Origin of the sequence: Polaribacter sp. 20A6 (assembly GCF_011378915.1) — a bacterium.
GTDB lineage: Bacteria > Bacteroidota > Bacteroidia > Flavobacteriales > Flavobacteriaceae > Polaribacter > Polaribacter sejongensis.
Genome location: NZ_WTPZ01000004.1, coordinates 403,700 through 461,370, shown reverse-complemented (window position 1 = coordinate 461,370; position 57,671 = coordinate 403,700). Strand labels below are relative to the sequence as shown.

The 57,671-nt window shown below is 30.6% G+C and carries 51 protein-coding genes (2 of these 51 running past the window's edge); 25 read left to right on the top strand and 26 right to left on the bottom strand.

Features of this window, described 5'->3' with window-relative positions:
• Positions 1-515: the final stretch of a tetratricopeptide repeat-containing sensor histidine kinase gene (locus GQS57_RS12040; RefSeq protein ID WP_165733096.1), read on the top strand. 1,276 nt of this gene lie to the left of the window's left edge; the window shows 515 of its 1,791 coding nt (coding positions 1,277-1,791); its start codon lies beyond the left edge, outside the window; the stop codon is at positions 513-515.
• On the opposite strand, the gene GQS57_RS12035 is transcribed toward GQS57_RS12040, so the two are convergent.
• On the bottom strand, positions 502-999 hold the full coding sequence (locus GQS57_RS12035; protein ID WP_165733095.1) for a metallophosphoesterase: 498 nt from the start codon (positions 997-999) through the stop codon (positions 502-504). The two genes, GQS57_RS12040 and GQS57_RS12035, sit on opposite strands and share 14 nt — an antisense overlap.
• Before the next feature lie 264 nt (positions 1,000-1,263).
• Here GQS57_RS12035 and truA point away from each other — a divergent pair, with 264 nt between their 5' ends.
• From truA to GQS57_RS12020, 3 genes are read left to right on the top strand one after another with little or no spacing between them, the layout of a single operon-like run.
• On the top strand, positions 1,264-1,989 hold the full coding sequence (gene truA / locus GQS57_RS12030; RefSeq protein WP_165733094.1) for a tRNA pseudouridine(38-40) synthase TruA: 726 nt from the start codon (positions 1,264-1,266) through the stop codon (positions 1,987-1,989).
• A 3-nt stretch (positions 1,990-1,992) separates the two neighbouring features.
• Positions 1,993-3,759 (top strand): ABC transporter ATP-binding protein, encoded by a 1,767-nt coding sequence (locus GQS57_RS12025; protein WP_165733093.1) that lies wholly within the window; start codon positions 1,993-1,995, stop codon positions 3,757-3,759.
• A gap of 54 nt (positions 3,760-3,813) precedes the next feature.
• A complete protein-coding gene (locus tag GQS57_RS12020) occupies positions 3,814-4,242 on the top strand; it encodes a hypothetical protein (protein ID WP_165733092.1) in 429 nt (142 codons plus the stop codon).
• A 79-nt stretch (positions 4,243-4,321) separates the two neighbouring features.
• Here GQS57_RS12020 and cdaA read toward each other — a convergent pair whose 3' ends face one another.
• From cdaA to GQS57_RS12000, 4 genes are all read right to left on the bottom strand, one after another.
• The gene (gene cdaA / locus GQS57_RS12015; RefSeq protein WP_165733091.1) at positions 4,322-5,098 is read right to left on the bottom strand and encodes a diadenylate cyclase CdaA; all 777 of its coding nucleotides are present in this window, start codon (positions 5,096-5,098) and stop codon (positions 4,322-4,324) included.
• A gap of 52 nt (positions 5,099-5,150) precedes the next feature.
• The gene (locus GQS57_RS12010; RefSeq protein ID WP_165733090.1) at positions 5,151-5,756 is read right to left on the bottom strand and encodes a biopolymer transporter ExbD; all 606 of its coding nucleotides are present in this window, start codon (positions 5,754-5,756) and stop codon (positions 5,151-5,153) included.
• A gap of 327 nt (positions 5,757-6,083) precedes the next feature.
• Positions 6,084-6,908: a dihydropteroate synthase gene (folP, locus tag GQS57_RS12005; protein WP_165733089.1), complete on the bottom strand. Its 825-nt coding sequence runs from the start codon at positions 6,906-6,908 to the stop codon at positions 6,084-6,086.
• The gene (locus GQS57_RS12000) at positions 6,909-7,490 is read right to left on the bottom strand and encodes a TIGR00730 family Rossman fold protein (RefSeq protein WP_165733088.1); all 582 of its coding nucleotides are present in this window, start codon (positions 7,488-7,490) and stop codon (positions 6,909-6,911) included.
• Positions 7,491-7,579: 89 nt separating this feature from the next.
• Here GQS57_RS12000 and GQS57_RS11995 point away from each other — a divergent pair, with 89 nt between their 5' ends.
• The 3 genes from GQS57_RS11995 to GQS57_RS11985 are packed head-to-tail and all read left to right on the top strand — an operon-like array spanning position 7,580 to position 9,723.
• Positions 7,580-8,116: a DUF1599 domain-containing protein gene (locus GQS57_RS11995; protein ID WP_165733087.1), complete on the top strand. Its 537-nt coding sequence runs from the start codon at positions 7,580-7,582 to the stop codon at positions 8,114-8,116.
• A 6-nt stretch (positions 8,117-8,122) separates the two neighbouring features.
• Entirely contained in the window at positions 8,123-8,758 is a 636-nt protein-coding gene (locus GQS57_RS11990; protein WP_165733086.1) for a hypothetical protein, read from the top strand.
• Complete coding sequence (locus tag GQS57_RS11985; protein ID WP_165733085.1) at positions 8,755-9,723, top strand: MauE/DoxX family redox-associated membrane protein; 969 nt, start codon at positions 8,755-8,757, stop codon at positions 9,721-9,723. The genes GQS57_RS11990 and GQS57_RS11985 overlap by 4 nt, the downstream gene beginning before the upstream one ends.
• A gap of 21 nt (positions 9,724-9,744) precedes the next feature.
• Here GQS57_RS11985 and GQS57_RS11980 read toward each other — a convergent pair whose 3' ends face one another.
• Positions 9,745-11,046: a voltage-gated chloride channel family protein gene (locus GQS57_RS11980; RefSeq protein ID WP_165733084.1), complete on the bottom strand. Its 1,302-nt coding sequence runs from the start codon at positions 11,044-11,046 to the stop codon at positions 9,745-9,747.
• A 300-nt stretch (positions 11,047-11,346) separates the two neighbouring features.
• Between GQS57_RS11980 and GQS57_RS11975 the strand changes: the two genes are divergently transcribed.
• From GQS57_RS11975 to GQS57_RS11955, 5 genes are all read left to right on the top strand, one after another.
• Entirely contained in the window at positions 11,347-12,048 is a 702-nt protein-coding gene (locus GQS57_RS11975; RefSeq protein ID WP_165733083.1) for a crotonase/enoyl-CoA hydratase family protein, read from the top strand.
• Between the two features lie 111 nt (positions 12,049-12,159).
• Positions 12,160-13,389 carry a 3-phosphoshikimate 1-carboxyvinyltransferase gene (locus tag GQS57_RS11970; protein ID WP_165733082.1) on the top strand — a complete coding sequence of 410 codons (1,230 nt, stop codon included), beginning with the start codon at positions 12,160-12,162 and terminating at the stop codon, positions 13,387-13,389.
• A gap of 72 nt (positions 13,390-13,461) precedes the next feature.
• On the top strand, positions 13,462-14,511 hold the full coding sequence (gene queA, locus GQS57_RS11965) for a tRNA preQ1(34) S-adenosylmethionine ribosyltransferase-isomerase QueA (RefSeq protein WP_165733081.1): 1,050 nt from the start codon (positions 13,462-13,464) through the stop codon (positions 14,509-14,511).
• A 224-nt stretch (positions 14,512-14,735) separates the two neighbouring features.
• Complete coding sequence (gene rlmN / locus GQS57_RS11960) at positions 14,736-15,773, top strand: 23S rRNA (adenine(2503)-C(2))-methyltransferase RlmN (RefSeq protein ID WP_165733080.1); 1,038 nt, start codon at positions 14,736-14,738, stop codon at positions 15,771-15,773.
• 80 nt (positions 15,774-15,853) lie between these two features.
• Positions 15,854-16,831 carry a polyprenyl synthetase family protein gene (locus GQS57_RS11955; protein ID WP_165733079.1) on the top strand — a complete coding sequence of 326 codons (978 nt, stop codon included), beginning with the start codon at positions 15,854-15,856 and terminating at the stop codon, positions 16,829-16,831.
• A gap of 22 nt (positions 16,832-16,853) precedes the next feature.
• Here the strand turns inward: GQS57_RS11955 and GQS57_RS11950 are convergent, their stop codons facing one another.
• Positions 16,854-19,262: a TonB-dependent receptor gene (locus GQS57_RS11950; RefSeq protein ID WP_165733078.1), complete on the bottom strand. Its 2,409-nt coding sequence runs from the start codon at positions 19,260-19,262 to the stop codon at positions 16,854-16,856.
• Between the two features lie 78 nt (positions 19,263-19,340).
• Positions 19,341-20,858 (bottom strand): GH3 auxin-responsive promoter family protein, encoded by a 1,518-nt coding sequence (locus GQS57_RS11945; protein WP_165733077.1) that lies wholly within the window; start codon positions 20,856-20,858, stop codon positions 19,341-19,343.
• Between the two features lie 81 nt (positions 20,859-20,939).
• Between GQS57_RS11945 and GQS57_RS11940 the strand changes: the two genes are divergently transcribed.
• Both GQS57_RS11940 and GQS57_RS11935 read left to right on the top strand, forming a co-directional pair.
• Positions 20,940-21,731, top strand: coding sequence for a DUF2797 domain-containing protein (locus GQS57_RS11940; RefSeq protein WP_165733076.1), 792 nt, complete (start codon positions 20,940-20,942; stop codon positions 21,729-21,731).
• 74 nt (positions 21,732-21,805) lie between these two features.
• On the top strand, positions 21,806-22,321 hold the full coding sequence (locus tag GQS57_RS11935; protein ID WP_165733075.1) for a gamma carbonic anhydrase family protein: 516 nt from the start codon (positions 21,806-21,808) through the stop codon (positions 22,319-22,321).
• Positions 22,322-22,509: 188 nt separating this feature from the next.
• Here GQS57_RS11935 and GQS57_RS11930 read toward each other — a convergent pair whose 3' ends face one another.
• The gene (locus GQS57_RS11930; protein WP_165733074.1) at positions 22,510-22,983 is read right to left on the bottom strand and encodes a hypothetical protein; all 474 of its coding nucleotides are present in this window, start codon (positions 22,981-22,983) and stop codon (positions 22,510-22,512) included.
• A 179-nt stretch (positions 22,984-23,162) separates the two neighbouring features.
• Positions 23,163-23,564 carry a hypothetical protein gene (locus GQS57_RS11925; RefSeq protein ID WP_165733073.1) on the bottom strand — a complete coding sequence of 134 codons (402 nt, stop codon included), beginning with the start codon at positions 23,562-23,564 and terminating at the stop codon, positions 23,163-23,165.
• Between the two features lie 100 nt (positions 23,565-23,664).
• Between GQS57_RS11925 and GQS57_RS11920 the strand changes: the two genes are divergently transcribed.
• Positions 23,665-25,296, top strand: coding sequence for a mechanosensitive ion channel family protein (locus GQS57_RS11920; protein WP_165733072.1), 1,632 nt, complete (start codon positions 23,665-23,667; stop codon positions 25,294-25,296).
• A 906-nt stretch (positions 25,297-26,202) separates the two neighbouring features.
• Here GQS57_RS11920 and GQS57_RS11915 read toward each other — a convergent pair.
• From GQS57_RS11915 to GQS57_RS11895, 5 genes are all read right to left on the bottom strand, one after another.
• Positions 26,203-27,156, bottom strand: coding sequence for a tRNA-dihydrouridine synthase (locus tag GQS57_RS11915; protein WP_165733071.1), 954 nt, complete (start codon positions 27,154-27,156; stop codon positions 26,203-26,205).
• Between the two features lie 249 nt (positions 27,157-27,405).
• A complete protein-coding gene (locus GQS57_RS11910; protein ID WP_165733070.1) occupies positions 27,406-28,791 on the bottom strand; it encodes a carboxypeptidase-like regulatory domain-containing protein in 1,386 nt (461 codons plus the stop codon).
• Positions 28,792-28,870: 79 nt separating this feature from the next.
• Positions 28,871-31,357, bottom strand: coding sequence for a zinc-dependent metalloprotease (locus GQS57_RS11905; protein WP_165733180.1), 2,487 nt, complete (start codon positions 31,355-31,357; stop codon positions 28,871-28,873).
• A gap of 321 nt (positions 31,358-31,678) precedes the next feature.
• Positions 31,679-33,577: an amidophosphoribosyltransferase gene (locus tag GQS57_RS11900; protein ID WP_165733069.1), complete on the bottom strand. Its 1,899-nt coding sequence runs from the start codon at positions 33,575-33,577 to the stop codon at positions 31,679-31,681.
• Positions 33,578-33,646: 69 nt separating this feature from the next.
• Positions 33,647-34,573: a PfkB family carbohydrate kinase gene (locus GQS57_RS11895; protein WP_165733068.1), complete on the bottom strand. Its 927-nt coding sequence runs from the start codon at positions 34,571-34,573 to the stop codon at positions 33,647-33,649.
• Positions 34,574-34,644: 71 nt separating this feature from the next.
• Between GQS57_RS11895 and GQS57_RS11890 the strand changes: the two genes are divergently transcribed.
• From GQS57_RS11890 to GQS57_RS11865, 6 genes are all read left to right on the top strand, one after another.
• On the top strand, positions 34,645-35,070 hold the full coding sequence (locus GQS57_RS11890) for a SufE family protein (protein WP_165733067.1): 426 nt from the start codon (positions 34,645-34,647) through the stop codon (positions 35,068-35,070).
• A 39-nt stretch (positions 35,071-35,109) separates the two neighbouring features.
• Positions 35,110-35,430: a DUF59 domain-containing protein gene (locus tag GQS57_RS11885; RefSeq protein WP_165733066.1), complete on the top strand. Its 321-nt coding sequence runs from the start codon at positions 35,110-35,112 to the stop codon at positions 35,428-35,430.
• A gap of 99 nt (positions 35,431-35,529) precedes the next feature.
• Positions 35,530-36,039 carry a DUF2480 family protein gene (locus tag GQS57_RS11880; protein WP_165733065.1) on the top strand — a complete coding sequence of 170 codons (510 nt, stop codon included), beginning with the start codon at positions 35,530-35,532 and terminating at the stop codon, positions 36,037-36,039.
• Positions 36,040-36,045: 6 nt separating this feature from the next.
• Positions 36,046-36,909, top strand: coding sequence for a DUF3078 domain-containing protein (locus GQS57_RS11875; RefSeq protein ID WP_165733064.1), 864 nt, complete (start codon positions 36,046-36,048; stop codon positions 36,907-36,909).
• Positions 36,910-36,974: 65 nt separating this feature from the next.
• Positions 36,975-37,898, top strand: a complete 924-nt coding sequence (locus GQS57_RS11870) for a DUF3078 domain-containing protein (RefSeq protein WP_165733063.1) — start codon at positions 36,975-36,977, stop codon at positions 37,896-37,898.
• An 89-nt stretch (positions 37,899-37,987) separates the two neighbouring features.
• The gene (locus GQS57_RS11865; protein ID WP_165733062.1) at positions 37,988-39,103 is read left to right on the top strand and encodes a CNNM domain-containing protein; all 1,116 of its coding nucleotides are present in this window, start codon (positions 37,988-37,990) and stop codon (positions 39,101-39,103) included.
• A 34-nt stretch (positions 39,104-39,137) separates the two neighbouring features.
• On the opposite strand, the gene GQS57_RS11860 is transcribed toward GQS57_RS11865, so the two are convergent.
• Entirely contained in the window at positions 39,138-39,851 is a 714-nt protein-coding gene (locus GQS57_RS11860) for a VIT family protein (protein WP_165733061.1), read from the bottom strand.
• A gap of 34 nt (positions 39,852-39,885) precedes the next feature.
• Positions 39,886-41,097, bottom strand: a complete 1,212-nt coding sequence (gene hflX / locus GQS57_RS11855; protein WP_165733060.1) for a GTPase HflX — start codon at positions 41,095-41,097, stop codon at positions 39,886-39,888.
• A 277-nt stretch (positions 41,098-41,374) separates the two neighbouring features.
• Here hflX and GQS57_RS11850 point away from each other — a divergent pair, with 277 nt between their 5' ends.
• Positions 41,375-42,352, top strand: a complete 978-nt coding sequence (locus GQS57_RS11850; protein WP_165733059.1) for an endonuclease — start codon at positions 41,375-41,377, stop codon at positions 42,350-42,352.
• Positions 42,353-42,568: 216 nt separating this feature from the next.
• On the opposite strand, the gene GQS57_RS11845 is transcribed toward GQS57_RS11850, so the two are convergent.
• Positions 42,569-42,787, bottom strand: coding sequence for a hypothetical protein (locus GQS57_RS11845; protein WP_240915470.1), 219 nt, complete (start codon positions 42,785-42,787; stop codon positions 42,569-42,571).
• Between the two features lie 90 nt (positions 42,788-42,877).
• Between GQS57_RS11845 and glpQ the strand changes: the two genes are divergently transcribed.
• Complete coding sequence (gene glpQ / locus GQS57_RS11840; protein WP_262887630.1) at positions 42,878-43,834, top strand: glycerophosphodiester phosphodiesterase; 957 nt, start codon at positions 42,878-42,880, stop codon at positions 43,832-43,834.
• 4 nt (positions 43,835-43,838) lie between these two features.
• On the top strand, positions 43,839-44,372 hold the full coding sequence (locus GQS57_RS11835; RefSeq protein ID WP_165733056.1) for a hypothetical protein: 534 nt from the start codon (positions 43,839-43,841) through the stop codon (positions 44,370-44,372).
• Positions 44,373-44,375: 3 nt separating this feature from the next.
• Here the strand turns inward: GQS57_RS11835 and GQS57_RS11830 are convergent, their stop codons facing one another.
• The 4 genes from GQS57_RS11830 to GQS57_RS11815 all read right to left on the bottom strand — a co-directional run bounded on the left by GQS57_RS11830 (position 44,376) and on the right by GQS57_RS11815 (position 51,269).
• A complete protein-coding gene (locus GQS57_RS11830; RefSeq protein ID WP_165733055.1) occupies positions 44,376-45,500 on the bottom strand; it encodes a glycerate kinase in 1,125 nt (374 codons plus the stop codon).
• A gap of 11 nt (positions 45,501-45,511) precedes the next feature.
• The gene (locus GQS57_RS11825; protein ID WP_165733054.1) at positions 45,512-47,158 is read right to left on the bottom strand and encodes a sodium/solute symporter; all 1,647 of its coding nucleotides are present in this window, start codon (positions 47,156-47,158) and stop codon (positions 45,512-45,514) included.
• Between the two features lie 23 nt (positions 47,159-47,181).
• Positions 47,182-48,486: a trehalase family glycosidase gene (locus tag GQS57_RS11820; RefSeq protein ID WP_165733053.1), complete on the bottom strand. Its 1,305-nt coding sequence runs from the start codon at positions 48,484-48,486 to the stop codon at positions 47,182-47,184.
• Between the two features lie 101 nt (positions 48,487-48,587).
• A complete protein-coding gene (locus GQS57_RS11815) occupies positions 48,588-51,269 on the bottom strand; it encodes a TonB-dependent siderophore receptor (protein ID WP_165733052.1) in 2,682 nt (893 codons plus the stop codon).
• Between the two features lie 132 nt (positions 51,270-51,401).
• Between GQS57_RS11815 and GQS57_RS11810 the strand changes: the two genes are divergently transcribed.
• Positions 51,402-52,427: a LacI family DNA-binding transcriptional regulator gene (locus tag GQS57_RS11810; protein WP_165733051.1), complete on the top strand. Its 1,026-nt coding sequence runs from the start codon at positions 51,402-51,404 to the stop codon at positions 52,425-52,427.
• 4 nt (positions 52,428-52,431) lie between these two features.
• Here GQS57_RS11810 and GQS57_RS11805 read toward each other — a convergent pair whose 3' ends face one another.
• The 4 genes in view from GQS57_RS11805 to GQS57_RS11790 are tightly spaced (at most 41 nt apart) and all read right to left on the bottom strand, a layout consistent with a single transcriptional unit that may run on beyond the window.
• The gene (locus GQS57_RS11805; protein WP_240915469.1) at positions 52,432-53,028 is read right to left on the bottom strand and encodes a hypothetical protein; all 597 of its coding nucleotides are present in this window, start codon (positions 53,026-53,028) and stop codon (positions 52,432-52,434) included.
• A 41-nt stretch (positions 53,029-53,069) separates the two neighbouring features.
• Positions 53,070-54,854, bottom strand: a complete 1,785-nt coding sequence (locus tag GQS57_RS11800) for a chloride channel protein (RefSeq protein ID WP_368855186.1) — start codon at positions 54,852-54,854, stop codon at positions 53,070-53,072.
• A gap of 30 nt (positions 54,855-54,884) precedes the next feature.
• Complete coding sequence (locus GQS57_RS11795) at positions 54,885-56,111, bottom strand: hypothetical protein (protein ID WP_165733049.1); 1,227 nt, start codon at positions 56,109-56,111, stop codon at positions 54,885-54,887.
• Positions 56,098-57,671, bottom strand: the 3' portion of a protein-coding gene (locus tag GQS57_RS11790; protein ID WP_165733048.1) for a DUF2339 domain-containing protein. 898 nt of this gene lie beyond the right edge of the window; 1,574 of the gene's 2,472 nt are visible here — the last part of the coding sequence; its start codon lies beyond the right edge, outside the window; the stop codon is at positions 56,098-56,100. Before GQS57_RS11790 ends, GQS57_RS11795 begins: the two co-directional genes overlap by 14 nt.

The window sequence follows — 57,671 nt, the reverse complement described above, 5'->3', positions numbered from 1 at the left end:
AAGGAGATATTCCTATAGAAATAGATAAGACTCAACACATTATTAAGGAGGCATCTCAAACTATAAGAGATTTATCTCATACCCTAGTTTCGTCTGTATTGTTAAAATTTGGTTTAAAATATGCCTTAAAAGATATGGCAGATAAATATTCTAATTCTCAAATTAAGATTGATACAAGAGTAGGGGAAATAAGGAGGTATGAACAAAATTTTGAAATAAAAGTATATAATATTATTCAAGAATTTATTAATAATATTTTAAAGCATAGTAAGGCAGAAAAGGCAATGATTAAGCTAGATGAAGCCGATGGCAAGTTGTATTTAAGAATTTCTGATGATGGTGTTGGGTTTGATAAAAAAAAGATAGTAAAAAAAGAAGGACTCGGGTTAAATCAAATTGATGCAAGAATACAAATGATGCAAGGAGAATTCCATATAGATACTTCGCCTAAGAATGGTACTGTTATTAAAGTTATTTTGCCAATTTTAGAAAAAGAACAAATTAACCACGTTTAGCTAATTCTATAATTTCTAGATCTTGTACGTTTCCTTTTTCTAAGGTAAAACGCAACATGGTTCTTACTTTGTGAAAACCATGATTTCCCGCTGCCCCAGGGTTTAAATGTAATAAATTTAGTTTCTTATCATATTGTACTTTTAAAATATGAGAATGCCCTGAGATAAAAATTTTTGGAGGATTTATTTTTATTTCTTCACGAATTCTCTGGTCATACCTATTAGGGTATCCTCCAATATGTGTAATCCAAACAGAAACATTTTCAACTTCAAATTTTGCGTCTAAAGGGAATTCAGATCTAGCATTAGATCCATCAATATTGCCAAAAACAGCTCGTAAAGGTTTCAGTTTTTTTATAGTGTCGGTAACTTCTAAATTTCCAATATCTCCGGCATGCCAAACTTCATCTGCTTGTTTTACAAACTTTAATATTTGGGCATCAATAAAGCTGTGGGTATCAGATAATAATAATATTTTCTTCATAAAAAGAAATAGTTAGAAAAGTTTAACGTCTCAATTAGCATCAAATAAATTTTAAAATGATTGATAATAAATTTGAATTATTTTTTCTTAATATGAAATAGAAAATATAATCATAGCCTTAGTTATGGTTCTATTTTATATTAAAATATTAAGGAGAAAGAAACGGATTTAATCGATTATTTTGATGTTTATTTGATATTAGCATCAAATGTAATCATAACAAAATAAATTGCGTAATTTTGACGACTACAAAAACAGACTTTCTTGAGGTATTTTATAGAACTTTCTTATAACGGAAAAAATTATCATGGTTGGCAAATTCAGCCAGATGTAATCTCTGTTCAAGAAAAATTAAACAAAGCGGTTAGTACTATATTTCAAGAAAAAATTGAAGTTGTAGGAGCAGGTAGAACAGATACCGGAGTACATGCTTCGCAAATGTTTGCTCATTTTGATATAGAAAAAACATTAAAAGGAGATATTCCGCACAAGTTAAACTCATTACTTCCTATGGATATTGTAGTCTATAATGTGTTTGCTGTTGATGATGAAAAACATGCGCGTTTTGGAGCAATTAGCAGAAGTTATGAATATAAAATATGGATGGGTAGAAATCCTTTTTTATTAGATTTTTCGTGGCAAATACATTCACAAGATTTAAATTTAGATTTAATGAATGACGCTGCAAAACTATTGTTAGAATATACAGATTTTCAAACTTTTTCTAAAGTAAAAACAGATGTATATACCTATAATTGTGATGTTACTGAAGCTGTTTGGAAACAGAACGGACAGGAATTGGTGTTTTATATAACAGCAAATCGTTTTTTAAGAAATATGGTGAGAGCCATTGTTGGTACTTTAGTTGATGTTGGACTGGAAAAAATATCAAAAGAAGATTTTAGAAAAATTATTGAGAGTAAAAATAGAAGCAATGCAGGGTTATCAGTTCCGGCAAAAGGATTGTTTTTAACAAATATAAAATACTAAGTTTTGGCAGGTAAAACAGGAAATGCATTTGATTTACAAATCTTTTTAAGACTCATGTCTTTTGCAAAACGCTATAAGTTAAATTTTTTTATAGCTGTTTTTTCTACAATTCTATTATCGCTTGTGGCGTTATTAAATCCTTATTTAATAAAAGAAACTGTAGATAAGTACATCACAGAAAAAGATGCACAAGGGCTTATCAATAATATCATCTTAATGTTTGTAATTGTGCTTGTAGAAGTGCTATTGCGTTTTACTTTTATTTATTTTGCAAATTGGGTTGGTCAGCATATAATCAGAGATATTAGAGCAAAAACTTTTAGACACATTTTACAGTTTAAAATGTCTTATTTCGATAAGAATTCTGTGGGTAAATTAGTTACAAGAGTCGTTTCTGATATAGAGACTATTGCAGCTTTTTTTAGTAGTGGTGTTTTTACCATAGTAAGTGATGTTTTACAAATGTTTGCTGTAGCTGCGTTAATGTTTTATTTTAATTGGAAACTAGCTTTAATAGCTCTAGCTGTTTTACCTATTTTAATTTATGCTACTAGTGTTTTTCAGAAAGCCATAAAAGCTACTTTTCAAGAGGTAAGAAACCAAGTAGCCAATTTAAACGGATTTGTGCAAGAGCGAGTTACTGGAATGAAGATTGTGCAGCTCTTTAATAGAGAGAAAATAGAGTATAAGAATTTTAATGACATTAATAATAAACATAAGGAAGCATACGTAAAAACCATTTGGTACTTTTCTATTTTCTTTCCAATTGCAGAAATTTTATCATCTATTGGTATTGGTTTAATTGTTTGGTTTGGAAGTAAACAAATTATTGGAGGTGCTGTGCCAGGTCCTGGTACGGTGATGGCTTTTGTGCAAATGGCACAAATGTTATTTAGACCTTTACGTCAAATTGCAGATAAATTTAACCAGTTACAAATGGGTATTGTTTCTGGAGAACGTGTTTTTAAGGTTTTAGATACTCACAGTAGTATTGTTAAAAACGGAACAATTACAGCTGGAAACTTGAAAGGAAATATCAATTTAAAAGATGTTAGATTCAGTTATATAGAAGGTGAAGAAGTTTTAAAAGGAATTTCTTTGGATGTGAAAAGTGGACAAACGGTAGCCATTGTTGGCGCAACAGGAGCTGGAAAATCTACCATTATCAACTTAATAAACCGTTTTTATGAAATAGATAGTGGTACTATTTGTGTTGATGATGTTTCTATAGATCAATATACTTTAGACAGTTTAAGAAACCAAGTTGCTATCGTTTTGCAGGATGTCTTCTTGTTTTCAGATTCAATTCTGAATAATATTACTTTAAAAGATGAAAATATCACTTTAGAAGAAGTGGAAAAAGCAGCAAAACAAATTGGAATTCATGATTTTATTATAACACTTCCGGGAGGTTATCAATACAATGTAAAAGAACGTGGCGCTATGCTATCTTCTGGTCAGCGACAATTAATAGCTTTTTTACGCGCTTATGTAAGTAAACCAAGTATTTTAATTTTAGACGAAGCGACTTCTTCTGTTGATTCTCATGCAGAGCAAATGATTCAATATGCAACAGAAACCATTACAAAAGGTAGAACTTCAATTGTAATTGCACATCGATTAGCAACCATAAAACAAGCGGATAAAATTATTGTTATGGATAATGGGTTAATTGTGGAAGAAGGAACTCATAATGAGTTGTTAGATAGAGAGAAAGGTTATTATAAAAACCTATACGACAAGCAATTTAGCATACAGAAAGCTTCTTAAAATCATTTTTTTTGATATACATTTGTAATACTAATAATACAAATCAAAAAAAAAATGAAAAAAATCGTAGTATCAATTTTCGTAATTGGAGCATTAATATTTTCTTCTTGTAAATCTGAAAAGAAAGATGTAAAAGAAGTAATTGTAGAAACCGAAACGGTTGTTAATGAAGAGTTAGAGTTAGTTGATGAAGAAGAAATTGAAGAAGAAGTTAGTAAAGAGTTAACTTCTGCAGTAGAAGGAGTTACAATTCCTAGTTTTTCTAATGAGGCTGTAACACAGAATCTATTAGGTTATGCTCAATATGCTAAAAATTATATAGAAGCTAAGGGTGATTTTGTTAAAATTACAGGTATGGCATCTAAAGGAGCTTCTTTATTAAAAGAAGGAAAAAAATTAACTTCTACATTAGACAAAAGTGAAGTAGAAAAATACAAAAGTGTATTAGCCGCTATTCAATCAAAAATGGCATCAGCTAACTAGAAAATACTTATTATAAATAGAAAAAGGTTCTCAATTTTGAGAACCTTTTTTTTATGTGTTTTTTTAATGTTTAATAAGTTTACATTAAATCTTTTTTTAGTTTTTCATCCAGTTCGTTAAAATCAGAATACAACTCAAATCCACCATCTTTTATATAAGAAATTTCCCCAGTTTCTTCTGATACTAATAAACAAACGGCATCTGTTTTTTCCGAAACACCAATTGCAGCTCTATGTCTTAATCCAAATCTAGAAGGAATTTTGGTACTGTCGGAAACAGGTAAAATTACTCTTGTTGCCACAATATAATTGTCTCTAATAATTAAAGCCCCATCATGTAAAGGACTATTTTTATAGAATACACTTTCTAAAATAGCCACATTTACCAAAGCATTCATACTGTCTCCAGTGTTTATTAAAAAATCTAAAGCATTGGTACGTTCAATAACAATTAGAGCACCCGTTTTAGTTTTAGCCATGTTTTTACATGCATCTAAAATTGTCTCTGTATCAATCTCAGTACCTATTTCTGTATGTAAAAATTTAAGCTGTTTTAAAAAACTTCGTTTATTGGTAAAGTTTGTTGTACCAATCATTAATAAGAATTTTCGTATTTCTTGCTGAAAAACAATGATAAGAGCAATAACTCCACCAGAAAGTAGATATCCCAAAATACCACTCAGCATTTCCATTTTAAGAGCTTGTGTTATTTTCCAAATTAAGAAAATAAACGCAATTCCAATTACAATATTAATAGCAACTGTGCCTTTTAATAGCTTGTAAATGTAATAGAGTAGTGTGGCAACTAATACAATGTCTAAAGCATCTAATAAAGAAAATTCAATAAAATCGAACATGAAAATTGACTGATTTTAGGCTAAATTACTAATAAATTTGCTGACAGCAATATCAATTATCAAATTCTATGTCTGATACTAATAAAGGGTATTTTTCTCGGATTAATTTTATTTTCTCTTGAATGTTTTTATCACTATTATTAGAATTTTTATAGGCATTTAACAAACTCGCATAATTCTGATTGTATAATTTTACAGACAGTTTGTTTCGTAAATGTGTATAGGCTGAATTTAAAATGTCTAAGGAAGAGATATAGGTTTTATAAGTAGTTAACCGATCTGTTTTTATAGTGATTATTGCTTTTGTGGGATGGTCTGAAGAGGATGGGTTTTTGCTTCCATTGCACCAATTACAATTATTTTTGTTGATGTCTAATCCACCACCATTGTCTATAAAATTGACAGCAATCTGTTTCAGTTCTTTTAATTCAATCGTTTTTCCATCTACAAATAGTTCATTGTTTTTGTTGATGTTTACCTCAAGGATATTTCTTTCATTGATGTCAATATCTGTGGGGTTTTCTTGTTTTTGTGGAATTTTTTTGGAAATTCCGGCATCAACACTCATTGTTGTGGTTACCAAAAAAAAGATTAATAATAAAAATGCAATGTCTGCCATGGAACCGGCATTAATTTCTGGAGTTTCTTTTCTACTCATAATTCCTAGTTTTTAAAGTTAATAAATGGATTTTCAATCCGAATTATTTCGAATTGATTTATTAAAGTTTGACTAGGTAGTTATTTGACGTTAACATTTATTTAACAAAAAGAATGCCAAGTATTTTAGTATTGTCTTTGCAAGTAGGTAAACGAAGCAACCTGTTTGTTAAATGATGAGATTTTTCAATTACTGAAAAAGCTCATTTAGAAATGACAAGCTTATTTTATTTAAGTTATCTGTTAGCAAACAAGTCTAGCCTCGATTGAAGCGGCATCCTTTTTGCTTTTTCAGCAAAAAGATATAGTGGAAAGCGAGAAATAGCTTCTAAAAAGAAAGCTGATTTACAATTTTAACAGCTTCTACAGCTTCTTTTACATCGTGTACACGTAAAATGTTTGCACCATTTAAAAGGGCAATAGTGTTTGCAGAAGTGGTAGCGTTTAAGGCTTCTTGCGCAGAAATATCCAACGTTTTATACAACATAGATTTACGCGAAATTCCGGCTAAAATGGGTGCCTCTAAACTTTTAAAAAGTGCTAAATTCTTTAAGATTTCAAAATTATGAGTGTTAGTTTTACCAAATCCGAACCCAACATCTATAATAATGTCGTTTAATTTAAGTTGATGTAATTTATAAATTTGTTCGGCAAAAAAAGAAATAATTTCTTTGGTTACGTCTGTATAAATAGGATTTTTCTGCATGTTTTGTGGCGTACCTAACATGTGCATTAAAATATACGGAACTTGTAAGTTGGCAACGGTTGCAAACATATTAGCATCCATTTTTCCGCCAGAAATATCGTTTACAATTGCTGCACCTGCATTTATAGTTTCTTGAGCAATTTTACTTCTAAAAGTATCTACAGAAATAATAATTTCCGGAAAATTTTTGACCAATAAATTAATTACCGGAACAATTCGTTGTAATTCTTCTTCTTCGGAAATATGTTTTGCACCAGGTCTAGAAGAGTAGGCACCAACATCTATAAAAGTTGCGCCGTCTAAAAGCATTTTTTCTACTTGAGAAAGAATGTCGGTTTCGTTTTTATATTTACCGCCGTCAAAGAAAGAATCTGGGGTAATATTTAAAATCCCCATTACTTGTGGAGAAGCTAAATCTACTAAAGTACCTTTGCAATTTATGGTCATTTAACTAACTACTTTATTAATTACATGACTCATTTTTGGAGTTTCGTAAGCTTCCATTTTTTGCATTAAACCTTCTACAGAAGTACCTATGATTAACATATCTCTATTGGTTTGTTTTAAAAAACCTTCTTCAATCATTTTATCTAGTTGCAGTATAACAGCATCAAAAAAACCATTAATATTTAAAAGTCCTACTGGTTTTTGTTCAATAAAAAGCTGACCTAAAGTAAGTGCTTCAAACAATTCATCTAAGGTACCAAAACCTCCAGGAAGTGTGATATAACCATCTACTAATTGGCTCATTATTACTTTACGTTCGCTCATTGTTTTGCAAACAATCATTTCTTCTACTCCAGAATGTATAACTTCTTCTTTTTCTAATAATTGAGGAATTACGCCAATAACTTCACCATTTTTAGAAAGAATAGTATCAGCAATTGCGCCCATCATACCAATTTTTCCACCTCCATATACCAAACCAATTTTGTGGGTTACAAAATGATTTCCTAATGCTACAGCAGCTTCTTTATAAATAGGGTTAAAACCTAGGCTTGAGCCACAAAAGACAACAATTTTTTTCAACTTAGTGAGTTTTAAAATTCTTTGACAAAAATAAATGAAATGCCTATAGGATTTAGTATTTTTGAACAAATACTTTTTAACAAGATAGAATGCAAGATACATCTAAACAATATGATGCTGTAATTGAAGAATGCAGAAGTTTATTTATAAAAAAAATGAGTGATTATGGTTCTGCATGGCGAATTTTACGTTTACCATCTTTAACCGATCAAATATTTATTAAGGCGCAAAGAATTCGTCAATTACAAGAAAACGACGTAAGAAAAGTTGATGAAGGAGAGAAATCTGAGTTTATTGGAATCATCAATTATTCTATAATGGCGTTAATTCAGTTAGAAAATGGAGTCGTTGCAAACCCTGATTTGAATACTGAAGAAGCAACTGTTTTGTATGACAAACATGCTAAAATTACCAAAGAATTAATGATGAATAAAAATCATGATTATGGTGAAGCTTGGAGAGATATGCGTGTTTCTAGCTTAACAGATTTGATTTTACAGAAATTATTACGCGTGAAACAAATTGAAGATAATAAAGGGAAAACATTGGTTTCTGAGGGGATCGATGCCAACTACCAAGACATGATTAATTATGCAATTTTTGCAATGATTCATTTAGCAGAGTAAATTTATATGAAAAAGGTAGTTTTTTTACTTGCCATTTTATTTTATACAAATTGTTCTAGCCAAGAATCGTCTACTTATAGAGAAATGAAAGCTGATAAATCTATGTCAGAATTTTTTATTGATGAAGAGTTAGAGGATTTATCAATGATTGTGAATTTTTTTGAAAGCGAAATCTGTTTAGATAAAAGTAGACCTAAAGTTGATTGTTATTATGAATATAATAAGAATACGATAACAAGTGCAGTTTATGGGAATAAAGAATTGGAGCTTCCAATAGACTATAAATTACAGCAAAAATTGTACTCAAAAATAGATAGCCTATTTTTTAAAGAAATTTGGATTGACAAGACTTATTTTGATGGTTTTGATTTAGATACAGAAGTTACAGAAAAATCTTATGATTTGAATTTGTTTGGAAAATATATCTTGTTTTTAAAGAGTTTAAAAAAGGAAGATGTTTTATTTAGAGATTTTTATGATCTGTTTTATATGTCAAATGAAATTTCTTTTGGAGTGCAATCAACCGTATTTTATCAATTTGAAAAAAAAGAATTTAAAGGAATAAAAAGAAGATTATTTTTCGCAATTTATTATTTAACGGTAAATGATAAAAAGCACAATTATAAAAGTAGAAAACCATGATACAGAAAATATTAGTACAATTAGCAAGAATTATAGTAGGAGCCTTATTTATATTTTCGGGCTTTGTAAAATTGGTAGATCCAATAGGTTCTCAATACAAATTTGAAGAATACTTTTCTGAAAGTGTTTTAAATATGGAGTTTTTAATTCCGTATGCATTACCTTTTTCAATTGTTTTAATTGTAGCAGAAATATTGTTGGGAGTGATGGTTTTAATCGGATATAAATCTAAATTAACTGTTTGGAGTTTATTCTTATTAACACTTGTTTTCTTGTTTTTAACTTGGTATTCTGCTTATTATGATAAAGTTACAGATTGTGGTTGTTTTGGAGATGCTGTGAAATTATCTACTTGGGGCACCTTCTATAAAAACGTTATTTTAATTGCGTTAGTGCTTATTTTAGTAGTAGGCGTAAAATATGTGAAACCTATTTTTGGAGGTAAAATTCCGAAAGTAATTACGTTTTTATCATTGGCAGCTTTCCTTTTTATTGTGCAACATGTATTAACGCACTTGCCAATTATAGATTTTAGAGCCTATGCAATTGGTAAGAATATTCCGGAAGGAATGGTATATCCTAAAGATGGCAGTATACCGCCAGTGCATGATTTTATGTTAGAGGATGAACAAGCAGATTTAGCACCAGAATTATTAAAGAAGGAAAAAGTAATGTTGGTAATTATTTATAATTTAGACAAAGCTGATGAAAACGGTTTTCCAGCAATTAAAGATATTGCTACAAAAGCGAAAGCAAAAGGATATACAGTTTATGGAGTTTCGGCTTCTTTTTCTGATGATTTAATTTTAGCAAAGGAAAAGTATGACTTGCCTTTCGATTTTTTATTCTGTGATGAAACAACCCTTAAAACGATTATTAGAGGAAATCCAGGTGTTGTTATTTTAGATAAAGGAACTGTTGTAGAAAAGAAAAATTGGGTAGATGTTGATGAAATAGAATTATAGAATAACTAAATATTCTAAGGATTAACTCTTACTGTGTTGCTTGTCAATTTCAGTAAGTGTTAATCCTTTTTCAATTTTAGAAAATAAGTGTTTTGGGCTTCCAATAACTTGAGCAGTATAAATACCCGTATGACCAGAAAATAAATAAGAAGTTATACAAGCCAAGGCAATAAAAACACCAGATTCAATACCAAATAATTCAATACCCATAATAGTACAAGCAATTGGAGTATTTGTGGCACCTGCAAAAACCGCAACAAATCCCATTCCTGCTAATAAACCCATGGGCAAAGGAATAAACCACACTAAAGCGTTTCCTAAAGTTGCACCAATATAAAATAAAGGTGTTACTTCTCCTCCTTTAAATCCTGCTCCCAAAGTAAAAGAAGTGAATAAGATTTTTAAGATAAAATCATAAGAATTTAAATCGATATTAAAAGCATTTACAATAGTTGGTACACCAAGTCCTATGTATTTTGTAGTTCCCATAAGGTATACAATTACAGCTATTACAATACCACCAATTACCGGACGAAATGGTGCATATTTAACTTGTTTCTTAAAGAGTACACCCCAAAAGTGTGTAGATTTAGAAAACAACATACTTGCCAATCCAAAAATAATTCCTGCTAATAAAGCCCATAAAATACTCGCTGGCGTTAATGCTGTAATCGTAGAAATAGTATAATGTGTGTGATGAGAAATTTGCCAAACATCGCAAAAATAGGTTGCAAAAACAGCCGCTAGAAAACTCGGAATGATAGCGTCAAATTTTATTCTACCGATTACCATTACTTCAAGAGCAAAAATTGCACCTGCTAAAGGCGTGCCAAAAACAGAGGCAAAACCTGCACTAATACCAGCAATCAATATAATTTTTCTATCTAGATTATTTAATTTAAAAATTTTTGTAAACTGATCTGCAATAGCGCCACCAACTTGTACAGCAGTTCCTTCACGACCAGCAGAACCACCAAATAAATGAGTAAGAATAGTTCCAATAAAGACCAAAGGAGCCATTTTAAAAGGAATTACTTTTTTAGGGTTGTGGAACTCTTCTAATAATAAATTGTTCCCTTTTACAACACTTTCTCCATAATAATGATACGATAAACCAATTACAAAACCCGCCATAGGTAACAGCCAAATAATCCATTGGTTTGCTTCTCTATAATTTGTAGCCCATTCTAAAGTCCATAGAAAAACAGCAGAAGTACTACCTGTTAATGCGCCAATAAGTAAGCAAATAAAAGTCCATTTTAATAGAAAAACGAAAGAGAAACTTTGTTGAAATTGAAGAAAAAACTTTTTAATTTTATCCATGTGTTTTTAAACCTCTGTATATAAAAGGAGTTTTAAATTCTTTCCTTTTGGGCAAAAATAAACAAATAATAACTAATAAATCTTCAATTATAGATTGTTGTCAAGTAGGTTGCGTTAGGGGTTGAAGTGGAAATCCTTTTTTAGAGGTACGAATAAAAAGATTGTAGCCTTTCGACTTCGCTCAAGATAAACTCCAAACCCGACCTTTTGGTAACGCCCAAATAAAATGAATGATGAAGGATGAATTGTTGATGTTGTAATTTTAGATTATATTGTAACTTCTTTTAAAATATAAAAATAATGAACGAATTTGTTACTTATCAATCAGAAGAAAATTACGCTTTAATTACTATTAACAACGGAAAAGCAAATGCGATTTCTCATGAAGTAATAGAAGGTTTGAATGCTGGCTTAGACAAAGCAGCAACCGAAAATAAAGTATTTGTTCTTACTGGTCAAAACGGTGTTTTCTCTGGAGGATTCGATTTAAAAGTGATGACAAAATCACCAGAAGCGGCGAAAGAACTGGTAACAAAAGGTTCTAAATTATCTTTGAGAATGTTGTCTTTTCCACAACCAATAATTATCGCTTGTTCTGGTCACGCTATTGCTAAAGGTGCATTTTTATTGCTTTCTGCAGATTATAGAATTGGAGTAGAAGGCGATTTTAAAATAGGATTAAATGAAGTAATGATTGGTATGACGATGCACAATGCTGGTATTGCAATTGCAAAATCTAGATTGTCTGAGGTGTATGTAAATAGAAGTGTAAATAATTCTGAAATTTACAACCCAAAAGATGCTGTAAAAGCTGGTTTTTTAGACTTAATTGTTCCTGTAGACCATTTGTTGCCAGCAACAATAAAAGTTGCAGGCATGTTTTCTAAATTGAATAAAAAAGCACATGCAGCAACAAAGTTAAAAGTTAGAAAACAACATTTGCAAGATTTAGAAAATGCAATTGAATTGGATTTAAATAGCGATATCTCTATCAATTCTTAATAAAAGTATAGAATTTTTACATTTATTTAAAGCAAAGAAACTTTGGTAAAAGCCTTTTGAGTAGTAACTTTGGCATTTTGTTAATAAAATCAATTTATAGAACTTACAGAGATGGATATATTATTAAATGTTGTAGATAATAAAAAGATTAATGAGAAAATAACAATCTCTGGTTCTAAAAGTGAATCGAATAGATTGTTGATTCTTCAAAATTTATTTCCAGAACTTTCTATAGAAAATTTATCAGATTCAGACGATTCTGTACACATGCAACATGCTCTTTCTACAAAAGATGAAGTTGTAAATATTGGTCATGCTGGTACAGCAATGCGTTTTTTAACATCTTATTTTGCTGTAAAAGAAGGTAGAGAAGTGGTGCTTACAGGTTCTGAGAGAATGCAAAACAGACCAATTGAAATATTGGTAAATGCTTTAAAAGATTTAGGAGCAACAATTACTTATGAAGATAAAGTTGGGTATCCGCCAATTAGAATCAAAGGTTCTAAAATTACAACAGATAAAGTCCAAATTAATGGAAATGTAAGTAGTCAATATATTTCTTCTATGTTGCTAATTGCATCAAAATTAGAAAACGGATTAGAAATAGAGTTACTAGGTAAAATTACTTCAGTTCCTTATATAAACATGACGTTAAGTTTGTTAAATCAATTAGGAATTGAAACTAATTTTGAAGGAAACTTCATTAAAGTTTTGCCTAAGAAATCGGTGAAAAAACAAACCGTTGTGGTAGAATCAGACTGGTCTTCTGCAAGTTATTTTTATTCAATTGCTGCTTTGGCAGAAATAGGATCAGAAATTTCTTTATCAGCTTATAAAAAAGAAAGCTTACAAGGAGATTCTTGTTTGGTAGAAATCTATCAACACTTTGGAGTAGAAACTATTTTTGGTGAGAATTTTATCACCTTAAAAAAAGTAAAAGAAACAAAGAAAGCAACTTTAGAAATCGACTTAAAAAATGCACCAGATATTGCACAAACAATTGTTGTAACTTGTTTTGCAGAAAATATTGCGTGTAATTTAACCGGTTTACATACCTTAAAAATTAAAGAAACAGATAGGTTAGTCGCTTTAAATGACGAGTTAACCAATTTAGGAGCTACAATTTCTGTAACCGATAAAAGTTTACATTTAGAAATTTCTTCGACAATAAATTCTAATATTTCTATAAAAACGTATAACGATCATAGAATGGCAATGGCATTTGCACCTTTGGCGCTAAGAGTTCCTATTAAAATTTTAAATGCTGAAGTGGTTACAAAATCGTATCAAAAGTTTTGGGATGACATGCAACAAATTGGCATTAAAATAGATAAAGTGTAAATAATTAGGCAAACACTTGACAACGCCTATCCCGATATCGTATCTTTGCGCTCGTTATAAGCAAATATATATATGAAATTATCGCATTTTGAATTTGATTTACCAGAAGAATTGTTAGCAACGTATCCTGCTGAACATAGAGATGAGTCTCGTTTAATGGTATTAAACAGGAAAGAACAAACCATAGAACATAAGGTTTTTAAAGATGTAATAGATTACTTTGATGAAGGTGATGTTATGATGTTGAATAATACCAAAGTTTTTCCTGCAAGAATGTATGGTAATAAAGAAAAAACAGGTGCTAGGATAGAGGTTTTCTTATTAAGAGAACTAAATTCTGAAAATAGATTGTGGGATGTTTTAGTAGATCCAGCAAGAAAAATTAGAATTGGAAACAAATTATTTTTTGGAGACGATGATAGTTTAGTAGCTGAGGTAATAGACAACACAACATCAAGAGGAAGAACTTTACGTTTCTTGTTTGATGGTTCTTACGAAGAATTTAGAGCAAAATTATTAGAATTAGGTCAAACACCATTACCTAAAGCTATTGGTAGAGATGTAGAACCTTTAGATGATGAGCGTTACCAAACTATTTATGCAAAGCATGAAGGAGCAGTTGCAGCACCAACAGCTGGTTTACACTTCTCTAAACATTTAATGAAACGTTTAGAAATTAAAGGAGTTGAGTTTGCAGAAACTACATTACACGTTGGTTTAGGTACATTTAGCCCAGTAGAAGTAGAAGATTTATCAAAGCACAAAATGGATTCTGAGCAAATTGATATTTCAGATGCTACTGCAGATAAAATTAATAAAGCTAAAAAAGAAAAAAGAAGAGTTTGTGCTGTTGGTACTACGGTAATGAGAGCTATAGAATCTTCAGTTTCTTCTAAAGGTGAGTTAAACGGATATACAGGTTGGACAAATAAATTTATTTTCCCTCCGCACGATTTTAGCATTGCAACCGCAATGATTACTAATTTTCATACACCAAAATCTACCTTACTAATGCAAGCAGCTGCTTTTGGAGGTTACGATTTTGTAATGGATGCATATAAAGAAGCTATAAAAGAAGGATATAAATTCTCTACGTACGGAGATGCTATGTTAATCATATAATTCTGTTAAGAATTTAAAAACAAAAACTGACAGTTATTTTAATTGTCAGTTTTTCTGTTTTTGGGCGTTCCCTAAAAAGGTCGCGCTTTTCGTTATATCTTTTTTGTTAAAAAAAACAAAAAAGGATGCCACTTCAATCGCTAACGCAGCCAATTAGCAAACTATAGTAATAAGCTAAAATTATATGCGTATTTTTGCAACTCTATTTTTAAAAACTAGAAAACTTGACTAAAAAGAAAGACATAAGAGCCTTAACTAAAGAACAATTACGCGATTTTTTTGTAGAAAATGGCGACAAAGCCTTTAGAGGAAATCAAGTATATGAATGGCTTTGGAGTAAGTCTTTACATACTTTTGATGCCATGACAAACATCTCTAAAGAAACTAGAGAAATGTTAGAAGCAAACTTTGTTATCAACCACATCAAAGTAGATTCTATGCAAAAAAGTAAAGACGGAACTATAAAAAACGGAATTAAATTACACGATGGTTTAATTGTGGAATCTGTTTTAATTCCTACAGAAAAAAGAACAACAGCTTGTGTTTCTAGTCAGGTTGGTTGTAGTTTAGATTGTTTATTCTGTGCTACATCACGTTTAAAAAGAATGCGTAATCTAAATCCAGATGAAATTTACGATCAGGTTGTAGTAATCGACAAACAAAGTAGGTTGTATTATGACAAGAAACTAACTAACATTGTTTTTATGGGAATGGGAGAGCCTCTTATGAACTATAAAAACGTAATGAAATCTATAGAGATGATTACATCTCCAGAAGGTTTAGGGATGTCGTCTAAAAGAATTACTGTTTCTACATCTGGAGTACCAAAAATGATAAAAATGATGGCAGATGAAGAAGCTAAATTTAATTTAGCAGTTTCATTACATTCTGCAATCGATGAGATAAGAACTAAAGTAATGCCATTTAATGCTACTTTTCCATTAAAAGATTTAAGAGAATCTTTAGAATATTGGTATGAAAAAACAGGAAGAGCCATTACCTACGAATATATCGTTTGGGGAGGTATCAACGATAGAAAAGAAGATATAAAAGCGTTGGTTGCCTTTTGTAAAGCAGTGCCTTGTAAAATCAATTTAATAGAATACAACCCAATTGATGATGGAGAGTTTCAACAAGCGAGTCCGTCTGCAATCAATAATTACATTTCTAACTTAGAAATGAATGATATTACTGTAAATGTAAGAAGAAGTAGAGGTAAAGATATTGATGCCGCTTGTGGGCAATTAGCAAATAAATCTTAAAGAAAAGAGTGGTATAGAACTTGTTTCAGTATCTTATTAATTTCCCTATTTTTGACTTTCTAAAAACTCGTCTAGCAGAAATGAAGCCAGTAGAACTTATTAAACTACCCATTAAAAATGAAATGGAACTCTTTGAAGAAAAGTTCAAAGATTCTATGTTGTCTAAAGTTCCGCTTTTAAACAGAATTACCTATTATATTGTTCGTAGAAAAGGAAAACAAATGCGACCAATGTTTGTCTTTTTAGTGGCAAAGATGGTTTCTAATGGAGGTTTCGATGAACGAACCTATAGAGGAGCTTCTGTAGTAGAATTGATTCATACCGCTACTTTGGTACATGATGATGTGGTAGATGAAAGTAACAGAAGGCGTGGTTTTTTCTCTGTTAATGCACTTTGGAAAAATAAAATTGCAGTCTTAGTAGGAGATTTTTTATTATCAAAAGGATTATTGTTGTCCATAGATAATGAAGATTTCGATTTGTTAAAACTAATTTCTATTGCAGTTAGAGAAATGAGCGAAGGTGAATTACTTCAAATAGAAAAAGCAAGAAAATTAGACATTACAGAAGATGTTTATTTTGATATTATTCGAAAAAAAACAGCGACTTTAATTGCGGCTTGTTGTGGTATTGGCGCAGCTTCTGTAGGTGCTAATAACGATACCGTTCAGCAAATGCGAAAATTTGGAGAATATATTGGTATTGCCTTCCAAATTAAAGATGATTTGTTTGATTATACCGATGATAAAATTGGTAAACCTACCGGAATTGATATTAAAGAACAGAAAATGACACTGCCTTTAATTTATACTTTAAACACTTGTTCTAAAAAAGAGAAATCTTGGTTAATCAATTCTATCAAAAAACACAATAAAGATAAAAAACGCGTAAAAGAGGTAATTACTTTTGTAAAAGAAAATGGCGGTATAGAATATACCACCATTAAAATGAATGACTACAAGAATAAAGCCTTAGCTATTTTAGAAAACTATCCAGAATCTGAATATAAAAGTTCGCTATTAACCATGATAGATTACGTGGTAAAACGTAAAATATAGTTTACTTTACTTTTATATTATTTTAAATATTCGCTTTTAAAGAAATCACAAAATTTCTACCAGGAGAAACAATTCCAGAACTATAAGGTCTGTAACGCTTGTCTGTAATGTTTTCTAATCCTGTAGATATTAATAAATTATCAGTAAATCTATAAGACGTTTTTAAGTTTAGTGTAATATAAGATGGCGAATATGGGTTTCCATTGGTGTCAATTGCGTACATATAATCTTTAGCTTTTTCACTGTCAGGTAAATCGTCATAAGCCACAGAACCACTATAATCTGCATATAGTTGCGCTTTTAATTTACTAGCATTATAAGTTAGTCTTGTGGTACCAAACCAAGGAGCAGCATGTCTAGAAGGACTTTTATCTCCATTATCTAATTCTTCTTCTCCTTTTTGATAACTAACTGTTGATGAAAATCCAATTCCACTTCCAAGTTCTGCTTCAAAACCTGTCTGAAAACCATACACATGTGCATTGGCAGCATTCTGAATTGCTTGTATATTACTCAATTCTCCATCATACATAATTTCAGTTTCGCCATTTAAAGTAAAATCTCTTAGTACCATGGCGTCTTTTAAATGGGTGTAAAATCCAGTAACTTCTAGCTTTAAATAATCACCAAAAGTTTTTGCAACAGAAACATCAGTATTGTAAGCATATTCTGCTTTTAAATCTGGGTTTGGTACCACAACAGAACCAGGTTCCGAATCGAAAACTTTACCAACGTCATCTACATTAGGTGAGCGAAAAGCAGTAGAGAAATTAGTGCTTAATAACCAATCTTCTTCAGGTCTAAAAACCAAACCTAAACTACCAGTTAAAGCGCCATCATTTATATTGGCTTCTGTAAAAGGAAAATCGTAAAAAGTAGTATCGAAAGTTGCATTTAAATTGTAAAAATTATAACGCAAACCAGATTGTAAAACCCATTTTTTAGAATGATTATATTGGTTAGAAACATAAACACCTAAAGAAGACCAATTAGAATCTGGATATCTACTAGGTCCTGCTTGAGAAATATTGGTGTCTATATCTGTGTTTACTCCTGTAGAATTTACATCATTATAAACATACTCTGTTCCGTAAAATAATTTGCTTTTTGCACTTAAGCTTTTAGAAAAATCTAAGTTGGTAGAATAGGCATCTACACGTTCTGTTCTTGTTTCTCTTTCATTATCATTAAAATCTCTGCTAATTCTGCTTTCATCAAATTTTTGATAGGTCAATCTTAAAGTAACATCATCATAAAAAGAATTGCTTCCTTTTTTGTTGATTTCAAAATTATTCATCATCCATTTTTGTGGACCGTAGCTCCATTCTCCATATCTAGGATTTCCATCTTTTGTTCTTAAATGTCTATCGTATCTAGAATAACTCGAGGTTTCTGATAAATGAAAACCGTACTCAAAGTTCCATTTTTCATTTGGTTTAAACCTCACTTTTTGCATCAAGTTGGTTTGTGTATATCCAGAAGGAGTCTGAATTTTTGGGTCTTTATTGGTAATTACAATATCTTCACTGTTCTGCCTTTCAACATATACGTTTCTTAAATATTCTTCAGGTCCATCGCTTCCCATTCTTAAATCGCCATAATCATTATAACTTAAACTGGTAACAAATGCCCATTTTTTATACCCTAGATTAAAATCTGCATGATAGGTTTTTTCTTCATTCGCAGAAGAAAATCGTGTTAACGCATTTCCTGTAATTAATGTTTCATCATCTAAAGACAAACTTGGCGATAAGGTTTTAAAACTCATTACAGCACCAATAGCATCACTTCCGTAAATAACAGAACCAGGACCAAAAATGATTTCGGTTTCTTCTATGGCAAAAGGGTCTAAAGAAATTACATTCTGAATATTACCAGCTCTAAAAATGGCATTATTCATTCTAACACCATCAATGGTATATAACAATCTGTTGGTAGCAAAACCTCTAATTAACGGACTTCCGCCTCCTTGTTGGCTTTTCTGCATAAATACTTTACCAGAAACGGTAAGCAAGTCTGCAGCTGTTTGTGTGTTCATTAATTGTATTGCCTTTGGTGATATAACAGTAACTTTAGTAGCTAAATCAGATGTTTTTTGTTTCCATTTTGTAGCGGAAATTACAATTTCATCTATTCTTAAAATAGTAGGAGTTAGGTGTACTAGAAAGTTATTTTGTTTAAAAGCTTCGTAACTTTTAATTTTAGTTTTAAAACCAAGAAACCGAACTTCTAATGTTTCTGCATTTATAAAATCACTAATATCTGCTTGTCCTTCTCCGTTTGTAGTAACATAATTACTGGTTTGCTTGTTAAATATAGTTACTTGCTCTAAAGTTTCTTTAGTCTCTTTGTTTATTACTGTAAGAATTTGAGCGCTTGTAGTATAGTTTAAGTGTAAAAGGAAAAAAATAAAAGTAATTTTTTTAATCATTTCTAGGTTTTTGATGTTGATAAATCTCAAGGTTATTTATCAACAATCATGCCTAATGAAGTTGGGATTACAATAATTTTAAGATTTCATTAACACTATTAATTCATCTACAAAATCTCTAGAATTAGACAATCTTGGTACTTTATGTTGCCCACCTAATTTGTTCTTTTGTTTTAGCCATTTGTAGAATAAACCTTCTTCTGCTTGATGCACTTTTGGCGCCATTAAAGTGATGTTTAAATAGCGTTTAGCTTCATAATCTGAGTTGATAGATTTTAATGCATTGTCTAAAATTTCAGAAAAATAGCCCATAGAATCTGGTTTTTTAGTAAATTCTATTACCCATTCATGACCTCCTTTTTCTTTACCTTCCATAAAAATAGGTCCCACAGTATAATCTGCAATCGTAGCAGCTGTTTTTTCGCAAGTTAATTTTAAAGCATCTTCTACGTTTTCTATATTTAATTCTTCTCCAAAAACGTTTATATAATGTTTTGTTCTACCTGTAATTTTAATTCTATATGGTTCTAAAGAAGTAAAACGAATGGTGTCTCCAATCAAATAACGCCAAAGACCTCCGTTTGTGGTAATAATTAAAGCGTAATCGATGTCTTTTTTAACATCAGCAAGTGTGATTGTTTTAGAATTTTCACCTTTATAGTCACTCATCGGAATAAATTCATAGAAAATTCCGTAGTCTAGCATTAACAACAATTCTTTTGAATTATTTCTATCTTGAATGGCAAAAAAACCTTCCGAAGCATTGTAAATTTCGTAATACTTAAAACTATCTTTTGGTATAATTTTTTTATACTGTTCTCTATAAGGATTAAAGTTTACGCCTCCATGAAAATAGACTTCTAGATTTGGCCAAACTTGTAGAATATTCTCTTTTCCAGAACGTTCTAAAACTCGGTTTAGCAAAACCAGCATCCAACTTGGTACACCTGCTAAACTTGTAATATCTTCATCGATGGTTTCATCAATAATAGCATCCATTTTTGTTTCCCAATCGCTCATTAAAGCAACTTCTTGACTAGGAGCAGAGCTAAAATCTGCCCAAAAAGGCATGTTTTCTATAATAATTGCAGATAAATCTCCAAAATAAGAATTGTTGTCTTGGTAAACATCCGAACTTCCGCCTAAGCGTAATCCTTTTCCTGTAAAAAGCTGCGTATCTTCATTATTATTAATGTATAAACACAACATATCTTTACCAGCTTTCATGTGGCAATATTCTAAAGCTTCATCAGAAACAGGAATAAATTTACTTTTAGCATTTGTGGTTCCGCTACTTTTTGCAAACCATTTAATATCTGTTGGCCAAAATAAATTTTGTTCGCCTTTTCTACATCTTTCAATTAAAGGCTCAAAGGTTTCATATTTCTGAATAGGAACATTTTTTGTAAAATCTGTATGGCTTTTTATCTGAGCAAAGTTCTTCTCTTTTCCAAATGTTGTGTTTTTAGCTGTATGTACAAGTTTTAAAAGTAATTCATCTTGTACATCAATAGGGTATTTTAAAAACAGTTCTATTTGATGTTTACGTTTCTTTAAAAACCAAGAAATTATAGAATTGATAATTTGAAAAGCCATAGAAATTCGTAAGTTTGTTTAGAATGATTTTAGAACAAATATTGTTTTAAAACCGAAGTTTAAAAATACAAAATTTGTGCGATGATTTACCAAGGAGTTTTAAAAAAAATGATGACTGAAAATGCAGCTGAAATTCTGTATTATTTAGATATGAAAACTGATTTTATAAACATGAATCAGTTAATAAATAAAGAGATAACTATCCGTTTTGTAACATACGAATGTTTAAATTGTCATTTAGAAAAGAAAATTTATAGACAAGGTTTTTGTAAGTCTTGTTTTTTTGAAATCCCGAGTGCGGCAGATTGGATTATGAAACCAGAATTAAGTAAAGCACATTTAGGTATCGAAGATAGAGATTTGGCGTATGAGCAAGCGGTGCAATTAAAACCACATATTGTGTACTTGGCAAATTCTAGCAACGTAAAAGTTGGAGTTACCAGAAAACAGCAAGTACCAACCCGTTGGATCGATCAAGGAGCACATGAAGCAATTGAAATATTAGAAGCCCCAAATCGTTATTTAGCAGGAATTACCGAGGTTGCTTTAAAAGAGTATGTTGCAGATAAGACCAATTGGCGTAAAATGCTAAAAAATGATATTGAAGATGTAGATTTGGTTGCTTGGCGAGATAAGTTAAAAGAATTTATCCCAGAAGAAGCAAAGGCATATTTTATTGAAAATAATACCGAAACACATATCAATTTTCCGGTGATAAAATATCCTGCAAAACCAAAAAGTTTAAACCTGATTAAAACACCAACTTATACAGGTACTTTAGTCGGAATAAAAGGACAGTATTTAATTTTTGAAGATGAAACCGTTTTTAATGTAAGAAGTAATGAAGGTTTGGTGGTTTCAATAGAGGTATAACTTCCGTTTTTTCCAAGAAATTAGATGTAATCCAATGTTATAATACTAAAAAATACAATTTAAATTTATAAATTATGGCAATTATAAAAGCAGTAAGAGGAAATCATCCGCAAATACCAGAAGATTGTTACGTAGCAGAAAATGCAACAATTGTTGGCGAAGTTTCTCTAGGAAAAGAGTGTAGTATTTGGTTTAATGCAGTGCTAAGAGGCGATGTACATTACATCAAAATTGGTGATAAAGTTAATATTCAAGATGGTGCGGTAATCCATGCAACGTATCAAAAATCACCTACAACAATTGGCAATAATGTGTCTATTGGACACAATGCAATTGTACACGGTTGCACAATTCATGATAATGTTTTGGTAGGTATGGGATCTATTATTATGGACGATTGTGTGGTGGAATCTAATTCAATTATAGCAGCAGGTGCGGTAGTTACCAAGAATACCCGAGTAGAAAGCGGAAGTATTTATGCAGGAGTTCCGGCAAAGAAAGTAAAAGATATTTCGCAAGAATTAATTTCGGGTGAAATAGATAGAATAGCCAATAATTATTTAAAATACTCTAGTTGGTTTAAAGAATAAGATTTGGGCGTTACACAAGGTCGGGCTTTCGCTACTCGCTTTTTTTGTAAACACAAAAAAGAGCTCAAACAGAGCGCTCAATCCCTAACGCAAAAACAATTCGTTATAAATACAAAAACCCGATTTCAATTAAGAAATCGGGTTTTTTCAATCAACTAATCAACCAAAACTAGTTTGCTTTTATTTTTTTAAGATCTACGACCTCTTTGTTCTCCTTTATTATCTTTAGATTCTTTTTTACCTTTCGTTTTATTCATTGCCATTTTACCTTTGTTTTTTCGCATTTTTCCAAATTTTTCCAATTGCTCTTTATTTAAGATCTCTTTCATACGGTTTTTCATTGCAATTCTTTTATCTAATCGCTCGTTTTGCATTGCGTACATTTCATCTGCAGTAGGTCTTTTTTTATCTGCTCTATTTGCTTTTCTCTCTGCCATAGCAGTTTTTCTTTCTGCCATTTGAGCCATTAAAAGAGGCTTAATTTGGTTTTGTTGCTTTTCAGATAAATCTAAAGTCAATGTCATTTTTTTAACGGCTAAAGTAGCGTGCTGCTCTGCTGTTAATTTAAAGTCTCTTTCTCCGTTTCCTCCTCTTTTTTTCTGTGCTTGTGTAGTAAATGTAACTGCAAATACTAATACTAAGATGCTTGCTAATTTTTTCATATCTATATAGTTTTAATGTTTTTATGTATACTTCTTTGACAGTTATAAAATAGAATGGTTTAATGTAAATTTTTGTTTAACATGTATTTAACATACATTAAATGTGGTAAAAGCAAAAACCCGGTCTCCATAAAGAAACCGAGTTTTTTAAAAACTAATCAACCCAAAACTAGTTATTTTTAATTTTTTTTCTTTCTACCATTGTTTTTTCCATTCCCTTTTTTCTCGTTAGCCATTGCCTCAAATTTTGCAAATTGCTCCTTGTCTAGAATGCTTGCCATTTTTGTATTAAATGCAGTAGCCTTTTCTTTTCTTTCAGTATTTAGTTTTTGGCGTTCTTCTTTACTAGGTTTTTCTCCAGAATCTTGTATGGCTTTTCTTTTTTCCATAGCAGCTTTTCTTTCTGCCATCTGTTCTTCTAACAAAGGTTTAATTTCATTTTGTTGTTCGGTAGTTAACGTCAAGTCTGTTGTCATTTTCTTTAACATTTTTTCAGTTGAAGCTTTTCCTCCTCTTTGTTGCGCTTGCGTAGTAAATGTAAAAGCGATTACAAGTACTAAAATAGTTACTATGTTTTTCATTGTTTTTTGTTTTGTTATTTTTAATTACGCTTCTTGGACACTTAAAAAATGAAAAGGTTTAAATTTGCATTTCTGTTTAATGTGTTTTTAAGAAATAAATATGAAAAAATTATTGTGGCTATTTTTATTACTACCAATTCTTACAACTGCTCAAGATAGTATCCGTGTAGATATGAGTACTCCTCATGCTACTGTTTATACACATTTATACTTTTTGCAATCGGATTCTTATGAACCTAAAAAAGCAGCAAAAACTATTTTGGGTCTTTCTGAGGAGAAGGCTATTGAAAAAGCGATTAAAATAAAGCAAGTTTTAGACGGTAAGGGTTTGTATGTAGATATGAACAGAGTACCTACCAATGCTAATTATAAAGATACAATTGGGTATTCTTCTTATTATAGATACGTATTGTTTCCTGAAAGAATGCCACAAATTTATGTAGAAAAGATAGGTGATAATTGGTATTATTCAACAGAAACAATTAACAAAATTGAAAGTTTATACAAATCGGTATATCCGTGGTATATTCAAAAATTACAGAATATAATTCCTCTTTCTGGTCATAAAAAAATAATGAATATAGAATTGTGGAAAATTATAGGATTGTTAATACTATTTGTTTTAGCCTATATTATTTTCCTAATTGTAAAAAGGATTGCATTTTTTATTTTATTAAAGTTACAACAGCAAATAACAAAGAATACCAATTTAGAAGTTAATAAAGTCATTAAGAAATTGGCACATCCAATAAGTTTATTGGTTGCGTTAAGCTTTATAGATAAAGCTTTTCCTTCATTACAATTTGGCTTAACGACGAATACGTGGGTGTTTTTGGCTTTAAACATAGCAGAAACAGTTTTCTGGATTTACGTGTTTTTAAAATTAGTAAAAGTTGTAATGCGTATTTATGGTGAGTTTACAGAAAGAACTCATGGACGATTAGATGATCAACTAGTACCTATTTTACATAGTTTTTTAACAGGTGTGGTTATTGTAGTTGGTATTTTACGATTATTAGTTCTTTTTGGAGTGGATACTACAACAATGATAGCGGGTGCAACTATTGGTGGTTTGGCATTTGCGTTGGCTTCTCAAGACACGGTAAAAAACTTGATTGGTACCATTATGATTTTTCTTGATAAACCATTCCATATAGATGATTGGATTGAGGCAGGAGAAGTTGTAGGTACGGTAGAAAGAGTAGGATTTAGGTCTACACAAGTGCGTGCTGCAGATACTTCTATTTATCAAATTCCGAATAGTAGATTGTCTGAATTGGTGATCAATAATAAAGGTTTGCGTTTATTTAGAAGATACAATACAAACTTAGGTTTGCGTTATGATACACCTCCAGAATTAATTGAAGCTTTTGTAAAAGGGGTTCGAGAAATTATTATTGCCCATCCAGAAACACGTTCTGATTCTTATAATGTAGAGTTTACAGGTTTTGGAGATTCAGCTTTATTAGTGATGGTAAATGTCTATTTTAAGAGTTTAGCTTGGGGGGTAGAGCAGTCTTCTAAACACAGGCTTCACATTGCTATTGTAAAATTAGCAAAAGAATTAGGTGTAGATTTTGCTTTTCCTTCTACAACGGTTACGATCGAGAATTTTCCTGAGAAAAAAGGATTAAATCCTAAATACGATATTAATCAAGAAAGAATAGATACTGTAATCGCAACAGTTGTAAGTGATTTTAATAAAGAGAATCCTAATGAAACTGTTTCTTAAAGTACTTTAATTTTAAAACGATTGTCATTCTTAATACAGCACGAAGAGGAATCTTTTAAGTAGATTTCATCTTCGTAATGTATCGTTTTTTTGATATAATTAGAGTATAGCTTCGCCAATCTTAGAAGTTAATTTTAAAACGAATGTCATTCCGAATGAGGCACGAAGAGGAATCTCATTACGAGTTCACTAAGTAGTCTGCTTTTTAACTAAATAAATTGCTTCATACTTATTATTTATTTTTTTTAGTAAGTAGCTGTTTATTAGTTGTTTCTTTCGTTTTTTAAATTGCGAAGATACTATTCTGGCACTTCGACCTTTTGGGAGAAGTTTCATATAAGAGCTGAACTCAAAATTGAGCAATATTATGCGATTTCTCCCTTGGGGTCGAAATGACAAAACTGCACGTCAACATTTTTTATAATATAATTAGAGTAAAGCTTAATCAATCATAGAAGTCAACTTTACAACGAATGTCATTCCGAATGAGGCACGAAGAGGAATCTCATTACGTGTTCACTAAGCAGTTTACTTTTTTACCAAACAAATTGTTTCTTACTTATCATTGATTTTTTTAGTAAGTAACTGTATATTGGTTGGTTGTTTTATTTTTTTGATTTCGAAGATACTAATCTGGCACTTCGACGTTTTGGGAGAAGTTTCATAAAGATGAGAACACAAAATTGAGCAATATTATGTGATTTCTCCTTTAGGGGTGAAATGACAAAACTGCACGTTATCATTTTTTATGATATAATTAGAGTGTATTTTACCAATCAAAGAAGTCGTTTTTAAAACGAGTGTCATTCCGAATGAGGTACGAAGAGGAATCTCATTACGTGTTCACAAAATAGTTTACTTTTTAATTAAACAGATTGCTTCGTAAACTCACAATAACGAATATGTTTAACCGTTTTTAGCCTCTTTAAAAATTTCTCTAACGGCAATTTCGTAGTTTCTTACATTACCTGCCTTTTTAATTTTCTTATAGGTTTTCTGAGGGTTTGAAAAACTTTGAGAAAAATATTCCCAGAAACCAAGCATCTTCATTTTAATAGGAGTTGGACCTGAAAGCGCTGCATCATATTCTGTAAAAATACGATCGTGAAATTCGTTAAAAATATCGAACCTATTTTTCGGGTATTCTGTAGTTTCGGCTTTTATCATACTTGGTAAAAAAGGATCTGCAATTAGTCCTCTACCAATCATCCAATGATCTATAGACGGGAAACGTTCTTGAAGCTTTTTATAAGCAGCAACAGAAGTAACATCTCCATTGTAATACAATTTATGCTTTGTATTGTCTACACATTTTTGAAACGAATTTAAATCTGTTCCGCCTTTGTACAATTGTTTTCCTATTCTTGCATGAATAGCAATGTTTTTTAATGGGTAGTTATCTAAAACAGGTAAAACCTCTAAAATTTCTTCAGGAGTATCATAGCCCATTCTCATTTTCATAGAAACTAAAATATCAGATTCATTATGAATTTTATGAAGGATGCTATTTATTTTCTCCGGATCTGCAATTAGTCCAGAACCCATTCCGCGTTTGGTGACCATCGGGTAGGGGCAGCCTAAATTCCAGTTTAATTCTTTGTAACCCAACTCTCTTACGTATTTAGAAACAAACAAAAATTCTTCTACATCATTGGTAATAATTTGCGGAATTACTTCTAACTCAGTATTATTCTCGAGTTCAATGTCTTTTTTGTAAGAATTTTTAATCACTAATTTTCCGTTTAAACGGATGTATGGCGAATAAAAAGTATCAATTCCACCAAAAAAATGATTGAATGCGTTTCTAAATTTGTAATCTGTAAAGCCTTGTAAAGGAGATGATAAAAGTGTCTGACTCATAAAAAATATTGTGCTGCAAATATAGAATACTTTTTAATGCGTTTGATAGAAAATAAAAAATGGATTGAACTTTTCCTTAATTCTTAGAAGACTTTAAAGGAGTATTTAGCCAGTAGTTGTTTTCTAATTCTAAAGGTGTTATTAATGACTTTGATAAAGGTGCGTTTTTATCAATAAAATTTTGTTGAATAGGGAGTTCTTTCTGTTCGAAAGTTTCTTGTACAAAAAACTCTCTGTATTGATTTATTTTTAAACTAGGTCTTTTATATTCGTAATATCGAATTTCAGATAAGGGGAATAAACTAGGTTTACATTTTCCTTTTTTAAGATTATGTCATCAAAAGATTTTTCGTCAATAACAACATTAAATACTCTCGAACTTCCTTCAATAGGTATAATATCTAGAACTTTTAATCTTTTATTTTTATAATAAATTTTAAAGTTTCTTTTATGGATACTGTTAAGTGCTACCAACCTATTAAAATGCATTTCAAAACTTTGCTGTTTAGGATTGTAATAGGTTTTAATTAATTTAAAATATTCTCCACTGTAAGCTTCAAAGAAATTATTAAAAGTGATGTAATTTAAATACATTTTATCCTTCTTAGGAATGTATTCTATAGTAACTGAGTATTGTGGGTTTTTCTTATTGTTATAATAGAGGTTGTAGTTGAGTTTATGAATTGCAAAATCTTGTTTAGAAATATAAATGGTTCCAAATGCAGCATAATCATAATTTGTTGTTTCCATAATAGAAGAAAATGAAACTTCATAGATTGGAGTAGTGTCAGAGAAAATTACTTGTTTTACTTTGAATTTATGGTTTTTAACAAAATCTTTTTCAAAAACATTGCTGAAAGAAAATGACATTTTATCATGGTTTCTAATTGTATTTGTTAGGTTTAAAATATTTAACTCATTGCCTCCTAAAGGAGTTATATATACACTTTCTGAATATTTTCTTTTTTCGTTATCATAGGGAACTGTAAGCGAAGGGTCTTGTATAAATTGGTTATTTGTTCTGTAGTTATATAATAAAGATTGATTTTTTTCACTCTCTAATTTATCACTATCAAAACCATCATCAAAAGATTCTATAATTGCTTCATGTACGTTTAAGTATTTTATTTCTTCTTTAGATTGTCTGTTTTTTTGGTAAGAATCACCAACAGGTTGTTGATAATCTCTATAATAACCAATATAAGAATGCGTTTCTGTTGGGTAATTTTCTGTAATATTTTGAATAGCTTGTTTAACAATTTGGATACCTAATAATTGTCTTTTTTTCTTTTTTGAAGATTTAATAACGATTTCATTGAGTTGATTATTCGCTATTGATAAGTAGATAACATTAATACTATTTGTTTTTAATTGAGAGAGCTTTACTTCTTTTGTTTTATAACCAATAGAAGATATTCTAATTATTCCTTTATTTTTTTGTTCTATTGGTATTTCAAAATTTCCGTTGAGGTCTGCATGTGTACCTCTATTTATATTTTTTAGCATAACTGTAGCATAAACAATAGGTGCTCCGGAAGAAGCGTCTACTACTTTACAAGAAATTTTTTTTTGAGAAAAAGTTGTGCTTATAGTTATTATGATAAGAACTAAAAAAGAGATTTTTTTTCGATTCAAAATAGAAATTTTATTTTTTTAAAAGCAAAAACCACGCCAATTAGAGGCGTGGTTTTAGTATTATATAATTTTAAATAAATTATTTAGGATCTAAAATAGTATCAATTCTATCTACTACATCTTGTAGGTGGTAACGTGTTAATGTGTTTCCTCTATTAGAAGCAGATTTTGCATCACGTTGTAAACGTTTCAACTCGCCTCTTGCTACAGATTTTACATCAGATTGATTGATGTTGATAGCAGTACTTTTTCTATAACCACTGTTTACGCCTCTTTGATCTGTTGCTTTGTTTAAAAGATAATCTAATCTATCTAAATAAGCTCTTTGTAAGTTTCTTCTGTAGGTGTCAATAGATTTACCTGTGTAGATTTCACTCCAAACACCTTTTCTTAAATCGCTCATCATACTAATTAATGAGTATGCGTCTGTACCGTTAGAAGTTTCGTTTTCTATCATACGAGCCATTCTACCAGCATCTAACATGTTGTTTAATGTATTTGCTTGTAAGCCACGTACTCTTTCTACAGAACCAGAAAATTCGGTTTTGCTAAAGATATTTTGATCTAACATCCATGTAGGAGTTTTAAACAACTCATCAATAACAAATTGTAATGCTTCTTTTTGAGTTGCTTTGTCTACATACGTATAAACAGCACCCTCTTGGTCTGTGGTTTTATAGTTTTCATATACACCACCAACATTAGCGGTTACATGGCCCATATATCTATTAAACTGACCTAATACTTGTCCGTACATAGTAGATAAATTATCGTAGTTTTCTCCTTTATCAGAAGTCCATTCTTCTAATTTTGGTAAAATTCTTTGTAAGTTTTTAATACCATACATAGAAGCTTTCATAGCATCGTCTCCTAAATCTTCCGTTTGAGAACTAGGGTCAACAACACCACCTGCTTGCTGATGTCCGAATCTATACATTGGGTCTCCAGCATGTTTTAAGATCCAAGAATCTAAAATAGGCTTTTCATCTTTAGCCTCTGTATCTAAAATAGGTCTGTATCCCCAAGAGATTGCATATTTATCATACACACCAATATTTGGCATTAAGGCAACACCTTTATCTTCTGGTTGTGCCACATAATTAAAACGAGCATAATCCATAATAGAAGGTGCTGTTCCGTATTTTTTTGTAAATGAAGCAGAACGTAAAGAATCTACAGGATATGCATTAGAACTTCCCATATTATGAGGTAAACCTAACGTATGACCTAACTCGTGAGAAGACACAAATTTGATTAATTCACCCATAGTTTCAGTCTTAAAATTATTATTTCTTGCGTCTGGGTTGATTGCCGCAGTTTGAATAAAGAACCAGTTGTGTAATAAAGACATTACATTATGATACCAGTTAATATCAGATTCTAAGATTTCTCCAGATCTTGGATCACTTACGTGAGGTCCGTTTGCATTAGGAATAGGAGATGCTAAATATCTAATTACAGAATAACGTACATCTTCTGGACTGTATTCTGGGTCTTCTTCTTTGGTTGGTGCTCTTTTACCAACAATAGCGTTTTTAAAACCTGCAGCTTCAAAAGCCACTTGCCAATCATTTACACCTTGTATAATATAAGGAACCCATTCTTCTGGAGTTGCTCTGTCTACATAATAAATAATTTGTTTTTTAGGTTCTACTAATTCTCCTCTTTTAAATTTTTCGATATCTTCATCTTTTACTTCTAAACGATATCTATCTAAATATTTAACTGTTTTACTTTTTTGAGCATCTAAACCATAATCTACTTGACCTCTAGCAAACCATCCTACACGTTCGTCAAAATAACGACGTTTCATTGGTTCTTTAGGTAGTAAAACCATTGAGTTACTCATTTCTAAAGTAATAGAACCCAAAGAGCTATTAGAGGGTGCTTTACTTGCAAAATATGTTTTTACATGTCTTGTTTCTATGTTTTTAGGGTAACTACTAACTCTTTCTATATAAGAACGGTCCTTATCCATTCTTGTTACACCATACGCTTTTCTATAAAAACCAGGAAAACCTAAAGGTTTTATATCTGTAGAAAATAAAGAAGTAGCATCTATAACAGTTGCTGTAGAGTCTTTACTAATTGCTTTTATAGGAAAAGAAAATAGAATAGGCTCTAAGTTAGAGTTTACAACGGCTTTATGAACCGGTAAAATAGTATCTGCAACAATGTCATGAGAAACAATTCTTAATAGAATTTGTTTGTTCTTTCTTTCCCAACGTAATACTTGTGTGTTTGTTTTTCCACCACCAAAACCAATTCCGGTTGCAGTTTTTGCAATTCTTGTAACCATTAACATTTCTCTTGTTAAAAGGGAGTCTGGTATTTCAAAAAGATAAGAATTACCTTTTGTATGGACTTTAAATAATCCTTCGTCCGTTTTATGGTCTTTGGTAACCACTTTTCCGTAAGGCTGAATGTCTCCTTTTTCGGGTTTCTTTTTTGGAGTTTCTTTAGGAGTTTCGTCCTTTTTTTTCTTCCAAAATTGGGCTTCTGTTTGAGTTGTAAAACCAAAAACAAAAGCAACTAAAAGTAATTTAGTAAGTAATCTTTTTGTCATCATTAAAGTATTATTTGAATTGATTTCGAAATTAAGAAAACGCTGAAGTATTGAGTCTTAAATATATGTTAAAGGGAAAGGAGGAAATCAATAAAGAAAGCTTCTTAATAAGTAGATGGGAGTAAATAACATAGGGTAGAAGTACCATTGGTTGTTTAATCTGAAGAATTCATTAAAATAAGTTCTATTAAAGTGATGTTTTCAATAGATAGCGTTTCTTTTTTTAGATGGTAAAAAAAAACTCATCTACAATTTGTTTTTGTAGATGAGTAGTGTAAGCTTTTGGTATAGAAATAAGCTATAAATATTATTTTTGGTAACTTAATACGCTCTTTTATCGTTTCCTTCGTAAAAATTAATAAAAGCTTGGTTTACAACACGCATTCCTCCCGGAGTAGGGTAGTTTCCTGTAAAGTACCAATCTCCAAGATTATCTGGACATGCTTTATGCAAACCTTCTATAGATTGATAAATTACTTCTACTTCTGCTTTAATATCTTTTGTTTTTAGCATTTCTGCTATTTTCTTTGATATTTCTTCTGCTGAAAAAGGTTTGTAAATTTCTTTTACATAATTAACAACATCTTCATCATTTGAACCTTGTTGAGCTTTAGATTTTTTATAGACATCTTCTACAATATGATATTGATTGGTGTCTTTTAATAATTCTAGAGCTGCATTAAAAGCAATAAAACCATCAATTTTTGCCATGTCAATTCCGTAACAATCTGGGTAACGAATTTGTGGAGCAGAAGAAACTACTACTATCTTTTTAGGACTTAATCTATCTAAAATTCTAATAATACTTTTCTTTAAAGTAGTTCCACGAACAATACTATCATCAATAATAACTAGGTTATCAGTAGGTTTTACAACACCATATGTAATATCATAAACATGCTCTACCAAATCATCTCTACTGCTATCATCTGCAATAAAAGTTCTTAATTTTGCATCTTTTATGGCTATTTTTTCAAAACGAGGTCTTTCAGATAAAATTTCTGTAACCTTTTGTGCTGATAATTTTGTTCCACCAGCTAAAATTTTAGCTGTTTTTTGTTGGTTTAATAAATCTTCAGCTGCTTCCACCATTCCGTAGAAAGAAGTTTCTGCTGTGTTTGGTATAAAAGAAAATACGGTGTTAGAAATATCGCTATTTATAGATTCTAAAATCTTTGGGAAAACTATTTTTCCTAAGTCTTTTCGTTCTTTATAAATAGAAGCGTCACTTCCTCTAGAAAAATAGATACGTTCAAAAGAACAAGATAATTTTTCTCTAGGTTCTATAATCTTCTTAATTGAAGTTACGCCACTTTTCTTAATAATTAAAGCATGTCCTCTTTCTAATTCTTGAACGTCTTCTATCTTTACATTAAAAACAGTTTGAATAACTGGTCTTTCTGAAGCGACAACTACAACTTCGTCATCTTCATAAAAATAAGTAGGTCTAATTCCGTTTGGATCTCTTAAAACAAAAGCATCTCCATGACCAACTAAACCTGCCATAGCATAACCTCCATCCCAGTTTCTAGAAGATCTTTTTAGTACTTTTTTAAGTTTTAAATTTTCTTCGATGTAAGGTGAAGCATCTCTTTTATTAAATCCTTTCTTCTTTGCTTCTTGGTATAATTTGCCAACTTCATCTTCTAAAAAATGACCAATTTTTTCCATTACAGTTACTGTATCTGTAAATTCTTTAGGATGTTGCCCTAACTCAATTAATTCTTCAAGTATTTGATTAGAATTAGTCATGTTAAAGTTACCCGCAACTATTAAGTTTTTATGTTTCCAGTTACTTTGACGTAAAAAAGGGTGTACACTTTCTATACTGTTTTTACCAAATGTACCATAACGTACGTGCCCTAAAAATAAGTTTCCAACATAAGGCATGTTTTCTTCTTGCCAAGCAACGTCGTCTTTTTTATCAGGATTTTGTTCTAAAACTTTATTTAAACGTTCATTAATTTGAGCAAAAACATCTTGTATTGGCTGCGGTTGATTAGAACGTACTCTACTAATATATCTTGTACCTGGTTCTACATTAAATTTTACGCTGGCAAAACCTGCACCATCTTGTCCACGATTGTGCTGCTTTTCCATTAATAAATACATTTTATTAATTCCGTAAAAAGCAGACCCGTATTTGTCTTTATAAAATTGTAATGGTTTCTTTAATCTAACAAGTGCAATTCCACATTCATGTTTAATAGCATCACTCATTGGTGTATATAGTTTTTTTGTTGTGTTGTTGTAAAAAAAAAAATCCGCAGCAAAAACCGCGGATTAAAATTAAGATATTTTTATATCAAATTGTGTTAAATCTTTAAAAGCTTGTAATCGCTTTTTAACTTCTTCATTAGTAAGTGCTTCCATGCGTTCTGTACCAAATTTTTCTACACAGAAAGATGCAAGGTTAGAACCGTAGATAATTGCATTTTTCATGTTGTTAAAAGAAATGTCTTCTGTTTTTGCTAAATAACCACAAAAACCACCAGCAAATGTATCTCCAGCTCCTGTAGGATCAAAAACTTCTGCTAAGGGTAATGCAGGCGCATAAAACATATCTCCTTCATTAAATAATAAAGCACCATGTTCTCCTTTTTTGATTACCACATATTTAGGTCCCATTTCATGAATCTTTTTAGCTGCATTTACCAAAGAATATTCTCCGGATAATTGACGCGCTTCTTCATCATTAATAGTTACTACATCTACACGTTTTAAAACTGTATGTAAATCATCTAAAGCAATATCCATCCAAAAATTCATAGTATCTAAAACTACTAATTTTGGTCTTTCTGTCATTTGGTCTAATACAGATGCTTGTGTTAACGGGTGTAAATTCCCTAACATTACAATACCTGCATCTTTAAAGTTTTCTGGTACAACTGGTGTAAAAGTCTCTAATACATTTAATTCTGTAATTAAAGTATCTCTAGAGTTCATATCGTTATGATATTTACCACTCCAGAAAAAAGTTTTACCTTCTTTGACAACCTCAATTCCATCAGTATTAATACCTTTAGAATTCATCATTTCTAAGTAGGATGCAGGGAAATCTCCACCAACTACAGAAACAACGCCTGTTTTTACTCCAAATTGACTTGCAGCTAGACCTACATAGGTTCCAGATCCACCTAATATTTTGTCAGTTTTCCCAAAAGGGGTTTCAATTGCATCAAAAGCTACTGTACCAACTGCTAATAATTTACTCATTTCTTAGATTTTATACGTAATTTTGCATTTTATAAAATGCTTTTTAAAAAGTGCAAAAATAAGTTTTAAAAATGACTATCAAAGAAATACAAGAAGAAATTATTGATGAGTTTTCTATGTTTGATGATTGGATGGAGCGCTATGAGTACATTATAGAGTTAGGTAAATCGTTACCAATTATTGAGGATGCGAATAAATTAGATGAAAATTTAATAAAAGGTTGCCAGTCTAAAGTTTGGTTATATTCTGAATTAGAGGGAGATATTATTAAATTTTCTGCGGATAGTGATGCTATATTAACCAAGGGTATTGTGGCATTGTTATTGAGGGTATATTCAAACCAAAAACCGGTAGATATTTTAGGAGCTTCTACAGATTTTATTGATGAAATCGGTTTAAAAGAACATTTATCACCAACAAGAGCAAATGGTTTAGTTTCTATGGTTAAGTACATAAAAATGTATGCCATTGCACAACAAACTAAATTAGGAAATTAAAAATACAATTGGTGAAAACTAATTGTTAAATGAAATATAATGACAGATAAAGAGTTAGAAGTAATAGGTGACAAAATTGTAAATGTTTTAAAAACAATTTATGATCCAGAAATTCCGGTAGATATTTACGAATTAGGTTTAATTTATGACGTTTTTGTATCTGAAGATAATAATGCAAAAATATTAATGACATTAACATCACCTAATTGTCCGGTAGCAGAAAGTTTGCCAGTTGAAATTGAAGATAAAGTAAAAACTTTAGAAGAAATTAAAAGCTGTGAAGTAGAAATTACTTTCGATCCTACTTGGACACAAGATATGATGAGTGAAGAAGCAAAACTAGAACTGGGAATGCTATAAAATAGTTCTCACTAACAGTTTTCTGAATAAAACAACCAATGTCATTTCTAAATGAGCTTTTTTAAGCGATTGAGAAATTTCAACTTTGAAACTTTAATAATGCAAGAAGAAATTATAAATAGGGTTACAAATAGTAAACTTAAAACCTTTGATTTAGAAGAAATCTATCCAGAAGGAAAAAGAGTGGTATTTGATGTTAAAGATTGGTTGTTTCAAGAGTTAATCTTAAAAGAAAAAGACTTTAGAGAATCGGTACAAAACCACGATTGGTCTCAATACAAAAATAGTTTTGTAGCTATTTCTTGTTCTGTAGATGCAATAATTCCTTCTTGGGCTTTTATGTTAGTGGCGTCAGAATTAATTCCGTTTGCAAATAAAGTGGTGATTGGAGATTTAGAGTTGTTAGAAACAGTTCTTTATCAAGAATTAATTGGTTTTTTAGATCTTAAGGAATTTATTAATGCACCAGTTATCATAAAAGGGTGTGCAAATAAGCCAATCCCTAATTCCGCTTATGTTTTTTTAATAGAAAAATTACAACCTGTAGCAAGGTCTATTATGTTTGGAGAAGCTTGCTCGACAGTGCCTTTATATAAAATTAAAAAATAATTTACAATGAGAAGATTATTACTTCTTTTACTCGTTCTTTTTTCTACTTCTTTTTATGCACAAAAAAAGAAGAAAGATACTTTACCCATTCCTAAATGGAAAATTAACGGTAAATTTAGTTTTGTTTTTAATCAATCTTCCTTTTCTAATTGGTCTTCTGGAGGAGAAAATACAATTGCAGGAAATTTAACGGTAGATTATAATTTTAATTACAAAAAAGACAATGTAAACTGGGATACTAGAATGATAACAGGCTATGGTATTAGTCATTTTAGTGAAAAAGGGCATCGTAAAACAATTGATCGTTTTGAGTTAAATAGTTTATTTGGGTACAAAACATCTAATTATTGGTTTTTTTCGTTTCTAGGTAATTTAAAATCACAATATTCAAAAGGCTATAATTATACCAATGAACCTAAGTTGGTTGTTTCAGACTTTTTTTCACCTGCATATTTAACTTTTGGTCCTGGTATGTTATGGAAGAGATCAGATAGATTAAATATAAATATAGCACCATCAACCGCAAGATATACTTTTGTAAATGATGATTTTTCAGGTGAATTTGGTGTTGATGAAGATAGTAATACCGCGTTTAGTTTAGGTTTTAACTTATCTGGACTTTATAAATTTACTTTGATGGATAATATTGAAATGGAAAATATTTTAACCATGTATTCAGATTATTTGAATGATGTTGGTAATGTGGATGTTGATTACCAAACAAATATTAGCTTTAAGGTAAATAAGTCTATAAAAATGCAAATGACTTTTCAAACAGTAATTGATGACAATGCTTCTAGTAGTGTTCAGTTTAGAGAAATGTTTGGTTTAGGTTTAAATTATAATTTCCACCAAAAAGTGACTTATTAATATTTTTATTGTCTAAATAAGAAAAAGTGTATTTTTGCACACTCAAATTTTAAAAAAACAAAAAGATGAAGAAGTTATCAATTTTATTTTTATTGGTATTAACTAGTTTATCCATTAATGGACAAACAGCTGAAGAATTAAAAAAAGAACAAGCTCCTAAAAAAGCAGAAATTGCTAAATTACAAGGAGAGGTAAAAGCATTACAATCAAAAATTGATGCACTTCCAGGATGGAGAAAAGGTGCTTTTGGTACAATTGGAGGTAGTTTTTCTGGTTTTAATAACTGGTATTCTAGAACTGCACCTACAGCAACTGCTGGTAATATAGGTATTACAGTAAATGGTTTTGCTAATTTAATTAAAGAAGATTTTTTCTGGAGAAACTCTGCTGCGGTTAATTTAGGTTGGGTAAAACTAGATGAAGAAGGAGTTCCTGGAGATGAAGATTTTGAAGCTACTACAGATGTATTTACAATTAGCTCTTTATATGGTAAGAGATTAAATAAAAAATGGGCACTTTCTGGTTTAGCAGAATATAGAACCACAATTATAGATAATTTTAACGACCCAGGGTATTTAGATTTAGGTATTGGTACTACTTGGACACCAACAAATAATTTAGTGGTTGTTATACATCCAGGAAACTACAATTTTGTTTTTAGTAGTGGAGATACAGTTTTCGAATCTTCTTTAGGTGCTAAAGTTGTAGCAGACTACACTCAGAAATATGGTAAACTAAGTGTAAAGTCTAATTTATCTATGTTTCAAAGCTATGATACATCAGATTTATCTAACTGGACATTTACAAACTCTTTTGCTTATACAATTTGGAAAGGAATTGGAGTTGGTTTTGAGTTAGGTTTACGTCAAAATAAACAAGAAGCTTTAAACAATGCTTTAGATAATGCTGTTGTTCCTACAGCTACTTTTGACAATATAGATAACAAATTACAATCTTACTATTTACTAGGTTTGAGTTATGCTTTTTAAGTAATATCAAATAATATTTTATTTAAACCTCAAGAAGAAATTCTTGAGGTTTTTTATTTTCCTTACTTTTACATTCTAAACCTTTGTTGATGACATTATTAATAATTTTCGCTACCGTTTCTGTTTTCTTTTCATTTTTGTGTTCTATTCTAGAGGCAGTTTTACTTAGTATTACACCAACTTTTATCAACTTAAAAAAGAAAGAAGGGTTAGAGTATGCAATACAGTTAGAGGCGTTAAAGAAAGATGTAGACAAACCCTTAATAGCAATCTTAACAATTAATACAGTTGCACATACTGTAGGGGCTATTTTAGTTGGTGTACAAGCAAAAGTTGCCTATGCAGAAATGTATGGTACTTCTACTAAAACTATTTTGGGTATTAAATTAACAGAAGATGTTATGGTGGGTGTTGTATCTACAATAATGACTATTTTAATTTTAGTTGCATCAGAAATTATCCCTAAAACAATTGGAGCTACTTATTGGAGACAGTTAGCTAATTTTACTACCAAGGCTTTAAATATTATGATTTTTCCTTTAAAATGGACAGGTTTTATTTGGGTTTTACAATTAACTACAAAATTAATTGGAGGTAAAGGACATGGCAGTGTTTTAAGTAGAGAAGGCTTTTTAGTAATGACAGAAATAGCTGAAAAAGATGGGGTTTTTCATGAAAACGAAGGGAAGGTTATTAGAAACTTATTAGGTTTTAAAGGGATTAAAGTAAATGATGTAATGACACCTAGATCTGTTTTAGAAATAGCAGATGAAAGCCAAACGATAGATGCTTTTTATAAAGAGCACAAAAAATTACGTTATTCTAGAATTCCTGTTTTTGCTGAAAATCCAGATGAAATTACAGGATATGTTCTAAAAGATAATTTATTTGAAGCAATAATTAGTGGAAAAGGAGCGGAGACCTTAGCTTCTATAAAAAGAAATATTATAATTACAGACAGAGATTTATCGATTGCAGATTTATTTGACAAACTGATTCGACAGAAAGAACATATTGCGTTGGTTGTAGATGAATATGGTTCTGTAAGCGGACTTGTTTCTCAAGAAGATGTAATAGAAACTTTATTAGGTTTAGAGATAATGGATGAAAGTGACTCTGTTGCAGACTTACAAGCTCATGCTAAAAATTCTTGGAAAAACCGAATAAAAAAAATGGGAATAAATGATGATAAAAAGGAGGAATAACTTTTACTTACAAAGTTTATAACACGAGTCCTTTTTAGATATTTACATTAAATAAATAGCCAGCTAAGGCTGTTAATCCCATAGCAGCTGTACCCCAAAAAGTGATTCTTAAAACTGCTTTTTTAATATTAGAACCGCCTGCTTTAGCCGCTAATGCCCCTAAAGTCATTAGAAAAAGTATGGAAGAAGTGTAAATGTAGTATTCTAAATTTTCTAAAGGCAGAAAAAGAGTTACCAAAAAAGGAAGTAGGCCACCAATTGTAAAAGCCGCTCCGGATGCTACTGCAGCTTGAATAGGATTTGCCTGACTAATTTCATTAATACCTAATTCATCTCTAATATGTGCTGCTAACGCATCATTTTCTGTCAATTCTTCAGCAACAATTAATGCTGTTTCTTTTTTAAGTCCTCTCTTTTCGTAGATTCTTGCCAACATTTGTAACTCAAGTTCTGGCATTTCTTCTAATTCTACTTTTTCTCTTTCAATGTCTGCAGATTCTATATCTGTTTGAGAACTTACGGAAACATATTCTCCTGCGGCCATAGATAATGCTCCTGCAACCAAACCAGCTAAAGTAGCTAGAATTACCGGTTCTCTTAATTGGCTTGCAGCAGCAACTCCAATAGCTAAACTTGCGGTAGATAAAATTCCATCATTTGCTCCTAAAACAGCTGCCCTTAACCAATTACTTCTATGTATATAGTGTTTCTCTAAATGGTCGACTAATTCGGTGGAGCTTTTGTTCATCTCAATGAAGTTTATTTTATCAAATCATAATTATTTACTCTTCTTCTTTATATTCATAATATAAAAAATCGTTATAAGGAAAACGCTGAATGTGAATTTTCTTTATTTCTTGGTAAGCCTTTTCTTTAAAATCTTCTAAATTATCTTTGTTTAAAGCAGATATAAAGATAGATTCTACCTCATAATCATTCATCCAAGTTTTTTTCCAATCTTGTAAAGTATAATGTTTTTTCTCTCTTTCTGTAACAATATCATCTTCATCTATTGTTTCGTGAGCATACGCATCAATCTTATTAAAAACCATTAAAGTTGGTTTGTCTGCACATTTTATATCTGATAAAATAGAATTTACAGAGGCAATATGATCTTCAAAATTAGGATGAGAAATATCTACCACATGTAACAACAAATCTGCTTCACGTACTTCATCTAAAGTAGATTTAAAAGATTCTACCAATTGTGTAGGTAACTTTCTAATAAAACCAACAGTGTCTGTTAATAAGAAAGGTATGTTCTTAATTACTACTTTTCTAACAGTAGTATCTAAGGTTGCAAACAACTTGTTTTCTGCAAATACATCACTCTTACTAATTACATTCATTAAGGTAGATTTACCAACATTTGTGTAACCAACTAAAGCAACTCTAACCATTTTTCCACGGTTTTTACGTTGCACACCCATTTGTTTGTCAATGGTTTTTAATTTTTGCTTTAAAAGAAAAATCTTATCTCTAATTATACGTCTATCTGTTTCTATTTCTGTTTCTCCAGGTCCACGCATACCAATACCACCTTTTTGCTTGTCAAGGTGTGTCCATAATCTTGTTAAACGTGGTAATAAGTATTGACATTGAGCCAATTCTACTTGTGTTTTTGCAGAGCTTGTTTGTGCTCTTTGTGCAAAAATATCTAAGATTAAGTTGGTTCTATCTAAGATTTTACAATCTAAAACTTTCTCAATATTACGTATTTGAGCAGGAGATAATTCATCATCAAAAATGGCAGTTCCAATATGATTCGATTCAATATAATCTCTAACTTCTTCTAATTTACCAACACCTAAAAAAGTTTTAGGATTTGGTTTTTCCATCTTTTGGACAAAACGTTTTACGGCAACTCCACCTGCAGTAAGCGTTAAAAACTCTAATTCATCTAAGTATTCTGTAGATTGAGTTTCATCTTGTTTCTGAGATATAATTCCAATTAAAACAGCTTTTTCCGATATTACTTCGCGTTCGTCTATCATAGACAACAAAAATACAAAGATTTGATTTGTAAATGCATAAAAAAATCCTCAATAAAATTAAGGATTTTAATAATTAATTCAAATTCAAATTCAATACTTTTTCTTCTTATAGCAATGGTTTTTAAAGGTTTAATATTCATGCTTATTTTAATCACTGCAAACTTATATTAGAAAAACGTAATTTAGAATACGTTAATGTTAACAAAACATATAATTTAAGTTACGAGTACCAAAAGTTTATTTGTCTATTTTTACGTTTCACAAAAATTAAGTATACATGCAATCATTTTTTTTATCATCTAAAAGGAGTAAAGATATTTTTACTGTTGGTTTTTACAACGTAGAAAATTTATTTGATACAGTAGATGATCCAAAAACTTTTGATGATGATTTTACAGCCAATGGAAAAAATCATTGGAATAATAAACGTTACAGAGACAAGATTAAAAAACTAGGTTCTGTAATTTCTCAATTAGGTAAAGAAAGATCTTATAATGTACCTGCACTTGTTGGTTTGGTAGAGGTAGAAAATGCAAAAGTTGTAAGAGATTTGGTGAATTCTAAAGATTTAAAAAAGCATCATTATGGTTTTGTACATTATGATTCTCCGGATGATAGAGGGATTGATGTAGCACTTTTGTACAATAAAGAAGTATTCGAATTAATAGACTCAGAACATTTTCCTTTGTATTTAGAATATGAAGAAGGAAAGAGAGATTATACTAGAGATATTTTAGTGGTTTCTGGAAATTTAAAAGGAGAATTAGTCCATGTTTTAGTAAATCATTGGCCCTCTAGAAGAGAGGGAATAGAAGAGTCTGAACCAAAAAGAATTGATGCAGCAAAATTAGCAAGAGTAATTATAGCGGGAATACAAGCTAAAAATTATAATGCAAAAATTTTGATTATGGGTGATTTTAACGATGATCCAACCAGTAAATCTATTAAAGAATATTTAGTGACGGATGATTTTTACAATCCGATGGAAAAGATATTGGATAGAAATGCTATTGGTTCTTTAACCTATGAAGGTAAATGGAATTTATTTGATCAGATAATTATTACCAAGAACTTTTTAGACAAAAAAGAAGGACAAATCTATTTTAAGCATGCGGAAGTTTTTAATAAGAAATGGCTTAAAATTTTTAAAGGAAAATTAAAAGGAAGTCCGTTTAGAACTTATATTGGTCCTTGGTATCAAGGAGGTTTTTCAGACCATTTTCCTGTGTATTTGTATTTTAAAAAGGAAGATTAATAGAAATTTGATAGATATAGTCCTTTGGCCTTGTAAACTCTGATACTATTTTTTGAAATTCACTTGTTGTGGTAGGAGCGAAACGCTCGCACTAGCGTTTATGTTTTGTTCCGTTTTCGCTAACGCAAACGTCTCGCTCGTGTGAAAACTGATGCGTTCTTGTTTTTTTAACGCATTCATTTTGGTATACGGTAAAATTATTAAAAGGAGAACTAATTAATCCTTTCCAAAACCTTTAAAAGCGGCCTTTAATTTTTCATCATTTAAAATATACTTCTTGTATTTTCCGTCTCTGTATCTGTAGTAAATAAAGAAAGGCATAAATAGAAAAGAAAAGTAGAAGACACCTAAACCCATTACAATTTGTGCCTTTTCGTGACCTGTATTTATAAGGTACATTCCAACTGCCATCCAAATTAAAAAGATGACAAACATTATTTTTAACATTAACTTCATATTGCAAAATTACAAAAGTTATATCTTTAATTGATATATTTTATAGAAATGAACTCAATTTGATTATTTTTGATTGGTTTGCTACTTTTTTCTTGCAATTCACCTAAAAAAGAAACGAATATGGATACTAAAATAGTGATTGCTCACAGAGGTGCTTCTGGTTATTTGCCAGAACATACTATGGGAGCCAAAGCGATGGCGTATGCTATGAATCCTCATTTTATTGAGCAAGATTTGGTGTTGAGTAAAGACAATGTACCTATTGTAATTCATGATATTTATTTAGATGATGTAACGGATGTTGCTGTAAAATTTGCTGATAGAAAAAGAAAAGACAATCGATTTTATGTGATAGATTTTACTTTTGATGAATTACAAACGCTAAAAGTAACGGAGCGTTTTAATCCCGAAACAGGCGAACAGTTTTACCCAAACCGTTACCCGAAGGGAAAAGGGAATTTTAAACTGCATTCTTTTGAAGAAGAAATAGAACTGATACAAGGTTTAAATAAAGCTACTGGAAAGAATATCGGAATTTATCCAGAAATTAAAGAACCAGCTTTTCATCAAAAAGAAGGAAGAAAGATAACCGAAATTGTTTTAGAGATACTTGCTGATTACGGTTACAAAACAAAAAAGGATAATTGCATTTTACAATGTTTTGATGCAGCAGAGCTAGAGAGAATTCGTGTAGCATTAAAATCTGACTTATTTTTGGTGCAATTAATAGAATTTGAAGAAGAAGCAAAACAATTGACACATTTTGCAACGTATGCAGACGGAATAGGTCCTTGGTACAAGCAAATATTAGATGAAAAAGTAGGAGAGAAGTGGCAGTTTACCACATTAGTTTCCGATGCGCATAAATTGGGTTTAAAAGTGCATCCTTATACTTTTAGAGCCGATTCTTTAGATGAGTTCACTACCTTTGACCAGATGATGGAAACACTCTTAATAGAAGCAAATATTGATGGTGCTTTTACAGATTTTCCAGATTTGGTAGTCAATTTTTTAAAAGAAAAGTAATTCAATGAACACTCATTTATATAAAATAAAACACTTTAATAATACTTTAGATGTTTTTTCATCCGAAGAAAAATTATACACATCTAAGTGGTTTATGGATTTTGGGAAGTTTGGTTCTGAGGTTTTTAATTCAGACGATAAAATAATTTATAAGATTACCAAACAATTTCAATTTTGGAAATGGAAAATGGTATTTACCATAAAAAATAGTCAGGACGTTTTAACCGAATTAATTTCTCAGAATAATAGAAAAACCATCTTTTCTATAGATGTTGATGAGGTTACTTATGAAACGAATATCCATTTTAAAAAGAAAATATCGATTCTAAAAAACGGAGAAAAGATTGCAGAAATTGATGAGTCTTTTTCTGATAATGATTTTAAAGACAGTATTAAATTACAGCTTTTAGATGAAAATGATTTAGCCGTTTGTTTCTTATTATTTTCTTGTTTAAAAATAGAAGCAACTGAGCAAGACTATAAAAGTATTATGCCAAGTCAGAAGCAATTAGAGCCTAATGAAGAGCCTTGGAGCTAGTTTTTAAAGTTTTTTTAGTGCGAATTTTCTTGATAATAAATTCAGGTATTTTGCACTTTTTTTCATAGAACCTTCTAAGTCCTTCGCGTAATTTATAACTGCATCGGTATATTGAATTCCAAAATCTTCTGGTTGTTTTCCGTCTAAATCTATAGTGCCACAAAAAGCAGCAACTTTTATTTTTTTAGCGGTTGCGGAGGTTAACACTCCTTGAATTGTTTTGCCAGACATAGTTTGTGTGTCTAGTTTTCCTTCACCAGTAATAATCCAATCGGCACCTTCAATTTGAGTATCAAAATTCGCGATATTTTTTATCAATTGAATCCCAGGTTCTAAAGTTCCGTTTAAGAATAATTTACTAGCAATTCCCATTCCACCCGCAGCACCAGCACCTTTTACAGACTGAACATCGATTGTGAAAATAGCATTTAGAATTTCAGAAAAATCTTCTAAGCCTTTATCTAACATTATAATTTCGTCTTTCGACGCTCCTTTTTGTGCACCATAAACATAGGCTGCACCATTTTTTCCGTATAACGGATTGGTAACATCACAAGCTATTTTAAAATCTACAGCGCTTAATTTAGGATGAACATTAGTAACATCTATCGATTTTATATTTGATAAATTAGCACCAATAGGTTTTACTTTTTCATTGTTTTTATCTAAAAACTGATAACCTAAAGCCGTTGCCATTCCTATGCCACAATCGTTGGTTGCACTGCCGCCAATACCTATAATAATAGTTTTAGCACCCTTATTAATCGCATCAATAATCATTTCTCCGGTACCTAAGGTAGTGGCATTTTTACAATCGAATTGTGCTGGTTTTAGTAGCTTAACACCAGATGCTTCTGCCATTTCAATAAAAGCAGTACTTGTTTTTTCTGAATAAATGTAAGTTGCATTTATAGTTTCAAAAAAAGGGTTGTTCACTTTTACATTTATGGTACTTCCTTTTAGGTAGAATTCTACAACTTCAATAGTACCGTCACCACCATCTGCTAGTGGTAATTTAAGAATTTCTGTATTGGGGAATTCTTCTAAAATGCCTTTTTCAACAATATTGCAAAACTCTAATCCTGTTAAAGAATTTTTAAATTTATCTGGTGCTAGTACTATTTTCATTTGCTTAAATTTTAACTTAAAATAGTTGGAAGGAAATAACTTAATACAACTATGAATACAAAAAAAGCGACAAGAATGTATACTTCTTTTATCATAAAATCTTCTTTTTTAATGCTTACATTAAAATTGGAAATACGTTTTACAGCTGTGCCACGTGTAAATGCACTAACAGTATAGGCAACTACCAATGCAATTATTACACCCGTAAAGTTTAACCAAATCCAAAAAATGTTAAAGCCTAAATCTATATGAAACAATTCTTGAATGGTTTTAGAAAATATTAGGTTGATTAATACGGCAGATATAATTGCAGCATTCATACCAATATGATTTACTTTTTTAGAAAAGAAAGCCAAAAAGAATGTCACTAATACTGGCCCGTAAAATACAGAACCAATGGCGTTAATTATTTCTATCACCGCACTTTTACTTCCTCCAAAAAGAAAGGCCGCTGCAATACAAATTACACCCCAAAATACAACTGATCCTTTAGAAATAAGCATGTAGTTTTTGTTGCTTAATTTTTTGGTTCCTCTGTTAAAGAAATCTTCTACAGTTACTGCAGATAGAGAATTAACGGTAGAACTTAAAGAAGACATTGCTGCAGATAAAATACCAACCATTAAAATACCTATTAAACCATGAGGTAAATATTTCATAATAAAAACAGGGATCATTAAATCTGCTTTCACACCATTTGCAGCAAATTCTTCTGGAAAATATTTTTGGGTAGTCGTTGCTATTTCTTCCAAGAAACCTGGGGCTTGTGTTATTAAACCACCAATTACTAACCCCATAATACAATAGATTAAAACTACCGGAAATCTTAACAGTCCGTTGGCTAGTAAAAGTTGTTTAATGGTTTTTTCATCTTTAGCAGATAGCATTCTTTGTGCTTGTGTTTGGTCGCAACCATAATAAGAAGCATATAAAAAGAAACCACCAATAATCATTGGTAACAAGCCATATTCGTTTCCTTCACCAATTCCTAAATTATGGTCGATCACTTTTAATCGTTCAGGATCAAAACCATTTGGCAAACCACCATGTTCTTGTAAAAGAGTCCAACCAAAATACAAGCAAATAATTAAACCTGCGAATAAAATAATCATCTGTATAGCATCTCCCCAAACAACGGCTTTCATACCGCCTTGCCAAGAATAGATAATGGTAATAACACTAATTATTAAAATAGTGTACACAAAATCGATGTCTAAAACGGCTTGTAAAATAATGGCAATAGTATACACCATAACACCTGTACCCAATGCACGACTTATCTGAAAAACGATACTTAAAATTAACCTTGTAGAGGTGCTAAAACGTTTTTCTACAAACTCATAAATACTAACTACTCCAGACCTAAATAATGGCGGAATTATAACAATCATAATAAAAATCATTGCTAAAGGAACGGCAAACTCAAAGGTTAACCATTTCATACCTCCGCCTAATTTTAAGCCTACAAAAGCAGGAGCAGAAATAAAACTGATGGCAGATAATTGGGTAGCCATTGTAGATAAACTCAAAGGAAACCATCCCATGCTTTTACCTCCTAAAAAATAATCTTTTGAGTCTTTATTATCTTTAAAGAAGAAACCCATTCCTAAAAAGAAAATGATATAAAATATTACGATACTATAATCTAGCCAATTCATAATCAGTTTGTTTTTATGTGAATTTAATTTTTAAACATATCTATTAATAAAGCGGCACTCCAAGAAAAATGATTACCTCCATAACCTGCTTTACCCTCTTTATGCATTTCTTTTCTAGAATCGAAATATTCATAAAAACCATTTTTTTCAATCATATCTATAGAATCTTGTTTTACACGTTGGGAGATATCCTTGAAACCATATTCTTTTAATCCGTTAAAAAGCATCCAATTTAAATTGATCCAAACAGGACCTCTCCAATATTTTTTCGGATTAAAACGATCACTTGTTGGGTCGAAAGAAGCACATAAATATTGGTCTTCATTTCCAAATTTATCCATCATAACGGTAACCATTTTTTGAGCTCTTTCTTTTGATGGAATACCTGCAAATATTGGCGAAAAAGATGATGATGATAAATATCGTAAAGGTTTTTCATTTCTTAAATCGTAATGAATATAAGCACCTATTTCTTCATCAAATAATTTGTTGTTAAATGATTCTTTACTTTTTGCTTGCCATTTCTCTAACTGTGCTACTTTATCACTGTTATCTCCAAGTAATTTATACAAAGCGATTAAACTCTCGTTAGATTTTATAAGCATTGCGTTAAACAATGGATCTTGAACTAAAAAAGGTGATAATTCAGCTATTTTTTCATCACTATAATTATTCGCTTTTGCAATTTCTATAATATGTAAATAATGATCGTATTCTCTTTTAGATGGACGTTGAGCTGCATCTACATGCGTGGTGTCTCTTCTTTCAAAAGTATATTCTGGCGGATTCATGGTTGCCCAAATATCATCCCAAATAGGAGAGTTGTCTGTACCAGATTCCCAATTATGATAAATATAAACTAAACCTTCATTCTGCGGGTCTCTATTTTTATAAAAATATTCGTGATTAAAATATACTTTATCAATTACAGACGCTATATATTTTAAAGAAGCTTCTTTATTAGTACTAATTTTATACATTTCCTCTAACACAAAACCTGTTACAGGAGGTTGTGTCATTCCTGTAGATTTGTGTTTTTTTGATGCTAATGAATGTAAGTCTGAACGATGAAAATCTGCACCAGGAAAATAACTATCATTGTCTGTATGGAAAATTATGTGTGGAATAAATCCGTTTTCCCATTGAGCATCTAATAAGGTTTCTATTTCTTTTTCTGCTTTTGGCATATCAAAATGTGCAAAACCGATGGCTATAAAACCAGAATCCCATTTCCATTGAAATGGATACAAATTTGCACATGGAATGCTAAAACTCCCTGTCCAGTTATTATTAAGTACTTCTATTGCTTGTTTTTCTAATTTATTCATATTTAAAAATGGATTATTATAATTTAAATACTCACTATTGAAATGTTACTTAGAATAGTGAGTAACCTAAAAACTAAATTGGCTTATAAAAGGTTGGGGGACTAAAAATTAAGGGTCGCTGTTACAAACATTCTTCTTGGTAGAATTGGTCTTCCGTTAAAAAACTCTGCATTACCAGCTTGGTTTACATTTCTTGGATCTCCTTCTGTAATTCCTGAGCTGTCAAATAAGTTAAATAAAGAGACTCCTATTCTTAAGTTTTCTTGGCTGTCTTCCGATTTATTTAAACCAAAGGTGTAACCTGCACCTATTCTAACAATGTTTATTGCTTCTAACTCTACGTTGTTGTTATCTGCAGCAAACTTTTTTCCTGTATGATTTAAAGAAAGTAAAGCATCAAAACTATTATTGTCATAGTTTAAACCTAAACTTGCTAAGAAATTAGGTTGTCTTGCTAATTTGTTACCAACATTGATTTCTGTAGATCCACCATTTTCTAAATCTTCATCAATATTTTTTGTAATTTCATGTTCTTGGTAAGTAGCAGTACCTCTAAAATCTAAATGATCTGATAATTTATAAGACCAGTTTGCTTCTAAACCTAAAGTTTTTGTTGCTTGTTCAGATCTTGTTTTATCAATTAAAGTACCTGCGGTATTAAATGCTTGTGTTATTTTTATTCTATCGCTTAAACTTACATAGTATGCAGCCAAAGACCCAGATAATCTTTCTTTACCTAATTTTACACCTGCTTCAAATTGAATAATTTTTTCTGAATCATAATTTGTGTTTTTTATACCTGCTACTGGAGCAAAACTTCTAATTTGTGGAAAGAAAAAACCTTTTGAAAAGTTTGCATATAAGTTAACTTCATCTATTAAATTATGCAATGCAGCTAAAGATAAAGCCCAGTCAGTAGCATCAATATTTCCTCTTGTAAAACTTCCATCGGCATAATTAACGTTTGCTAATTCTGCAGTTAAAGTAGCATCATCGTATACTTTATTGCTTACAATGTTTCCGTTACTAAAAGTACCATTTGTATTTTCTATTCTAATACCAGCATCAAAACGCCATTTGTCGTAAACTATTTCATCTGTTAAATAGAAAGCTGTTTTGTTTTGGGTTAAGAATTTATTAGCAGTCATACCAATTCTATTATATAACCCTCCTTCAGAAAAAGTAACATCATTACCACTAGCATCTACATAACTTAAGTTTACCAAACGTGGGTTATTATTAAATTCTGATAATACTCTGTATTGATAATTAACATCTTCTGCTTCGGTAAGTGCTAAATAAACACCTGCTGTAATATTATGAGTTCCTTTAGCTGTTTCTATAGTTTTAGTTAAAGAAGCTTCACCAGAATAATCTGTCATTGGGCGTAACCTATCTACATGTAAATTGTCTACCACTAAATCTGAATTACTTATAGATGAGCCAGCTGCACTTCCTTGATATTGTGCTGTAAATCCTTGGTTTCCTGGAGCAACATCTGCAACATAGTCACTTAATTTAATTGGGTTTCCGTTAGCTCCATTACCACCAACATATAAGGCAAAGTTATGTTTGTAGTTTGCGTATTTAATTTTTGACTTGAATCTTAAATCATCAGAAAATTTATAATCGAAATCTCCCATTAAATATCCACCAGCGGTGTAAACACCATCTTCTATAGGACTTGTATATGCCCCACCAGCAGTTAAAAATGAAGTATGTGCTAATTCGCTAGACAATAATTGAGAAACTGGTTGTCCATCATTTCCATCTATCCTATTTCTATCGCCGTCTAACGGAAGTGGTAAAAAGAACTGAGCTCTATCATTAATAAACTGACCATGTAATGTAAAAGAACCTTTTTCAAATTTCTTTTTAATATTTGCTCTAAACTGTACACCTTTTGTAGGCATACCTGTTTCTATTGGTCCGTCATCTTTTCTAACAAATCCGGTAAAAGCATAAAAAGTATTAGAATCTTCTCCTCCTAATCTTCCTCCAGAATAAAAATCTGTTTTTAAACGACCTTTATCTGCCCATTCTACATTTACAATATTTCCTGGGTTAGAATCTCCTGTTTTACTAGTGTAGTTAATAATTCCGGCTACAGAACCAGCACCATATAAAACGGCTGCTCCACCTCTTACAAATTCTACTCCTTTAAAACCAATGTCTGGTCTTGCATATACATCATGTGCAGACGAGTTTAAACCAAACGTACTCATTAATGGCATACCATCATATTGTAATGGGTTAAATACATACTGTCCGCCAGAAGGTAGCCCTCTAACAAAAACATTTGTAGCTGTTTCTCCACCACCACCTTCGGCAGTAATACCAGGTACACTTCTAAGAATATCTGCCTGACTATTGGCAGAAAGTTTTGTAATTTCTTTTTGCTTAATAGAACTAATAGACATTGGTGTCTCTTTTTGAGATCTAAAAGTTGCAGAGGCCGTAAGTACTATTTCATCTAGTTCGGCGCCTCCTTCTTGTAAAACAACAGCAACGTTTACTGTGGTTCCATTTAGATTTACTTTCTTTTCGAAAGTTGTAAACCCAATATAAGATACTTGAATAGATTGTTCTCCAACTGCCGATGATGTAAAACTAAAATTTCCATCAAAATCAGAAGTACCTCCAGAAGTAGTTCCTTTAATAATAATACTTGCACCAGGAATTCCTTCGCCTGTATTATCTTTAATTGTTCCCTTTATATTTGTCTGAGCTGCTACTACAGAAAAACTAAAGACACATAATAATGTAAGTAATGAATGTTTCATGTTATTAAGAATTAGTTAATTATATCCCAAAATTATTGATATATACTCTATTTATAATGCATTTTTTTAAGAAAATGTTATGCAATCGTTTGCGGGAACGTTTGTTTATATTATTTTTACGAAAACGATATTGTGAAAAAAGAAGTAATTACACTAAAACAGATGGCTCAGATGTTAAAACTTTCAACATCAACAGTTTCTAGAGCTTTAAACGATCATCCAGATATTAGTCCGAACACAACAAAGAGGGTAAAGGATTTGGCTAAAAAATTAAATTACATGCCTAATATTTTTGCGAAAGGGTTTAGGTTGCATAAAACAAATATTATTGGTGTTATTGTACCGGATATAACTTCTTATTTTACCTCTACAATTTTAAAAGAAATTTTATTACAGTCAGAAATTAAAGGATATCGAGTTATTATTTCTGAATCTAATAATGATATTCATAGAGAAAAAGAAATGCTATTAACGATGTTGCAATTTGGTGTTGATGGTATTTTAATGTCTTTATCTAAAAATACGATAGAAGTAGATCCTATTTTATATGCATTAAATCAAAAACCGTTGGTACTGTTCGATAAAGTTTCTAATAAAGTTCCTTGTACCCAAATTATAATTGATGGAGAAGAAGCTGCTTTTAATGCTGTAGAGCATTTAATTAATATTGGTAAAAAAAGAATTGCAATTATTAAAGAATTTGAATACTCTTACAATTCAGAAAAAAGATATCAGGGATATTTAAGAGCTTTACAAACGCATAATATACCTGTTGATGAAAAACTAATTTTAAGTACAGAAGATATTTCTTTAAAAAAAGGAAGAAGATTAACGAGTCAGTTAATTAGTTTAAAAGAAAGACCAGATGCTATATTTTCTATAACAGATACTGCTGCTGTAGGGGTTATACAGACGTTAAATAAATTTAAGATTAAAATACCCGAAGAAATTGCTGTGGTAGGTTTTAGTAATTCTTTAAGTTCTACAATAATAGAGCCTAACTTAACTACAACAGATCAACCTGGTAAAAGAATAGGAGAGATCGCTGTAGATTATTTAATTAGAGAAATTCAAGAGCCTAAAAACTATGCAAGTAGTAAAACGATAGAAATTAAAACTAATTTAATAATTAGAGCTTCTACTTTTTTGCCTGATTAAAAAGCTATTGTTCTAAATTTTGAGTTAAAAATAGCAGGAAAATAAGAGCAAATACAATTAGCATCGAAATACCTAATATTTTCCATATTTGTTTATTGTGATGTACTAAGTATTTTCCTAAATGGGTATTCCAGAAATATTCTGTCAACACAGCGTAGCCTATAACATTCAAGATTAAAGTTGTGAAAATAGATTTGGGTAGATAATTTAAAAGTATCGTAGAGCAAAGAGTATATACCAACCCAAAAATAAGAACTTGATTTCTTACTTTAGGTTTGTTCACCTGTTTTAAGTTTTGCATTAATAAAACAGCACCAAATATGGTAGAAAAGAAAATGGTAAAACCGAGGATTGCATTTTTAGAATATAAAACAGGCACTTCTAATTCTTCAAAAGGACTCTTATTACTTTCTATTTTTTCTTTAGGAATAGGAGTCTCAGATACGGTATTTTCTGTAGGCGTATCCTCTATAACAATGGTAGGTTTTTCTAATATGTCTCTATCCTCTAATACCCAAGTAACAGCTTGCAAAGCTTCTTCTGTATATTTATCTTTTTCAGTGAGAATGGTTTCTAACTCTTTGTTAGATTTTGTTCTCATATTTGTTGAAAAACTATTCTGCCTCATTTTCTTCTATAGTTTTATGACGTAACTTCTATTAGTTTATTTCTGTAAGCCGTTAATAATTTTGATTTAGAGATAAAACCAATATATTTTCCTTCTTTAACAACTGGTAAATTCCAAGCACCACTTTCTTTAAATTTTCTCATAATGTCTGTCATTTTATCTAGACCTATGATAATTATTTCTGGAGGATGCTGCATAATATCTCTAGCAAAAATGGTTTTATATAAGGTTTGATCAAACATTATAGGTCTTAAATCGTCTAGTAAAATAATACCTGTTAGTTTATTATTCTTCTTATTAATTACAGGAAAAATATTTCTGTTAGATTTTACAACTGCTTGTTTAACCATACTTTCTAAATCCATATCTGAATAAACTGGAACAAAATTGTTTTCGATAACTCTATTAATATCCATTAAAGTTAAGACAGCATGGTCTTTGTTATGTGTAATTAATTCTCCTTTTCTACCTAACTGCATTGCGTAGACAGAATATGGATGTACATATTTAGCTATTAGGTAAGAAATTGTAGCGGTTAGCATCAACGGAATAAAAAGTTCATAGCCTCCAGTTAATTCCGCAATTAAAAAGATGGCAGTTAAAGGAGCATGTAGTACTCCTGCCATTAAGCCAGCCATTCCTACCAAAGTAAAATTACTTTCAGAAACATTAGATAAACCAGTAGTATTAATTATTTTAGAAACACAATTTCCTAAAAGACTTCCCATAAATAAAGTAGGTGCAAAAATACCACCAACTCCACCTGCGCCAAAAGTTAAGGCACTTGCAATCACTTTAAATAAAACTAAGCCAAATAATAAGATAATAACAACCCAAACATTAGTTAAATCTAAGTTCATAAAGTTGTTTTTTAAAGCTTCTTGTGGGTTTCCTGCAATTAAATTATTAATAACCTCAAAACCCTCACCATATAAAGGCGGAATAAAAAATATTAATACTCCTAAACCAATTCCACCAACTAATAAACGTTTTACTGGAGAGTCTATTTTGTCAAAAAGTTTCTGAATTCTATCATAAACCTCGGTAAAGTAGATAGAAGCTAAGCCTGTTGCTGTTGCTAAAATTAAGTAATAAGGAATGTTGCCAATTGTAAAAACATCCGTTATTTCAAACGGAAGTAAAACATCAGAACCAAAAAAGAAACGAGAGGTTATAATTGCAGATAAAGAAGCCAAAAGTAAAGGCATCATAGAGGCAATTGTTAAGTCTAAGCTAAATACTTCTATGGCAAAAATAATAGCGGCAATTGGTGCTTTAAATATGGCTGAAAGCGCAGCGGCAGATGCACAACCAATTAATAAGGTTCTTGAAGTCTGATTTAAATGAAACAACCTGGCAACATTAGAGCTAATTGCCGCACCTGTTGCAACAGTTGGTCCTTCTAGTCCAACAGAACCACCAAAACCAACGGTAATTGGCGCTGTTAAAATAGAACCAAACATTTGGTAACGCTTCATAATTCCTTTTCTTTTGGAAATAGCATATAGCGTAGAAGGAATACCGTGACTTACCTTGTTTCTAATAATATATTTTATGATAAAGTATACAATTGTTAAACCAATAATAGGAAAAAGAAAGTAAAAAGCATGGTGATAATCTCTTACCAAATTTCCTTCTAAAAGATGCTGAAAAAAGTGTGTTAAGTTTTTTAAAATAACAGCTCCAAAACCTGCTAAAAAACCAACAAGGATGCTAAGTATGTATATGAATTGTTTTTCAGAGATGTATTTATATCTCCAAATTAATATTTTTCTGTAAATGTTTTTTGTTGTTGGCACTTGTTTTTTCGATAAGAAATTATTTATAAATTAGTTTTTTTCTTGATGCTTTACATCCTTTAATAAGTCTAACGCAAAGTAGGTTATTAAAGCGCCTACAAAAATAATACAAACCCACATAAAAACAGCCGTTTCCCAAAAAGGTTTCTCTTTTATAATTACAGGTGTTGCTTTGGTTTTAATAAAATTATTTACGGATACTTCTTCTTCTATAATTGATGTTTTTTCTGATATAAAATTACCTAAGTCATAAGAAGGTTTAGAGAAGGTAGTATCTATTATTAGTTGATATTGTTCCTTCTTTTTTAAGTCAGATATAATATAAATAGGCTTTTGTAATAAGGTAATGTTTGTAATTTCTAAACTAGGATTGTCTTTGTTTTCGATTTCTATAATAAATTCTTTTTCATTTAAATTATTTAAGAAAAAGGTGTTTTCTGTTTTAGAACTTAACTGAAAGTTAGAAATTACTTGTTGATCAATTTCTACTCTCTTCTTTATTTTACGTTCTTTATTTATAATTAGTTTTGCATTACGTTGATAAAAAGCGGTGTTAATATCAAATGAAATACTATTAATTTGATGAGATTTGTTTGATGTAAATTTAATCTGTGTAACTTTTCTGTCTTTTAAAAGCGTAATTTCCTGACTATAATCTGTAAGTGTAATTGGTGCTTCAGAAAAATAGTTGTTGATGTATTTACCAACACCCAAAATGTTTATTGGTAAAGAATTTTTATCGTTAAAGGCTATTTTTAAGAACTGATACGTTGTTGTTGGGAAGTCTATCCTTTTTTCTAGGGATGATTTATTGGCAACGTTCTTAAAGTATAGACTGTTGTTAGATGTAATTCCAAACCATGTTTTGGCGTCATTGCTTCCATAAAGATGATATGTTTTAGAAATATCTGTATTTGCAACCTGAAGAATAAGATTTGTTAATTTTTCAGATGATTTATTTTCTATAATAACCGAAGTAATAGAATCTTTAATTCTTTTGTTTGATAGTATTTTAATCGGTAAAAAAGTAGAAAATAATTGATCTGAATGATATTTTAAAACATAAGGCACTTCTTTGTTTGCGCTATCTTTTATTCTAATAAAATTAAAATTATTTTTACTTGCAGACCTTATTTCTGGAGTCAACATTATTTTATGTAAACCGTCTTTTTCAACACTGTTTAAAGAGCCTTTATAATTCTGACTAAAACAAGTTAGTCCGATAAATAAAACGATTAAAAAGCTATATTTCTTCATCTTCTTGAGTTTTGTCATTTACTAATTTTTTAATTTTCTGATACACAAACGAAATAATCAAGATTAAAACACCTAATAATATAAAGGCGACTATTTTTCCTGTTTCAGAAGCATTTTTAATATCGTAAGCAAATAGTTTTATAATGGTTATTCCTAATAAAGAAAGTGCAATAATTCTTAAGTTTTTCCACTGTTTCTTAATTCCGATAATTAAGAATATAAATGAGAAAACTCCCCATAAAATAGGATACCCAATTTTAATTATTTGGTCTTGTACTGCATCTATTTTGTTATCTATAATATCGTATTTTGAGTAATCATTTGTTTGTGCATTTAACTCAGTAATAATTGAAGAATTATTAGAAAAATGAACTCCATGTACCATCACTTCATTACTTAATGTGTACACAATAGCAAATACAAATACCCATGGCAACCATTTACTTCGTGTTGGTTTTATATTGAATACCGTACTTGTCTTTTTAAATAATTGAACTCCAAAATAAATAAGACATGCTAAAATTATATAATGCAAGTAAAAAGCATAATTACTATGTATAGAAAGTGCAAGGTTTTCTGCAACTTCATCTGTTGGTAATTTGTAGATGTTGCCAATGTAAACGATAATTGAAATGCAACTGATTAATAAGACTGCTTTTTCTATGTTTTTCTGCTTTAATTTTTCTGTAAAAAATAATAAGAGTGCGACAAACACAAAATGGTATGCAACAGGAAAAGATAGGGCAGAAGCTGTATTTTCTAAAAATTGATGTGCTTGATAATCAATTTCTAAAGCACCTGTAAAATACGCAACTAAAACAAATGCAATTAATACAATTATTTTGTAAACGTTTATTTTTAAGGTGAAATATTTAGTGACCATATTTCCTTCTTTTTTTAATAACCAATAGGTTAAAAACAGAGAAACACTTACTACAAAACCAGCTATATATAACGGATTAAAGACTACCGATAATTCTTCTGAATACGCATACAACTCCCAATCTAGTAGCAAACTAATAATAGATAAAAATTGTACTATGATGGCACCTAATTTAAAAGACTCAATTTTAGATTTTTTAGACAACCAAAACAATAAAACTACTTCTGCAGCCCAGAAAAGAGTAATTTGGTTTCCGTTAAATTGAATAGGGATAGTTAGCGTAACAAAGGTTAATGCCAAACCAATTAGAATGTAAATAGCGTTTTTATCTAATCCGAATTTCTTATATAAAATAGTTGCATATACTACATTATAAAAAGCCAATAGTAAGGTGAATAATCCTGTGAAATTAGACTCTAAGTCTTTTAGAATTACCATTCCAATTCCGAAGAAAATAAACGTATTTGCTATTAAAATAAAATATTCAATTTTAGAAAAGACCCCTTTATTTTTTAAGTTATTTAAAACAATAGTAAGGCTAAAAATAAAGTAAAATATGGTAGCAAAAGTTAAAGCGCCATTATGCTCAAAATTGTCTTTATGGATGTTTAAGAAACACCAAGAACCAAATAAAATAAAGGTAAAAACAAAATCTATAATCGTTGCTATTTTCCACT

Excerpts from the sequence above, each read along its gene's own strand:
- GQS57_RS11845 (WP_240915470.1), bottom strand. The coding sequence starts at position 42,787 with ATGTTTGTCATCTTTTTAATTTGGATGGCAGTTGGAATGTACCTTATA.
- GQS57_RS11900 (WP_165733069.1), bottom strand. The coding sequence starts at position 33,577 with ATGAGTGATGCTATTAAACATGAATGTGGAATTGCACTTGTTAGATTA.
- GQS57_RS11925 (WP_165733073.1), bottom strand. The coding sequence starts at position 23,564 with ATGAAAAACATAGTAACTATTTTAGTACTTGTAATCGCTTTTACATTT.
- GQS57_RS11895 (WP_165733068.1), bottom strand. The coding sequence starts at position 34,573 with ATGAGTAAATTATTAGCAGTTGGTACAGTAGCTTTTGATGCAATTGAA.
- GQS57_RS11970 (WP_165733082.1), top strand. The coding sequence starts at position 12,160 with ATGGATATATTATTAAATGTTGTAGATAATAAAAAGATTAATGAGAAA.
- GQS57_RS11905 (WP_165733180.1), bottom strand. The coding sequence starts at position 31,357 with ATGACAAAAAGATTACTTACTAAATTACTTTTAGTTGCTTTTGTTTTT.
- GQS57_RS11825 (WP_165733054.1), bottom strand. The coding sequence starts at position 47,158 with ATGAATTGGCTAGATTATAGTATCGTAATATTTTATATCATTTTCTTT.
- GQS57_RS11835 (WP_165733056.1), top strand. The coding sequence starts at position 43,839 with ATGAACACTCATTTATATAAAATAAAACACTTTAATAATACTTTAGAT.
- GQS57_RS11890 (WP_165733067.1), top strand. The coding sequence starts at position 34,645 with ATGACTATCAAAGAAATACAAGAAGAAATTATTGATGAGTTTTCTATG.
- GQS57_RS11915 (WP_165733071.1), bottom strand. The coding sequence starts at position 27,156 with ATGAGTCAGACACTTTTATCATCTCCTTTACAAGGCTTTACAGATTAC.
- GQS57_RS11885 (WP_165733066.1), top strand. The coding sequence starts at position 35,110 with ATGACAGATAAAGAGTTAGAAGTAATAGGTGACAAAATTGTAAATGTT.
- GQS57_RS11880 (WP_165733065.1), top strand. The coding sequence starts at position 35,530 with ATGCAAGAAGAAATTATAAATAGGGTTACAAATAGTAAACTTAAAACC.
- GQS57_RS11930 (WP_165733074.1), bottom strand. The coding sequence starts at position 22,983 with ATGAAAAAATTAGCAAGCATCTTAGTATTAGTATTTGCAGTTACATTT.
- GQS57_RS11955 (WP_165733079.1), top strand. The coding sequence starts at position 15,854 with ATGAAGCCAGTAGAACTTATTAAACTACCCATTAAAAATGAAATGGAA.
- GQS57_RS11975 (WP_165733083.1), top strand. The coding sequence starts at position 11,347 with ATGAACGAATTTGTTACTTATCAATCAGAAGAAAATTACGCTTTAATT.
- GQS57_RS12020 (WP_165733092.1), top strand. The coding sequence starts at position 3,814 with ATGAAAAAAATCGTAGTATCAATTTTCGTAATTGGAGCATTAATATTT.
- queA (WP_165733081.1), top strand. The coding sequence starts at position 13,462 with ATGAAATTATCGCATTTTGAATTTGATTTACCAGAAGAATTGTTAGCA.
- GQS57_RS11815 (WP_165733052.1), bottom strand. The coding sequence starts at position 51,269 with ATGAAACATTCATTACTTACATTATTATGTGTCTTTAGTTTTTCTGTA.
- GQS57_RS11950 (WP_165733078.1), bottom strand. The coding sequence starts at position 19,262 with ATGATTAAAAAAATTACTTTTATTTTTTTCCTTTTACACTTAAACTAT.
- GQS57_RS11920 (WP_165733072.1), top strand. The coding sequence starts at position 23,665 with ATGAAAAAATTATTGTGGCTATTTTTATTACTACCAATTCTTACAACT.
- GQS57_RS11935 (WP_165733075.1), top strand. The coding sequence starts at position 21,806 with ATGGCAATTATAAAAGCAGTAAGAGGAAATCATCCGCAAATACCAGAA.
- GQS57_RS11795 (WP_165733049.1), bottom strand. The coding sequence starts at position 56,111 with ATGAAGAAATATAGCTTTTTAATCGTTTTATTTATCGGACTAACTTGT.
- GQS57_RS11940 (WP_165733076.1), top strand. The coding sequence starts at position 20,940 with ATGATTTACCAAGGAGTTTTAAAAAAAATGATGACTGAAAATGCAGCT.
- GQS57_RS11985 (WP_165733085.1), top strand. The coding sequence starts at position 8,755 with ATGATACAGAAAATATTAGTACAATTAGCAAGAATTATAGTAGGAGCC.
- GQS57_RS11860 (WP_165733061.1), bottom strand. The coding sequence starts at position 39,851 with ATGAACAAAAGCTCCACCGAATTAGTCGACCATTTAGAGAAACACTAT.
- GQS57_RS11830 (WP_165733055.1), bottom strand. The coding sequence starts at position 45,500 with ATGAAAATAGTACTAGCACCAGATAAATTTAAAAATTCTTTAACAGGA.
- GQS57_RS11995 (WP_165733087.1), top strand. The coding sequence starts at position 7,580 with ATGCAAGATACATCTAAACAATATGATGCTGTAATTGAAGAATGCAGA.
- GQS57_RS12035 (WP_165733095.1), bottom strand. The coding sequence starts at position 999 with ATGAAGAAAATATTATTATTATCTGATACCCACAGCTTTATTGATGCC.
- GQS57_RS11980 (WP_165733084.1), bottom strand. The coding sequence starts at position 11,046 with ATGGATAAAATTAAAAAGTTTTTTCTTCAATTTCAACAAAGTTTCTCT.
- GQS57_RS11865 (WP_165733062.1), top strand. The coding sequence starts at position 37,988 with ATGACATTATTAATAATTTTCGCTACCGTTTCTGTTTTCTTTTCATTT.
- GQS57_RS11820 (WP_165733053.1), bottom strand. The coding sequence starts at position 48,486 with ATGAATAAATTAGAAAAACAAGCAATAGAAGTACTTAATAATAACTGG.
- hflX (WP_165733060.1), bottom strand. The coding sequence starts at position 41,097 with ATGATAGACGAACGCGAAGTAATATCGGAAAAAGCTGTTTTAATTGGA.
- GQS57_RS11990 (WP_165733086.1), top strand. The coding sequence starts at position 8,123 with ATGAAAAAGGTAGTTTTTTTACTTGCCATTTTATTTTATACAAATTGT.
- folP (WP_165733089.1), bottom strand. The coding sequence starts at position 6,908 with ATGACCATAAATTGCAAAGGTACTTTAGTAGATTTAGCTTCTCCACAA.
- GQS57_RS11875 (WP_165733064.1), top strand. The coding sequence starts at position 36,046 with ATGAGAAGATTATTACTTCTTTTACTCGTTCTTTTTTCTACTTCTTTT.
- GQS57_RS11850 (WP_165733059.1), top strand. The coding sequence starts at position 41,375 with ATGCAATCATTTTTTTTATCATCTAAAAGGAGTAAAGATATTTTTACT.
- GQS57_RS12010 (WP_165733090.1), bottom strand. The coding sequence starts at position 5,756 with ATGAGTAGAAAAGAAACTCCAGAAATTAATGCCGGTTCCATGGCAGAC.
- GQS57_RS11945 (WP_165733077.1), bottom strand. The coding sequence starts at position 20,858 with ATGGCTTTTCAAATTATCAATTCTATAATTTCTTGGTTTTTAAAGAAA.
- GQS57_RS11870 (WP_165733063.1), top strand. The coding sequence starts at position 36,975 with ATGAAGAAGTTATCAATTTTATTTTTATTGGTATTAACTAGTTTATCC.
- GQS57_RS11805 (WP_240915469.1), bottom strand. The coding sequence starts at position 53,028 with ATGAGAACAAAATCTAACAAAGAGTTAGAAACCATTCTCACTGAAAAA.
- cdaA (WP_165733091.1), bottom strand. The coding sequence starts at position 5,098 with ATGTTCGATTTTATTGAATTTTCTTTATTAGATGCTTTAGACATTGTA.